General features: G+C 61.7%; 46 protein-coding genes and 1 pseudogene (2 of these 47 cut by a window edge). 21 read left to right on the forward strand and 26 right to left on the reverse strand.

Annotated features, from left to right (window positions below; translation table 11 throughout):
• From ADN01_RS16210 to ADN01_RS16230, 5 genes are all read left to right on the forward strand, one after another.
• Positions 1-153, forward strand: partial view of an alpha-L-arabinofuranosidase C-terminal domain-containing protein gene (locus tag ADN01_RS16210; RefSeq protein ID WP_062419091.1) — the 3' portion only. 1,785 nt of this gene lie to the left of the window's left edge; 153 of the gene's 1,938 nt are visible here — the last part of the coding sequence; the start codon falls outside the window, past its left edge; it ends in the stop codon at positions 151-153.
• Positions 154-574: 421 nt separating this feature from the next.
• The gene (locus ADN01_RS16215) at positions 575-1,942 is read left to right on the forward strand and encodes an aminotransferase class III-fold pyridoxal phosphate-dependent enzyme (protein WP_062419092.1); all 1,368 of its coding nucleotides are present in this window, start codon (positions 575-577) and stop codon (positions 1,940-1,942) included.
• Between the two features lie 52 nt (positions 1,943-1,994).
• A complete protein-coding gene (locus ADN01_RS16220; RefSeq protein WP_062419093.1) occupies positions 1,995-3,611 on the forward strand; it encodes a sodium:solute symporter family protein in 1,617 nt (538 codons plus the stop codon).
• A gap of 163 nt (positions 3,612-3,774) precedes the next feature.
• Entirely contained in the window at positions 3,775-5,061 is a 1,287-nt protein-coding gene (locus ADN01_RS16225; protein ID WP_075071286.1) for a golvesin C-terminal-like domain-containing protein, read from the forward strand.
• 23 nt (positions 5,062-5,084) lie between these two features.
• Positions 5,085-6,371 (forward strand): GTPase, encoded by a 1,287-nt coding sequence (locus ADN01_RS16230; RefSeq protein WP_062419094.1) that lies wholly within the window; start codon positions 5,085-5,087, stop codon positions 6,369-6,371.
• 23 nt (positions 6,372-6,394) lie between these two features.
• Here ADN01_RS16230 and ADN01_RS16235 read toward each other — a convergent pair whose 3' ends face one another.
• The 8 genes from ADN01_RS16235 to ADN01_RS16270 form a co-directional block, all read right to left on the reverse strand.
• On the reverse strand, positions 6,395-8,590 hold the full coding sequence (locus ADN01_RS16235; RefSeq protein WP_062419095.1) for a DNA polymerase domain-containing protein: 2,196 nt from the start codon (positions 8,588-8,590) through the stop codon (positions 6,395-6,397).
• Positions 8,580-8,852 (reverse strand): hypothetical protein, encoded by a 273-nt coding sequence (locus tag ADN01_RS16240; RefSeq protein ID WP_062419096.1) that lies wholly within the window; start codon positions 8,850-8,852, stop codon positions 8,580-8,582. The genes ADN01_RS16235 and ADN01_RS16240 overlap by 11 nt, the downstream gene beginning before the upstream one ends.
• A 9-nt stretch (positions 8,853-8,861) precedes the next feature.
• A complete protein-coding gene (locus ADN01_RS16245; RefSeq protein ID WP_062419097.1) occupies positions 8,862-9,413 on the reverse strand; it encodes a hypothetical protein in 552 nt (183 codons plus the stop codon).
• 127 nt (positions 9,414-9,540) lie between these two features.
• On the reverse strand, positions 9,541-9,942 hold the full coding sequence (locus ADN01_RS16250; RefSeq protein ID WP_147239095.1) for a helix-turn-helix transcriptional regulator: 402 nt from the start codon (positions 9,940-9,942) through the stop codon (positions 9,541-9,543).
• Between the two features lie 114 nt (positions 9,943-10,056).
• A complete protein-coding gene (locus ADN01_RS16255; protein WP_082142879.1) occupies positions 10,057-10,794 on the reverse strand; it encodes a polyprenol monophosphomannose synthase in 738 nt (245 codons plus the stop codon).
• A gap of 4 nt (positions 10,795-10,798) precedes the next feature.
• Positions 10,799-11,653, reverse strand: a complete 855-nt coding sequence (locus ADN01_RS16260) for a GGDEF domain-containing response regulator (protein ID WP_062419100.1) — start codon at positions 11,651-11,653, stop codon at positions 10,799-10,801.
• A 4-nt stretch (positions 11,654-11,657) separates the two neighbouring features.
• Positions 11,658-12,290 (reverse strand): hypothetical protein, encoded by a 633-nt coding sequence (locus ADN01_RS16265; RefSeq protein WP_062419101.1) that lies wholly within the window; start codon positions 12,288-12,290, stop codon positions 11,658-11,660.
• Between the two features lie 12 nt (positions 12,291-12,302).
• Positions 12,303-12,668: a roadblock/LC7 domain-containing protein gene (locus ADN01_RS16270; protein WP_062419102.1), complete on the reverse strand. Its 366-nt coding sequence runs from the start codon at positions 12,666-12,668 to the stop codon at positions 12,303-12,305.
• Between the two features lie 262 nt (positions 12,669-12,930).
• On the opposite strand from ADN01_RS16270, the gene ADN01_RS16275 reads away from it, so the two are divergent.
• Positions 12,931-14,121 carry a L,D-transpeptidase gene (locus ADN01_RS16275; protein ID WP_062419103.1) on the forward strand — a complete coding sequence of 397 codons (1,191 nt, stop codon included), beginning with the start codon at positions 12,931-12,933 and terminating at the stop codon, positions 14,119-14,121.
• A gap of 76 nt (positions 14,122-14,197) precedes the next feature.
• Here ADN01_RS16275 and ADN01_RS19415 read toward each other — a convergent pair whose 3' ends face one another.
• The 4 genes from ADN01_RS19415 to ADN01_RS16295 all read right to left on the reverse strand — a co-directional run bounded on the left by ADN01_RS19415 (position 14,198) and on the right by ADN01_RS16295 (position 19,832).
• Positions 14,198-15,280 (reverse strand): hypothetical protein, encoded by a 1,083-nt coding sequence (locus ADN01_RS19415; protein WP_075071287.1) that lies wholly within the window; start codon positions 15,278-15,280, stop codon positions 14,198-14,200.
• A gap of 16 nt (positions 15,281-15,296) precedes the next feature.
• Positions 15,297-16,154, reverse strand: a complete 858-nt coding sequence (locus ADN01_RS16285) for a TIGR03619 family F420-dependent LLM class oxidoreductase (RefSeq protein ID WP_062419105.1) — start codon at positions 16,152-16,154, stop codon at positions 15,297-15,299.
• A gap of 15 nt (positions 16,155-16,169) precedes the next feature.
• Positions 16,170-17,666, reverse strand: a complete 1,497-nt coding sequence (locus tag ADN01_RS16290) for a carboxypeptidase M32 (protein WP_062419106.1) — start codon at positions 17,664-17,666, stop codon at positions 16,170-16,172.
• A 144-nt stretch (positions 17,667-17,810) separates the two neighbouring features.
• Positions 17,811-19,832 (reverse strand): S9 family peptidase, encoded by a 2,022-nt coding sequence (locus ADN01_RS16295; protein ID WP_160318452.1) that lies wholly within the window; start codon positions 19,830-19,832, stop codon positions 17,811-17,813.
• 154 nt (positions 19,833-19,986) lie between these two features.
• On the opposite strand from ADN01_RS16295, the pseudogene ADN01_RS20150 reads away from it, so the two are divergent.
• From ADN01_RS20150 to ADN01_RS16335, 8 genes and pseudogenes are all read left to right on the forward strand, one after another.
• A pseudogene (locus ADN01_RS20150) lies at positions 19,987-20,334 on the forward strand (redoxin domain-containing protein); the annotation flags it as partial.
• 45 nt (positions 20,335-20,379) lie between these two features.
• Entirely contained in the window at positions 20,380-20,736 is a 357-nt protein-coding gene (locus ADN01_RS19945; protein ID WP_062419108.1) for a glutaredoxin family protein, read from the forward strand.
• Positions 20,737-20,832: 96 nt separating this feature from the next.
• Positions 20,833-21,792: an ABC transporter ATP-binding protein gene (locus tag ADN01_RS16310; protein ID WP_062419109.1), complete on the forward strand. Its 960-nt coding sequence runs from the start codon at positions 20,833-20,835 to the stop codon at positions 21,790-21,792.
• 9 nt (positions 21,793-21,801) lie between these two features.
• The gene (locus ADN01_RS16315) at positions 21,802-23,073 is read left to right on the forward strand and encodes an ABC transporter permease (protein WP_062419110.1); all 1,272 of its coding nucleotides are present in this window, start codon (positions 21,802-21,804) and stop codon (positions 23,071-23,073) included.
• Positions 23,074-23,085: 12 nt separating this feature from the next.
• A complete protein-coding gene (locus ADN01_RS16320) occupies positions 23,086-24,318 on the forward strand; it encodes an ABC transporter permease (RefSeq protein WP_062419111.1) in 1,233 nt (410 codons plus the stop codon).
• A 19-nt stretch (positions 24,319-24,337) separates the two neighbouring features.
• Positions 24,338-26,887 carry an excinuclease ABC subunit UvrA gene (gene uvrA, locus ADN01_RS16325; RefSeq protein WP_062419112.1) on the forward strand — a complete coding sequence of 850 codons (2,550 nt, stop codon included), beginning with the start codon at positions 24,338-24,340 and terminating at the stop codon, positions 26,885-26,887.
• Between the two features lie 37 nt (positions 26,888-26,924).
• On the forward strand, positions 26,925-28,034 hold the full coding sequence (gene alr / locus ADN01_RS16330) for an alanine racemase (RefSeq protein WP_062419113.1): 1,110 nt from the start codon (positions 26,925-26,927) through the stop codon (positions 28,032-28,034).
• A gap of 184 nt (positions 28,035-28,218) precedes the next feature.
• Positions 28,219-34,305, forward strand: coding sequence for an alpha-2-macroglobulin family protein (locus ADN01_RS16335; RefSeq protein ID WP_152974031.1), 6,087 nt, complete (start codon positions 28,219-28,221; stop codon positions 34,303-34,305).
• Between the two features lie 87 nt (positions 34,306-34,392).
• On the opposite strand, the gene ahcY is transcribed toward ADN01_RS16335, so the two are convergent.
• From ahcY to mtnA, 3 genes are read right to left on the reverse strand one after another with little or no spacing between them, the layout of a single operon-like run.
• Entirely contained in the window at positions 34,393-35,652 is a 1,260-nt protein-coding gene (gene ahcY / locus ADN01_RS16340; protein ID WP_062419115.1) for an adenosylhomocysteinase, read from the reverse strand.
• Positions 35,653-35,692: 40 nt separating this feature from the next.
• Positions 35,693-36,646 carry a carbohydrate kinase family protein gene (locus tag ADN01_RS16345; RefSeq protein WP_062419116.1) on the reverse strand — a complete coding sequence of 318 codons (954 nt, stop codon included), beginning with the start codon at positions 36,644-36,646 and terminating at the stop codon, positions 35,693-35,695.
• 27 nt (positions 36,647-36,673) lie between these two features.
• The gene (gene mtnA / locus ADN01_RS16350) at positions 36,674-37,723 is read right to left on the reverse strand and encodes an S-methyl-5-thioribose-1-phosphate isomerase (RefSeq protein WP_062419117.1); all 1,050 of its coding nucleotides are present in this window, start codon (positions 37,721-37,723) and stop codon (positions 36,674-36,676) included.
• 220 nt (positions 37,724-37,943) lie between these two features.
• Between mtnA and ADN01_RS16355 the strand changes: the two genes are divergently transcribed.
• The 5 genes from ADN01_RS16355 (at position 37,944) to xylB (ending at position 44,119) form a co-directional block, all read left to right on the forward strand.
• Positions 37,944-38,393, forward strand: a complete 450-nt coding sequence (locus tag ADN01_RS16355; protein WP_062419118.1) for a Fur family transcriptional regulator — start codon at positions 37,944-37,946, stop codon at positions 38,391-38,393.
• Between the two features lie 128 nt (positions 38,394-38,521).
• Entirely contained in the window at positions 38,522-39,988 is a 1,467-nt protein-coding gene (locus tag ADN01_RS16360; RefSeq protein WP_062419119.1) for a catalase, read from the forward strand.
• Positions 39,989-40,149: 161 nt separating this feature from the next.
• The gene (locus ADN01_RS16365; RefSeq protein ID WP_062419120.1) at positions 40,150-41,370 is read left to right on the forward strand and encodes an ROK family transcriptional regulator; all 1,221 of its coding nucleotides are present in this window, start codon (positions 40,150-40,152) and stop codon (positions 41,368-41,370) included.
• A gap of 58 nt (positions 41,371-41,428) precedes the next feature.
• Complete coding sequence (xylA, locus tag ADN01_RS16370; protein WP_062419121.1) at positions 41,429-42,595, forward strand: xylose isomerase; 1,167 nt, start codon at positions 41,429-41,431, stop codon at positions 42,593-42,595.
• A gap of 21 nt (positions 42,596-42,616) precedes the next feature.
• A complete protein-coding gene (gene xylB / locus ADN01_RS16375; protein ID WP_062419122.1) occupies positions 42,617-44,119 on the forward strand; it encodes a xylulokinase in 1,503 nt (500 codons plus the stop codon).
• A gap of 81 nt (positions 44,120-44,200) precedes the next feature.
• Here the strand turns inward: xylB and ADN01_RS16380 are convergent, their stop codons facing one another.
• On the reverse strand, positions 44,201-46,534 hold the full coding sequence (locus ADN01_RS16380) for a glycoside hydrolase family 3 N-terminal domain-containing protein (RefSeq protein ID WP_062419123.1): 2,334 nt from the start codon (positions 46,532-46,534) through the stop codon (positions 44,201-44,203).
• A 64-nt stretch (positions 46,535-46,598) separates the two neighbouring features.
• Positions 46,599-47,630, reverse strand: coding sequence for a LacI family DNA-binding transcriptional regulator (locus ADN01_RS16385; RefSeq protein WP_062419124.1), 1,032 nt, complete (start codon positions 47,628-47,630; stop codon positions 46,599-46,601).
• A gap of 296 nt (positions 47,631-47,926) precedes the next feature.
• Here ADN01_RS16385 and ADN01_RS16390 point away from each other — a divergent pair, with 296 nt between their 5' ends.
• Entirely contained in the window at positions 47,927-48,424 is a 498-nt protein-coding gene (locus tag ADN01_RS16390; RefSeq protein WP_062419125.1) for a ferritin-like domain-containing protein, read from the forward strand.
• Positions 48,425-48,648: 224 nt separating this feature from the next.
• Complete coding sequence (locus ADN01_RS16395) at positions 48,649-49,587, forward strand: pentapeptide repeat-containing protein (RefSeq protein WP_062419126.1); 939 nt, start codon at positions 48,649-48,651, stop codon at positions 49,585-49,587.
• A gap of 8 nt (positions 49,588-49,595) precedes the next feature.
• Here ADN01_RS16395 and ADN01_RS16400 read toward each other — a convergent pair whose 3' ends face one another.
• The 9 genes from ADN01_RS16400 to ADN01_RS16440 all read right to left on the reverse strand — a co-directional run.
• A complete protein-coding gene (locus ADN01_RS16400; protein WP_062419127.1) occupies positions 49,596-50,024 on the reverse strand; it encodes a secondary thiamine-phosphate synthase enzyme YjbQ in 429 nt (142 codons plus the stop codon).
• Positions 50,025-50,038: 14 nt separating this feature from the next.
• A complete protein-coding gene (locus tag ADN01_RS16405; protein WP_201778698.1) occupies positions 50,039-50,887 on the reverse strand; it encodes an amidohydrolase family protein in 849 nt (282 codons plus the stop codon).
• Positions 50,888-50,904: 17 nt separating this feature from the next.
• Complete coding sequence (gene frlC, locus ADN01_RS16410; RefSeq protein ID WP_062419128.1) at positions 50,905-51,726, reverse strand: fructoselysine 3-epimerase; 822 nt, start codon at positions 51,724-51,726, stop codon at positions 50,905-50,907.
• 19 nt (positions 51,727-51,745) lie between these two features.
• Positions 51,746-52,768 carry a fructoselysine 6-phosphate deglycase gene (frlB, locus tag ADN01_RS16415; RefSeq protein WP_062419129.1) on the reverse strand — a complete coding sequence of 341 codons (1,023 nt, stop codon included), beginning with the start codon at positions 52,766-52,768 and terminating at the stop codon, positions 51,746-51,748.
• Between the two features lie 73 nt (positions 52,769-52,841).
• Complete coding sequence (locus tag ADN01_RS16420) at positions 52,842-54,197, reverse strand: amino acid permease (RefSeq protein WP_062419130.1); 1,356 nt, start codon at positions 54,195-54,197, stop codon at positions 52,842-52,844.
• 318 nt (positions 54,198-54,515) lie between these two features.
• The gene (locus ADN01_RS16425; protein WP_062419131.1) at positions 54,516-55,265 is read right to left on the reverse strand and encodes a GntR family transcriptional regulator; all 750 of its coding nucleotides are present in this window, start codon (positions 55,263-55,265) and stop codon (positions 54,516-54,518) included.
• Positions 55,247-56,872 (reverse strand): fructoselysine 6-kinase, encoded by a 1,626-nt coding sequence (gene frlD / locus ADN01_RS19950; protein ID WP_075071289.1) that lies wholly within the window; start codon positions 56,870-56,872, stop codon positions 55,247-55,249. The genes ADN01_RS16425 and frlD overlap by 19 nt, the downstream gene beginning before the upstream one ends.
• Entirely contained in the window at positions 56,869-57,594 is a 726-nt protein-coding gene (locus ADN01_RS16435; RefSeq protein WP_062419132.1) for a GntR family transcriptional regulator, read from the reverse strand. The genes frlD and ADN01_RS16435 overlap by 4 nt, the downstream gene beginning before the upstream one ends.
• Positions 57,591-57,671, reverse strand: partial view of a sugar phosphate isomerase/epimerase family protein gene (locus ADN01_RS16440; RefSeq protein WP_062419133.1) — the end only. 789 nt of this gene lie beyond the right edge of the window; 81 of the gene's 870 nt are visible here — the last part of the coding sequence; its start codon lies beyond the right edge, outside the window; it ends in the stop codon at positions 57,591-57,593. The genes ADN01_RS16435 and ADN01_RS16440 overlap by 4 nt, the downstream gene beginning before the upstream one ends.

A 57,671-nucleotide genomic window follows, 5' to 3' on the forward strand; every position in this document is an offset into this window, starting at 1 on the left:
GCCCCCAACCCCAGCCTGGTGAACAGCTTTGACGAGCCCCACGCCGTGCGCAGCCGTGAAATTGAGCTGACCAAAACGCGCGCCCGCGGGCATATCCGCCTGGATCTGCCCCCCGCCAGCCTGTCGGTGATGCTGCTGACCGCGGACGAATAACCGCATCTGCACTGCCGGTCTTCAACGCCCTGGGCATAATAAGCCCAGGGCGTTTTTTTACGCCAGTGTACGGTGTAAGTTTTTCCGTTTCGGAATAGTTATTTGCATTTTCGGGAATTTCGTCGTATGATATCTGGTAGGTTTACAGTTATTCCCATGATCTTTATGATCAAGAATTGATTGTATCTGGAACCCCGGCCCAGCAGCACAGCCCAGGGTTCTCCCCTTGAGACTGGTAACCCTTATTGGAATTGAATAGCGGGCATTTCCAGGCCAGCCCCCATCGTGCCGCCGCGCCAGCGCACCCCGCCGCCAGACAGCAGAGCCTGGGGAACACCTCACATCCTCGCCGAGGGGGCTTTTTGATTCAGAATCATTCGTCACCTTCACTCATTTTGTAACTGTCAGGAGGAAACCGCATATGCCCCAGTCGCTTCAAGAAGCCCTCGCCTACTCCGACCGCTGGCTGCAAATCATCCACGGCGGCGATGTGGGGGAGGCCCAGGCCAAGCAGATCATCGAAGAATCCAAAAACAACTTTGCCGAACATTTCAACCGCGGTTGGCTCGAATACCGCAAATCCGTCACCGAGGCCGGGGATTGGGCCTGTGTCGAATGGAAAGGCTCCGGCGCCGTCTTCCGCGACATCCTCGGCCGCGAATACATTGACTGCCTGGGCGGCTACGGCATGATGGATCTGGGCTGGAGCCACCCGGATGTCGTCTCTGCCGTCCGCGCCCAGCTCCAGCGCACGCCCATGCCCAGTCAGGAGCTGATTGACCCCCTGCGCGGGGTTTTGGCGCGCCTCATGGCCGAAATCACCCCCGGCGACATCCAATATAGCTTCTTCGCCGCCAGCGGCACCGAAGCCATCGAAGGCGCCATCAAGCTGGCCAAAATGTACACGCACAAAAACGGCTTCATCGTGGCCGTCAAAGCCTTCCACGGCAAAACCATGGGCTCCCTGTCCATGATGGGCAAATCCGATTACCGCACCCCGCCGGGGACGCTCTACGGCGGGCCGGTGTACCATGTGCCCTACGGCGACGCGGACGCGGTGGAACGCCAGCTGGATATCTGCGCTAAGGTCGGCATTGAAATTGCCGCCGTGCTGATGGAGCCCATCCAGGGCGAAGCCGGGGCCATCGTCCCGCCGGACGACTTCTGGCCGCGCCTGCGCGAGATCACCCGCCGCTACGGGGTGCTGCTCATCGCCGACGAAGTGCAGACCGGCATGGGCCGCACCGGCAAACTATGGGGCGTGGAACATTGGGAAGTCGTACCCGATATCCTGGCCGTGGCCAAATCTCTGGGCGGCGGGGTCATGCCCATCAGCGCCTTCTGCGCCAACGCAGAGATCTGGCAAGTGATGATGGATCCCAACCCCTTCATCCACACCACCACCACCGGCGGGGGCGCATTGGCATGCAGCGCCGCCATCGCCGCCATTAACGTCACCCTGCGCGACCGCCTATGGGAACAGGCCGCCCAAAAAGGCAATTACCTCCTCCCCCGGCTGCACGCCCTGGCGGAAAAATATCCGCACATCTTCAATTCGGTCACCGGCAAGGGCCTGCTCATCGGCCTGCACTTCAAAGATTCCGCCATCGGCTACAAAGCCGCCGCCGGGTTGTTCCAGCGCGGCGTGTTGGTGGCCGGAACCCTGACCAGCGCCCATACCATCCGTATCGAGCCGCCTCTGGTCATCACTCAGGAACAATTGGATCAGGTGTTGGATCGCCTCACGGATGTCATCGAAGAGATCGCCCGCACCCATTCTTTTGACTGATCTGTGGTAAAACTACATGCTTTCTTTGTGAAATCTTGTCAGGAGGGATCGTATGGACATTTCTGGATATGAGTACCAATGGCTGGTACTGCTCGGCATCGCCGTCTTCTTCGCCATCCGCCTGGGAGTTGGCTATTACGCCTCGCGCAAAGTCAGCAGCGCCACCGATTTCATTGTCGCCGGACGCCGCCTGCCCATCTACCTGGCGGGTGCATCCATCATGGCCACCTGGTTCGCCGCCGAAGTTCTCATGGGGGCCAGCTCCAACGCCTACCAGTACGGCTTTCAGGGGGTAGTATTTGACCCCTTTGGCGCGGGCCTGTGCCTGCTGATTTCCGGCTTCTTCTTCATCCGCCTCATGCGCCGCGCGCGCTATCTGACCCTCATTGACTTTTTTGAACGCCGCTACGGCCGCACCATGGGCTTTCTCATCTCCCTGGTGCAGTTGGCCACCTACTTTGGCTGGACTGCCGCCCAAATTGTGGCGGGCGGCAACATCGTCCACGCCCTCTTTGGTTGGCCGGTGGCCGCGGGCATGATCCTGGTGGCCACCATCGTCACCGTCTACACCCTCATGGGCGGCATGTGGGCCGACACCCTTCTGGACTTCATGCAAATGTTCCTCACCGCGGGCGGCATCACCCTGGTCTTCTCGGCGGTGGTGCGCGCCATCGGCGGCTGGGATGTGCTGGTGGCCAACGCCGGCTCCATGTTCACCTCCAAGCCCTTCACCCTGCTGCCCATCCCTGGCGAGGGCTACCTGGGGTACGACGGCCTGTTGGGCTGGACCTACTGGCTGGCGGCCTGGATGGCGGTCGGTCTGGGCTCCATCGCCGCCCAGGACTTAATGCAGCGCTCCATGTCGGCCCGCAACGAGGCCACCTCGGTGTGGGGCACCTACATGGCCTCGGCCCTCTACATCGGCTTCGGCGTGCTCTCCCCCCTGATCGGCATCGGCATGTTCGTGCTCAACCCCAATCTCACCGTGGATCAGACTGAGTTTGTGCTGGTCTCTGCGGCCATGAAATACCTCACGCCCATCCTGACCTCGGTCTTCATCGCCGCCCTGGCCTCCGCCCTGATGAGCACCTCTGACACCTCCATCCTGGCAGGCGCTTCCATCGTCTCCGAAAACATCCTGCCCTTCCTCAGAAACAAAAAAATGGACGGCAAAGCTCAACTGCTGTGGACGCGCATCGGTGTGGTCGGCATGGGAGTCATCAGCCTGCTGCTGGCCCTCTACGCCGAAACCATCTACAAGCTGGCCACCTTCTCCTGGACGGTGCTGTTGGTAGGCGTATTCACTTCCTTTGCTTTCGGCATGTACTGGAAGCGCGCCAACCTGGTGGGGGCCGTCACCGCCTTTGTGACCGGTTTCACCACCTGGCTGATCCTCACCCTGGTGGTGCTGCTGCCTATCACCCTGGTAGTCTGCGAAGGCGATTATGAAGTGGCTGTTTGGGACGCGGCCTACATTGGCTCGGTGCCCGCGCTGATCGTGTCCATCATCGGCATGGTCGTCGGCTCGCTCGTCACCCAAAAATCCAACCCGCCCCTGCCCCTGCGCGATGTGGACGGCAACATCATCGAATTTTCCAACCGTCTGGGCATCAACCCATTGTGGGATGCCCTGCGCAAGCTCAAGCCGGGCGAGGAAGACCGCACCTAAACCCGCCCATATCTCCACACCTGTTTTCACCCGTCGGGAGCCAAAACCAGCCCCCGGCGGTTTTTTATGCGCTGCGTCCAGGGCGTAAATCCTCTGAGGGGAATTGCTGAAAATATAGTATCATTGGGTTTCAGCAGTCTAATCAAAATAGGATTCGATTCGTATGACATTAAACCCCGACAACGCCACCCCACCTTCCACTCCGGAATCCCCTTCCGCGGACCCCGTCCGCCGCTGGGCCTTCCTGAGCTGGATCGCCGCCGTCTTAACCCTGGCGCTGCTCCTCTGGCTGAATTTCCCCACCCTCGACCAACTGGCCCGCGGCATTTACACCCCCACCCCGGCTCCCCCCACCCTGACCCCCACGCCGCGGCCTTCGCGCACCCCCACCATCACCTCTACCCCCACCATCGAACCCACCGCCACGCTGACCCCCTACCCGCCGTCGGCCTATCAAATCCCCGACGCCTCCCTGCTCGATCCCGTTTTCCCGGGTCTGCGAGGTACGGCCGTGGTGATCAATGAGGATCAGGCCCAGGTCAACCCGCCTTTTGACAATCCCCAGTGGATTTCTTCGGACACCATCGCCCAGCAGTTGGGCAAGGAACTCACCGAGCGCTATTACGCCACCTTCGGCGCGGCCTCCATCCAATGGCAAACGGATAAGCCCCTCAGCCCCGGCCTGTATGAAGTTTATGTGCTCGACACCGTTTTCAGCTCCGGCGGCAGCCTGGACTTCACCGTGTCTCTCGGCGGGCAGCCCATCAGCCCCATCTTTGGTTCCGCCTCGCTGCAATACCAATCCTCGCGCGGCAACCCGCCCCAAATTCAGGATCTGTGGCGCAGTATCGGCCTCTACAACCTCGACCGTCCCGACCTGCTGACGATCGCCACCAGCTGGCAGAACCGCGATGAAAATTCCATCGTGGCGGTGGACCGCGTGCTGATTGTGCCCTACCCGGCCACGGCCCAGGCCATGTTGGAACGCCTGCCGCGCCGCGCCCAGCAAACCGTCCTGATTGACGACCTGGCTGCCCGGATTGAATCCAATCAGGTCATCTATTCGGAATCGGACGCCCTGTCGTGGAAAGATCAATATCAGTACGTCATCAACCCCGAAACCGAAATCACCGCCACCTGGGAAACCTATGAACCGGTCGCCGCGGCCAAATATGAGGTCTTCGTCTGGCTGCCCGCCTCACACGCCACCGGTCAGGTCTCGTACCGCGTCCAAATTAACAATGAGGATGTCACCCCCGACGGGCTGGAAAGCGCCAACATCGCCGTCAACCAATCTGAGTTCCGCGGCGGTCAATGGGTCTCTTTGGGCCAGTTCACCACCCCGCGCATCTACGAAAAACCCGTGCCCATCAACATCCAAATCGCCATCCCCGCCAACGCCACCGGTGATATCGCCCTGGATGCGGTGGCCATCGTCCGCGCCGAGTAACTTGCCCCCCGGCAGAGGTGCCTATGAGCAGCGAAAACCCCATCATCCGCCAGCTTCCGCCCAAATCGCGCGAGGTATTTAACGCCGTCTGGGACTCATTAGCCCCTGCCGATCAACGCAGCCTGAAAACCCTCATCACCGGCTTCCCCTCCGATTCCGCCATGCTGCGCGTGCTGGTCAAGCTCTCGGCGGATCAAATCAAGATGACGTTTGGTTCCAAACACCGCGTGGCCATCGTAGGCCCGGCCAACGTGGGCAAATCTACGCTCTACAACCTGCTCATCCAAAACAAGCACGACCGCGCCGAGGTCAGCCCGCTGCCCGGCACCACCCGCACCAACCAGAGCGCAGACGCCGGCCTGTTCAACATCGTGGATACCCCCGGCGCGGATGCGGTTGGCTATGTGGGCGCATTGGAACAAGAGCAGGCCCTGCAGGCCGCCCGTGAGGCTGATTTTCTGGTCATCGTCTTCGACGCGATCCAGGGCATCAAGCAGACTGAGCTGGAGCTGTACCAGACTCTGCTCAGCTACGGCAAACCCTACATTGTCGTCCTCAACAAAATTGATCTGGTGCGCAAAGAATCGCAGCGCGTCCTGCAGCTGGCCGCCCAGCATTTGGAGCTGACCCCCGAACAGATCATCCCCGTGGTGGCCCGTACCGGCGAGAATCTGGACAAAGTGCTTCTGGCCATCGCCGCCACCGAGCCGGGGATCGTAGCCGCCCTGGGGGCTGCCCTGCCGCAGTACCGCTGGCGGCTGGCCTGGCGTTCCATCGTGTCCGCCGCCTCCATCGCCGCCGCCATCGCCCTCATCCCCCTGCCCATTCTGGATTTCGGCCCCCTGCTGGTCACCCAGTCCATGATGGTGCTGGGCATCGCCCGCATCTACAATTACAAGATCACCGCCGCTCGCGCGCGCGAACTGGCGGTCACCTTCGGTCTGGGCTTTTTGGGCCGCAGCCTGTTTGCCCAGTTGAGCAAATTGGGCGGGCTGCCCGGCTGGCTGCTGGCCGCCGCCATAGCCTCTTCCACCACGGTGGTCATGGGCTACGCCGCCGCCATCTGGTTTGAAAAAGGCGAGCGCCTCTCCAACGAGAGCCTCAAGAAACTCACCGCCGTCATGACCCAATCGCTGCTCAGCCGTCTGAAGAGCCTGGGCAAGAAGGGCCGCCCCGATCAGCAAACCCTCAAACAGCAGGTGGAACAGGCCCTCGAAGAAGCCGCCATCGGCACAGACCGCAGCATCCTGGATCAGCAAGCCCAGGCTTCCGCGAGCGCAGGCGAAGACGAAATCTTGCTGGACGGCTAGCCCGCTTTCGCTGCGCACGACCCCTAAACCGGCAGCGGAAACAAAGGCACCCTGGCTGCGTTGTGCATAAGCGCATATAACTCCTCCGGTTCGATCCCAAACGGCTGAAACACATCGGCGGCCGCCCGCAGCGCCAGCTTGCGGTACATGCCCACGTCCAGGCAGCGCCGGTCAAAAGTCTGCGGCAAGTCCCAGGCCCACACCCGTTCCTCCCCGCGCACATATAAAAACCGCACCCGCTGCCCCGCCGCTGTGCGCTTGCCTGCCGCCTGCAGCTGCCCAGCGGCGCGCGCCGCGGGCGAAGGATGGGTGTATTTTTCCAGCGGGCGGCTCAATTTTTGGGCGCACAGCAGATCTTCCAGCGGCACCTTGCCCTCGCGCAGCCGTGCCAGTTCCCGCCGCAGCCGCCCCAAAGCCTCCGCCGCCGCCGGTTTCAGGTCTTCAGGGCTGACCGCCTGCGCCAGACATTCCAGCAGCCCCATCTGCACCGCTGTCACCCAGGGCGGGGTGTCGCGCCGCCGCGCATCCAGCCCGCGCACCTTCAGGCTGCCGTCCGTAAACACGCCAAAATAACGGTTGCCCACCGGCACACGCCGGTTGCCGCGCGAAGGCAGAAAGGCCACCCAGCGGTAGACCCCATCCAGAGCGATGGGCAGCCCCGTGCGCCGCGTCACCTCGGCCAGCAGCGGCTCAAAATCCTCCGCCGTGCGGCAGCCCGCCTGCTGCACCCACAACCCATCCACATACAGATGCAGCACCGCAAAACCCAGGTCCTCCGCGGCTTCTTTGGCGCGCAGCAGCGCCTCGCGCCCCCCGGCCGTCACAGCCTCATGCGCCTCAATCCGTCCAAAACGCGCGTTTTTGTAGCCCAAATAGCCAAAACACACCACCAGCAGCCACTTTTGTGCTGCCGTGCGCGCCCGAATGCTCTTGCGGCGCGGGTCCCAGGCGGGCAGTTTGGCCGCCCAGGTTTTCAACGCCACGCGTTTGTGCAGCAGCGGCGCCAGCGTGCGCGGGATCAGGCCAGGGTTGGGCGCGGGCGGCTGTGAAAGCGGACGCGCCTGCGTCTCCGGCGAAATATTGCAGCGCACCATCACCGCCGGATACAGCGAAACAAAATCAATCGCACCTACCTCAAAATGCAGCCCTATGCGCGGCTGGTACACCAGTCCCCCAAAATCGGATTGGATCAGGCTCAACATACTGCGCGGCTGCTCCACCTGCTGTTTATGCCAGGGAACCAGCACCCCATCCCGCAGCGCGGTCTGCATCTGCATGCAGGAAATCCCCGTGCCCGGAGAAATGCGCGCCGCGGTCTGAATAGGCAAAGCCGTCACCCGCGCGTTCTCCAAAATTCCCTCCAGCCCGTAGTCGCGCCACAGCATGGCGTTCTGGCGGTCAATATGCACGCGCCCATAGAGATGCACCTGCTGGCCGCGGTACACGATCTGCCCATAGGAAAAATAGGTGTGTTCTTCCACGGTGCGCAGCGGGTAAGCTGGGTCGCGGCTCAGCGGTGCCTGTCCCCGCCGCAGCAGTTCCGGCAGCAGCCAGGTATCGCCGTAATCGGTCAGCACAATGTCCGGGTCCAACTTCTGCAAAGCCGCGCGCAGCCAGGCCGCCGGTGCGCTGCCCGCCACCCAGGGGTAGCTCTGCTTCCAGGCGCGAAAGCGCAGCTCCAGGCGGGTCGGCGGGGTGCGCTGCGGGTCGCCTTCCGGCAAATTGATCTCCAAAATGCGCAAAGGCGGCAGCGCAGGGTCCAGCGCCCAGGGGGAATCCAGCACCTCAAACGCGCGCACGTTGCCCTGTTCGTCCGCCTCGGCCCGGCAGCGCGCCAGCGGAAACGAGCCAAAGGCCGCCGCGTGCCGCACGGTCAACGGCACGTCCGCATCGTAATAGGTCAGGTCGGGAAATTCGCGCTCCACTTCCGCAAACAAAGGCTGTAACCCGGCTGGGTCAGCCGTCTCCACCGCCAAAACCGGCAGGCGCTCCGCCACAAACAGATCGCGGCGCTCTTCGCGCGCCAGCCCAGGCGCAGGCTCCCGCCCCCGCAGCCAGCGCCACAGCGCTCGCAGCCGCGGCCCTGGCCCCGCCGCAAAAAACCGCACCGGAAAGCGCTGACACAGCCGCACCCGCCGGTCGTCATCGGTCACCAGCCACAGCGCCACCCCCCGCGGGCCGTCCGCGTACAGGTCCAACAGCCAGCCCTCATACGTCATCCAGCAGCCGGCTTTGAAGTGCCTCCACCTGCACCCGCAGGCGGGCAACTTCCTTGTGTTCTTCCAGCAGCATGGCCAGCAAAAACGTCTCCATCGGCAGCAAATTGGCGGCGTAGGCCGCCGCTGCCAGGTGCTGCCGCGCCGCGGTGAAAAGCTCGTCCAGCGCCGTCTGATCTGAACGGCGCAGCGCCCGCCGAAAACGGCCAAAGGCGGCCTGTTCCTCGTTTAACGATTGGGTAATGGACGGTAAAGTGCGTCCCATGCTTCACCTCTATGTCCACAACGAACCCTGCTGATAGACGCCCGCCGCAGACGGGGCCTCTTCCACCCAACATTGATCTGCTTCCGCGCAGACCCGCTGCACAAAAGCCGCGCGCTCTGGGAAGTCAGTTGGGGGCGGGCGCACACTCACCATCACCGGCGCCCCCGCCAAAAGCCCGCGCACATGCCCCAAAGCCGCCGCCAACAGCCGCTGCCCTTCGTCGTAGCGCACGCTCTCATCGTAAAAGGACGCCAGCAGGTCAAAAATCACCACCGGCTCCCGCACCGGACGCGAGCAGGTCTGTTCCAACAAGGCCAGCACCTGGTAACAGGTGAAGGCCCGCGCGGTTTGAATGTTCGCCAAAGCCCGCACAGGGTCCATCGTCAGCCGCCGCAGTTCGCGCACCACCGGCAGCGGGTTGGCGCGGTTGCCGCAGTCCAAAACCCACACCCCGCCGCGCAGCGCCAGCCGCGCCGCCAGGGTCAGCATACGCTGCAGCGCGCCCGACCCGCCCACGATCACATACAGTTGATTGGAAGTTGGTAGGCGAATGGCATCCATGCCGTCATCATCGCAAAATTCCCCCAGGCTGTAAATCCCCCCGCCGGAGGATTGGCGGAGGGTTGCTGGGGAGCCTCCACCGGGAGGATGCACCCATGGGGGGCATAGGGGGTTCCTACCCCCACCCCTACAGGTATTCGTTTAGATCCCAGGGGGCCAAATGCTGGCGCAGGGCCGCGCGGCTGTTCACCCCAAATTTGCGCAGCACAATCTCAATGTGCGATTTAACCGTCGTGGGCGCAATATGCAGCTGGGCCGCGATCTGCCGCGTGGAATCCCCCCGGCACACATACGCGGTGATCTGCTGCTGGCGCGGCGAAAGCTGGCCCCAACAGATCAGCACCCAGGATTGGCGTTCCTGGGCCTGGGCCGCCTGTTCCAACAGCTCCGCGGCCACCTCCTGTGGGGTGCGCTGCTGGCGCTCTGCCATGCGCTCCAGCAGTTCGTAAGAGTCCACATCCAGCGCAAACGTCCGCCTGCGCCGCAGCCAGTTCCGCACACCCCGCCACACAATGTCAAAAGCGTTCACAGTTTCATTGTATAGAACAAATAAACTATTGTCAATGCGCCCCCACTCAATCAAAAGCGGCCGTTCTTCGAACGGCCGCTGGTATCCATACGATTTGATCCAAAGGGATAAAGCCTACCCCTGCAAGGGCACCTTGTGCAGATCGCGGTACAGCCCCGGCAGCTGCCAAACGCGCAGCGCAGCCTCAATCTGAATGCGGAACGACATCTTGGATTGTCCCCAGCGCCGGTCGGCGAAGTAGATGGGGGTCTCTTTAAACCCGTAACCCAGGCGCGTGGCCACATAAGCCATTTCCACCTGGAAGATATACCCATTGGAACGCACGCGTTCCAGCGGCATACCCTGCAGGGTCTTGCGCCGCCACAGGCGGAAACCGCCGGTCACATCCCGCACCTTCATGCCCAAAATGGTGCGCGCATAGAAATTGCCAAAGCCAGAAAGAGCCTTGCGCCACATCGGCCAGCGCTCATCCAGGCTGCCGCCGGGCACATAGCGCGAGCCGATCACCAGATCGGTAGTTTCCAGCGTTTTCACCAGCTCGACCACTTTTTCCACGGGGTGCGAAAAATCCGCATCCATCTGGCCCACGGCCTCGGCCCCATCGGCGATGGCGCGCTGGAACCCCTGAATATAGGCTGTTCCCAGGCCCAATTTCCCCTGACGGTGCATCACCGACATGCGCCCGGGGTGTTCCCTGGCCAAATCTTCGGCCAGCTGTCCGGTGCCGTCTGGGCTGTTGTCGTCCACAATCAAAAGGTTTAAGTCATCCAGCGGCAGCGCAAATAAAGCCGCCGTAAGCTTCGGTAAATTCTCAGCTTCGTTGTAGGTGGGTATAACAATGGTTGTTTTCAAAGGCTTACCTGCCGGTATGTTTTTCCAGCTCCGTTTTCAACTCTTCCAGGCTTGTCAACGCGCCAGATTCTTTCGAAATTGCCGCCACCTCCACCGTCAGACGCCGGCCTTCCAGCCGGTCGACTTCGCGGTCTTGATGACGGTAAAAATAATCAAAGGACTGCACCAAACGTCGTTTGAGGCGCTCCTGCATTTCCGCGGTGGCGCCCTGGCGGGTGATCAGCACAAAATCGGTGGCCGTCCAATGGCCCACAAAGCCGTCACCGCCAGCCTGCTGAAGCGAATCTTGAATCATCAAAGCCACCGCCCGCAGCAGATCATCCGAGGCCACAAAGCCGTACAGCTCGCGAAAAGCGTCCAGGTGTCCCAGGGAAATCAGCAGCAGCTTCCAATCTTTCTCCGCCAGGAACTTACCCAAATGCTCATCCACCAGCCCGCCCTCTGGCAGCCCCGTCACCGGGTTGGTCAAAGACCCGCGCCGCGCCCGCTGCAAGGTGTTGCGCACGCGCAGCCGCAGTTCCTGAATGTCAAACGGCTTGGTGATGTAATCTTCCGCGTGCAGCTCCAGACCCTTCAGGCGGTCCAGGCGCTCGCGTTTTTCGGTTAAAAAGATGATGGGAATATCCCGCGTGCGCCGGTTGGTGCGCAGCCGCCGGGCCACTTCAAAGCCGTCAATGTCCGGCAGACGGATGTCCAAAATCACCAGGTCTGGTGCTTGCTTCTGGCACATCTCCACCCCATCTTCCCCCCAATGCGCCACAGAAACCTCGTACCCCTGAACGCGGAAATACGCATTGAGCATGTCCGCGATGTCCAGGTCATCTTCAACAATTAACAGGGAAGCCCGGGGTTCGTCCACGTTCTCAGCCTATCGGTTCTTTGGGAATAATAAAATCGCAGGTCGCGTCGCCCACCGATTTAGCCGTGGTCTGCGTCACGCGGAATTCACTGCCGCCCGACACCCATTTCAGGCTCTCCTGCAGCAGGCCCGTGGCGATGAAGCAGGCGGGTTTATCCGTGGTGCGTCCCCAACACACCGGGCAGCGGTGAATGGTGTACAAGTAGTGATCTTCTTGTTCCGCCACCGTGCTCAACTGGTCGCTGGTCTGCGAGAAGATTTTGGCCATGGCCGCCAGGCCGATGCGAATCTTGGCCCCCAGCGGCAGCACCTTGAAAGCCATATCCCCTACCCCAGCCAGCGCGCCAAAATTGCGCAGCGCATCGTTGAAAGTCGCTCGCCCGGCACGCTGGGCCAAACCGCGCCCACCCCGCGGCCCGTACAGCTCTTCCAAAGCTGCCCAAATCGCCGAGAAGTCAGCAAAATCAAACTGCCGGTCCAAATTATCCGGCGGCAAATTATCAATGGTAGACGACAACCCCGCCAGGTTGAGAATCGCATTCAGCCCGTTCTTTCCCATCACGTCTTCCAGCGAAAGGATCGAAATCCGGGCAATTTTGTTTGGGTAATACAAACCGCTCTTCGGAATGGGCTCCATGGCGTCCCCGTGTTAGATCAGTTTAACCAGGTCCTCGGCTGCGCGGCGCATGTCGAGGAAAATAAGGCCCAATTTTGCCTGTTCGCGGGCCAGGGCCGTCAAGACGGCTTCCTCGCCGACAGACATCAACACCACATACCCCTTTTGCCCTTTGATGTACACCTGCTCCAGCGAGCCGCGGCCCAACTCTTTCGCAATGCGCTCTCCCAACGAGAGCATTGCCGCCGACATCGCCGAAACACGGTCTTCCTCTACACCTTGGGGGAGTGCGGATGCAATCGTCAGGCCGTCCGCGCTGACAATTGCGGATGCCTCAATATCTGGAGATGACGCCTGAAGCTCTCGTAGGCGTTCGACCATCATTTGGGTGCGTGACATAGCCAAGGCTGCACTCCTTCTTAAAATCTCGAATTGCCGATCCAGGGATTGCAAGATACTCAACATAATTTAGCACAGGCGATAAGATGTGTCAAGCGAACATGCCGCGCCCGAAAGCCACCTATCAATTTTGTTATACGATATATTCACCTCCCAATCCGACTGAAATCAGGTGTTCGCAATTTTCAGCCCAAAAATAGGTTAAAATAGTCTTCGCTGCGGGCGGCTCTTTTTCCACCACCCGCCACAATGAGGAAACCTTATGTCCATGCAACGAACCTGCTTATCGGTGGCCGCTTTCGCCATTCTGCTTTCGGCGCTGCTTATCCCCACGCCAGCCCAGGCGGCCCCTGCCGCCCAAACACCCCCTGGCAGCGAGCCTTATTCCGGCGCGCCCCTGTGCCTGCCCGATACCTATTTGACCGATCCCGGCGATTGTTTGCCCCTGGGGCCGGCGGCTTTCCTGACCGATCTCGCCCGCCAGGGCATTGCCTACCCCAGCCTGCCCTTGCCCGCCGCCCACCCCGGCAGCGATCTGAGTCAGGTGAATATCAATTACGCCAAAATCAACCTGGAACCGTACGAGCCTGCACCCGTGTTCTCTTCATTACAGGACGCCGTCGCTGGGACCAACCCCGTCCGCTATTTGGCCGGCGGGGACGGGCTGCGCTACGTGTCGTACACCCAGCGCGCCGACCAAAACGGCGGCCATTACGTGCTGCTGCCCAGCGGCGAATGGATGCGCGCTTCGCCCGCCGCGATCCTCTCCACCTTCCAGGGCCTGGTCTTCCGCCGCAACCCCACCACCTCGTTTGGCTGGATTTTTGACAACACCACCCCCAAGAGCAGCCCCAGCGCCCTGGCCCCCGAAAACGGCCAGCCCCTGGTGAAAGAACAGGTGGTGCCCATTTACAAAATGGTGGAGGCCGAAAACACCCAGTGGTATATGGTCGGCCTGGGCCAATGGGTCGAACGGCGCTACATCCGCCAGTTCCAACTCAAGACCACCCCGCCCGAAGGTGTGGAGAACGGCCGCTGGATCGAGGTCAACCTGTACGAACAAACCATGGCGGTGTACGAAGACAGCCGCCTGGTCTTTGCCACCCTCATCGCCACCGGCTCCGACCCCTATTTCACCCGCCCCGGCCTTTTCAAGGTGTATAAAAAGAAAGCCACCGAAAACATGTCGGGCGCCTTTGCCTCCGATAAATCCGATTTCTACTACCTGGCCGATGTCCCCTGGACGTTGTATTTTGATGAGGCCCGCGCCATCCACGGTGCCTATTGGCGCGCCTGGTTTGGCATACCCCAGTCGCACGGCTGCGTCAATCTCTCCATCGGCGATGCCCGCTGGGTGTATGATTGGGCCCAGGAGGGCGACTACGTTTATGTCTGGGATCCCTCCGGCCAAACCCCCACCGACCCCAAATTCTACACCCAGGGCGGGGCCTGATCCTGCTCTCCCCCACACAAAAACGAACCCCGGAGGCCTTGATGCTTCCGGGGTATTTTTTGTTCAGGTTCGCGTTCTAGGGTTCCAGCACAATCAGCATCGAAGACAGCGCCACCGTGCCGGGAATGCGCTGATCGCTTTCCTGACGGATGCTCAAGCGCACCGGTGTACGCCCGTCCACCTGATAGGGGATATCCGCCTGGAAAGGCGTGTGGCTCAAATCGCCTGTGGGCGCTTCCACCGTGATCTCCTTCGAACCCACCACGCGGCCGCTTTCATCAATCAGCTCCAGGATCACCGGCTTGGCGTTCACCGGCCGCGCCAACCCCAACACCAACAGCGTCCCCCCTTTGATCTCCTGATCCCGATACGGGTAACGGAACAAATACGGCTCCAAATCCAGCACCGAGGGGGTGATCTCGTTGTCGCCCACCTTCAGCAGAATCAAGTCCACCGATGAGATGGAGATGGCCCGCCCGAAGGTGTCGTTGATGCGCATCTCCAGCCGCGCCGTCTCGGCCGCCGCGCTGATGTCAAACGTCATCATGTGCGAAAGCCAAAAGCGCCGGTTAATCAGCGCGCGGTAATCCAACACCGCCTCGCTGACGGTGCGTGCATCTTCGCCGATCAGACGCAGGTTCACATAGCCGTCGTCCCCCGGCTTGATCATGGCCTCCACCCGAAATGGGGAAGACACCTTGGAGAACAGGCCTGGGCGGGTAATGCGCAGGGTCTCATACGGCGGCGTGGGGGTAAAGGTGACCGTGGGCGTCTTGGTGATGGTGCGCGTACGTGTGGGCGCCTTGGTCAGCGTGGGCCAGCGCGTACGCGTGGCCGTGCGCGTGAAGGTTGGCGAGCGCGTGGGGGTGGGCGAAGGCCCGTCCGTCACCGTCACCGTCTCGCTGGGCTGCGGCGAAGGGGTGAGCGTATCGGTGGGGATGGGGGTGTCCGTGGGCGGCACGGGCGTATCGGTGGGCGAGGGGGAAGGCGTGGCCGTGGGGGTGGCGGTCTCCGTCACCGTGGCCGTGGCCGTCACCGTGGGGGTGGGCGAGATGATATACGCCAGCAGTTCCTGGGCGGGCGCGCAGCCCCCCAGCGCCGCCGTCCCCAGCAGCAAAGCCCCCACCGCCCACCGTCCCACCATCCGCCGCAGATCCATCGCGTCCTTCTTCCGTCTAAGCCAACGCCGGAACGACTTCCTGCGCAAAGCGCCGCATGGCGCGTTCGCGCTCGGCATGGGTTTCCGCTTCAAAATGGATCAGCGCGTAGTTCATCCCCGCGCTTTCATACGCGCGCAGTTGCTCGGCCACCTCTTCCGGCGCGCCGTGTAAAGATGCCTCAGGCCGCTCGAAATTCAGGCGCAGCCGCAGGCACACCGTGAACGGCCGCCGCGCCAGCATGGTGCGGTAGGGCCGCAGCGCCCTAGCCAGCTCTTCGGGCGGGCGGGCGTTGGGATGCCACCCGTCCCCCAGGCGCAAGGCACGCTTCAAAGCTACCGGTGCATCCCCCGCCACCCACAGCGGCGGCCCCCCGGCCTGAACCGGCTGGGGTGAGAACACCAGATCTTCAAATTGATAGTACTTGCCAGAATACTGCACCACCCGTCCCCCCCGCCACAGGCTGCGCAGCACCTGCACGGCTTCATCCATGCGCTTGCCGCGGTCCTGAAAATTCGCGCCCAGGTTGCGGAATTCCCCTTCAGACCAGCCCACCCCCACCGCCAGCAGGGTTCGCCCGCCCGAAAGCACATCCAGCGTGGCCAGCGCCTTGGCCACCTCCACCGGGTTGCGCTGCGGCAGCACCAGCGAAGAAATCCCCAGGCGAATGCGCGCGGTCAGCGCCGCCAGATACCCCAGGCTGCTCACCGCCTCAAATAAATGTCCAAAACGTTCCGCGTCCGCCTGCGGCAGCGCCAAATGATCCGTCAACCAGGCCGAATCGAACCCCAGCCGCTCCGCCGCCAGCAGGCAGTCCACCATGCCCAGGCGCGTCGCGCCGTTGCCAAAGGAGGGCAAGATCACGCCAAATTTCATCGTGACTCCGTTTTTTTACAGCCCGTACAGTTCGCCGAACTTGCCTTGCAGGTAGCGCAGGTACGGCTGCGGGTCAATCTTTGAGCCGGTCACTTTCTGAATCAATTCCTGCGGCTCAAACATGGCCCCATACTGGTGCACATGTTCGCGCAGCCAGCCCAAGAGGGCCGCAAACTCGCCGCGCATCATCTGCTCTTCCAGATCGGGGATGTCCTGCTGAATCTTTTCCCAAATCTGCACCGAAACCAGGTTGCCCAGGGCATAGGTGGGGAAATAGCCCATCATTCCGCCGGACCAATGCACGTCCTGCAGCACGCCCAGGCTGTCGTTGGGCGGGGTGATCCCCAAATAATCGCGCATGCGCTGGTTCCAGGCCTCCGGCAAATCTTTCACCGCCAGCGAGCCTTCCAGCATGGCGATTTCCAGCTCCAGGCGCAGCATAATGTGCAGGTTGTAGGTGGCTTCGTCCGCCTCCACACGAATGAGCGAAGGGGCCACTTTGTTGATGGCGCGGTAGAAGGTATCCAGGCTCACATCCCCAAACTGCGCCGGGAAAGCGCGCTGCAGGCGGGGGTAGAAGAACACCCAAAACGCCTTCGATCGCCCCACCAGATTTTCCCACATGCGCGACTGCGACTCATGCACCGCCATCGAAGCCCCATCCGCTAACGGCGTGCGCCGCAGCGAGTGGGAAATGCCCAACTCATACAGCGCGTGCCCGCACTCGTGCATGGTTCCGAACAGCGCCGGGTTCAAGAATTTGGGGTCAAAGCGCGTGGTGATGCGCACATCGTCCAGCCCAAAGCTGGTGGTAAAAGGATGCACCGAACGGTCTTGGCGGCCGCGCTCGAAGTCATACCCAAAGCGCTGAATCACCTCCACCCCAAAATCCCACTGGGCCTGCTCGTCAAAAGCCTGGAACAGCAGACGGTCGTCCACCTCAGGCTTCTCGCGGATGGCCTGAATCAGCTTCACCTGCTGCGTGCGCAGGGTGGCGAAAATGGCTTGAACCTCCGCAGTCTTCAGTCCCGGCTCATAAATATCCAGCAGGGGGTCATACACATGCGTGTAGGGTGCAAAGAAGCCGGCATACTGGCGGTTCAGTTCCAGAATTTTCTCCAGGTGCGGGCGAAACACGCCAAATTCGTTGTTGGCCTTGGCTTTTTCCCAGGCGCTCTGCGCCACGGTGGTGGCCCGTGCAAATTCCGAAACCCAGGCCGCCGAAACCCGTGTGTGCTTCTCATAATCGCGCCGGGCCACCTTCACCAGGCGCGCCTCCAACGAATCTGGGGCCGCGTCCAACCCGCGCAGTTCATCCAATAATCGCCCCAGTTCCTCCGAGGTCGCCCGCTGGTGGGCCAGCCGCGCCAGCGTGGCCAGTTGATCCCCGCGGTCTTCGGCCCCTTTCACCGGCATGTTCACCTGCTGATCCCAGCCCAGAACCGCCTGTGCGCGATTCAGGTCGTAGATTTCTCCCAAAAGGTCTTTTAATTGTTCCAGCTTTGCGTTCATACGTCGCCCTCATCGTTTCAAAGAGTTGTCCATTGGATAGAGATGATTGTACCCTAAAACCATCCCGCCCGCACCTGGGCTTGATCCTCTGCATCATCTGCGGATAAAAGCAGCCCCCCTGGTTGTGCGCCAGGGGGGGGCCGGCTATTTGCCGTCTTTGCCTTTCAGGTAGCGGTCAAACCACCCGCTGATGCTCTTCAGGCGCACAATTTTTCGGTCGGTACGCCCTGTGCGTGACAGGCCGTGCGGCTCCTCCGGAAAGAGTACCAGTTCCGTATCCACGCCCAGCTTCTTCAAAGCCACATACACCTGCTCGCCCTGTTCCGGATCGCAGCGCATGTCCATTTCATTATGAATCACCAGAGTCGGCGTGCGCGCGCTGCCCAAATATTTCACCGGTGAGCGGTCCCAGGCCACCTCAATGCTTTCGTAGGGCGCGCGGCCGTCCAACTCCGTTTGGAACCACCAGTTAAAGTCGCTGGAGCCCCACATCGAAACGAAATTGCTCACCGAACGCATGCTCACCGCGGCGGCGAAACGTTGGGTGTGGCCGATGATCCAGTTGGTCATGTAGCCCCCGTAGCTGCCGCCCAACACGCCCATGCGCTGGCTGTCCACATAGACTTTTTGCGCCAGCAAATCGCTGAACGCCATCACATCCGTGTAATCCGCCGTGCCCCAGCGGCCGTTGCTGATGGCTTCGGCGTGCTTTACGCCGTATCCGCTGCCGCCGCGCGGATTGCTGAACGCGACCACATAGCCCTGTGCCGCCAGATAGTAGAACTCATGCATAAAGAAATAGCCGTACTGTGTCACCGGCCCGCCGTGAATTTCCACCAGGCAGGGGTATTTACGCCCGGCTTCCATCCCTGGCGGCTGCACAATCCAGCCCTGCAAATCGTTGCCGTCCGGCCCCTGAAACCACACATCTTCCACCGTGCCCAGGTCAATTTCCTTTAACCAGTCCTGGTTCAGATGGGTCAGCGCGCGCTCTGGGCGGCTGCCGTCCATCTCGCGCACCCACACCTGACACGGATCCTTCAGCGTCCCCAGGGTGTAGGCCAGCCGCCGGTGGCGCTCATCCAGGCTGAATTCCACCACCACCCCCGGCACATCCACCACCGCTTCCTTGGCCCCGTCCGCTGTGTTAAAGGCCCACAGCGCCGTGCGCCCGTGATAGGCTGCCTGCACGTACAGCCGGCTGCTGTCCGGTGACCACACCGGCGGCTTCTGGCGTGCCCCACCCACGTCGTTGATGGTGGAGGCGGAAATAAACACGTCCTGTGCCGCACTCACACAGCGCGCCGGGCCGCTGCCGTCCGCCGGAACCACCCACAAGCCGTCCGGCTTCCAGGATTCGTTCAGCCCTTCGCGGCCAATATAGGCGATCCATTTTCCGTCCGGCGACCAGCTGGCCTGTGCTTTGGGGCCGGTGGGCGTCTCCACCTTGCGGACGGCGCCGCTGCGCACCTCCAACACCCATAGCTCCACACGGTCGGGATCAAAATCGGGGTCGGGCTGGCGGTTGGAGAAAAAAGCCAACTCTTTCCCATCCGGCGACCACACCGGCCCGGTTTCATCATAAACGGCTCCGTCAGTCAGTTGGCGAACCCGCCCCGTGCGCGCATCGATCAGCCACAGGTGCATGCGCTCCTGCGGCAAATAGCCGTAGTTATCCAGCTTGTAAAACACGCGCGTGTAGCGCCGCGAAACTACCCCCAGCTTTTTCTTTTGCTCGTCCTGATCGCGCTCCACCGCCTCGGCATCTTTTTTGCGGAACTCGCACACGATCTGCGTCCCCTTGGGCGACCAGGCAAATTCGCCAAACTCGCCCTGCATCTGCGTCAGCGGCCGGGCTTCGCCGCCGTCGGCGGGCATCACAAACAACTGGGCTTGCTTCTCGTCCAGACGGTTGGAGGTGAAGGCCAGCTGCCCCCCATCCGGCGACCAGTGCGCCTTGCCGTCCACATGCTCCCCCACCGTAAAGGGGACCGCCGCGCCAGTTTCCAGGCGCAGCATCCACAAATTGGTGAATTTCTTCTCCGTTTTGCGCTCCACCCGCTGCACGCCAAAAACCACCCGTTCCCCATCCGGAGAAATTTCGCTGCTGGTGATCACCTGCAAACGGTACAGGTCCTCAGCGGTTATCAAACGACGATTGGTCATGCGTTTCATCCCTCCCAAAACCCCGCCCCGCCCAGGGCGAAGCACGGTTTTAGCCGGTGTGCCCGGAATAACATTTCTTTCGCTGTCCGCGGTTGACAGACAGCCCCGATAAGAATATTATAGATCAAGTCAGCACTCTCCTGGGAGGATACCCATGCAACTTGCGGTTGGCCAAAAAGCGCCCGATTTCAGCCTCCCCAGCCATCTGGGGAAAGACATCAGCCTGTGTGAGCTGCGCGGGAAAAACGTCGTCCTGGCGTTCTTCCCCCTGGCCTGGACACCCATATGAACGAGCCAGATCCCGTCCTACGAGGCCAATCTGGCCAAGTTCGCGGGATTAAATGTCCAGGTTCTGGGCATCAGCGTAGATCACGTCCCCTGTTTACAGGCCTGGGCCAACAGCCTGGGCGGCATCTCCTACCCCCTGCTCAGCGATTTTTGGCCGCACGGTACCGTTGCCGAAAAATACGGCGTTCTGCGCCCCGACGGGTTCTCGGAACGCGCCATCTTCATCATTGATGCGCAGGGCATCCTGCGCTACATTGACGTGCATGATATCGGCGAACAGCCCAGCAACCAGGTGCTCTTCGAAGAACTGGCCAAATGCGACCCGGCCATCGCCGCTGCCCTGCGGGCTGAACCCAGCCAGGATGAGCCCCTGCCCCACGGCGGCGTGGTCATGTACTGCACCGCCTGGTGCCCCGACTGCAAACGCGCCCGCGCCTGGCTGCGCTCGCACAACATCCCCTACACCGAAGTGGATATTGACGCCAACCCCAAAGCCGCGGCACAGGTGCGGCAGTGGGCCAACGGCAACCAGACCACCCCCACCTTTGATATTGACGGCCGCATTGTCGTAGATTTCAACGAAGACCAACTGCGCGAGCTGCTCAAGATCCGCTGATCACCGCCTGCCGCTTCCAGCCAGGTCCAACCGCATCCCGCAGCCCCCCAGACCTGCTGCCTTGCATTTACCGCCCGTGCAAAGGAACCCTGCCCTATGCCCACTCCCATCGTGGAAACCCGCAGCCTGACGTACCGCTACGGCGACTTTTTAGCCGTGAAAGACCTCAGCTTCCACATTGAACCCGGTGAGGTGTTTGGTCTGCTCGGCCCCAACGGCGCGGGCAAATCCACCACCATCTCCATGCTCACCTGTCTGCTGCCGCCTACCTCCGGTTCTGCCGTCATCGCCGGGTTGGATGTCGCCCGTTCCGCCGCCGAAGTCAAGCAGCTCATCGGCGTTGTTCCTCAGGATCTAGCCCTCTACCCCACCCTCTCGGCCCGCGAAAATCTGCGCTTTTTCGGCGAATTATTCGGCCTGCGAGGCAAACCGCTGCGCGACCGGGTGGAAAGCGTGCTGGAATATGTGGGCATGACGGAGCGCGCCAACGACCCCATCAAATCCTACTCCGGCGGCATGAAGCGCCGCATCAACCTGGCCGTCGGGTTGATCCATTCCCCGCGCGTCCTCTTTCTCGATGAACCCACCGTGGGGGTAGACCCGCAGAGCCGCAATCACATCTTTGAGAGTGTGGAACGCCTCAACCGTGAAGAAGGCATGACCATCCTCTACACCACGCATTACATGGAAGAAGCTGAGCGCCTCTGCCGGCGCGTGGCCATCATGGACCGCGGCGAAATCATCGCCCTCAACACCCCCCGCGAGCTGATCGCCATGCTGGGCGGCGGTATCCTGCGCATCGGCCTCCCACAGGCCGACCCCGCCGTTGCCCAGGCCGTCCAGGCCTTGCCGCAGGTGCGCTCCGCCGCTTTTGAACCCGACGGAGTTTCTCACAAGGCCGTCCTCAAGGTGGAGACGCGCAGCGCCAACCCGGCCCTGCTGGAGATTATCCAATTGTTTAACCAGCAGGGGCTGGAAATCCTTTCCATGGAAACCCTGGAACCCAACCTGGAAAGCGTTTTCCTGCACCTCACCGGCAAATCGCTTCGCGCTTAGGAATGCGGCATGAACCTCCTGGCTATCCTCAAAAACGATTTGCGCCAGCTCACCCGCGACATCCCCCAGCTGGCCGTCCTCTTCCTCATGCCCCTGGCCTTCATCCTGCCCATCGGCTTTGCCCTGGGGGGCGGTGACGGCTATGGGCTGCGGTCGGATAACCGCCGCATCTCGCTGCCGGTGGTCAGTTACGACAGCGGCGCATCCGCCGAAGAACTGCGCGCGTCGCTGGAAGAAAGCTTCATGGTTGAGAACTGGTTCACTGCCCAGCAGATTGAAGCCGCCGGGTTGGCCGCCGACCCCGACTGCCAGACCCCCGGCCCGGCCTGCTTTGAGCGCACCGCCCGCCGCATGGTGGGCCAGCAGCAGCGCTCCGCCCTGATCATCATCCCCGCTGATTTTTCGCAGCGCATCGCCGACGGCCAAAAAACCGAAATTACCCTCGTCTACGACCCCGGCGGCGATTCCACCCGCCTGATGCAAATAGAGGGTGTGCTCAAAGGCGCGGCGGTCAAGCTTTCCGTCACCCATTCGGTCAACGCCGGCTTCGACCAGCTGCAAAGCCTGTCCGCTGTGGCCCCTGAAGAGATGCAGACCGAGCTGGAAGACGGCCTCAACACCCAGCCCGCCGCCGATCAGCAGCCCGCCATCCGCCTGGAAACCGTGCAGCCCGCCAACTACACCCTCAAAAAACTGCCCGACACCTTCCAGCAAACCATCCCCGGCTACACGGTGATGTACGTCTTTTTCCTGGTGGACTACCTCTCCGGCGCGGTCCGCGATGAAAAGCGCAACGGCACCTTCAAACGCCTGCTCTCCATGCCCGTTCGTCCGGCTTCTCTGCTGGGCGGCAAGCTCCTGGCGGCCTTTGTCATCGGCATGCTGCAAGTGCTGGTCATGTTCGCCATCGGCGCGGCGGTGTTTGGCATGAACCTGGGCACGCAGTACTTTGCCCTCTTCCTGCTCACCGCCGCCCTGGTGTGCGCCGCCACCGCCATCGGCCTGGCCGCCGCCACGGTTCCCGGGCTGTCGTCGGGTCTGGTGCCCATGCTTATCATCGCCGCCCTGCTGGGCGGGTGCATGTTCCCCATTGACCTCATGCCGCCCTTCCTGCGCACCCTCAGCCATCTGGTTCCCCACAGCTGGGCGCTGGAGGGTTTCCTCGCGCTCATCGTGCGCGGCCAGGGGCTGTCCGCGGTTCTGCCGCAAATCGGCGTGCTGCTGGCCTTCGCCGCCGGGTTCTTTTTCCTGGCTGTGCGCCGCTTCGATTTCGAAGACTGAGGATTGATGCCTATGCTCACGCAAATCTGGGTCATCGCCCGCAAAGAGCTTCGCCTGTGGCTTCAGCAGCCCGCCAATCTGGTGGTCATCCTGCTGGTTCCCTTTCTGTTCATCTGGATCATGGGGGCCGTCTTCGGTTCGTCGGGCATGCCCACCGTGGCGGTCTTCGCCGTCAATCTCGACTCTGGCACCAACGCGGCCCGCGTCCTCAGCGCCCTTCAGGATTCCCCCAATCTGGAAGTGCAGTTGGTCAGCGACCGTGCCGAGGCCGACCGGCGCGTGGGTCAGGGGGAGCGCATGGCCGCCGTGGTCATTCCAGCGGGCTTTTCCGAAGCCGTGCTCACCGATTCCGGCGCGGCCTTGGAGCTGATTGTAGATCCCGCGCGCAATGAGCGCGCCTCCATCGTCACCGGCTTGGTCAACGCCGCCCTGGCCCCCCAACTGGTGGATGCCGAAGTGGCCCGCGGCGTGAACCGCGGCATCGCCTCGCTGCTCACCTCGCAGGATAACCTGGCGGGTATGGAAACCGGCGTATTGCAGGAGTTCCTCACCGCCGCCTTCCAGGGCGTGGTGGCCTCGCAAGTGCAGTCAGCCGTCGAAGACCCGCTGGTCTCGTTGAATTTACAGCCCGTGGGGGAAGGCCCGTCTACCGAGAGCCTGCCCTCCCTGATGGAATTCCTGGTACCGGGCTACACCCTGATGTTCGCCTTCTTTCTGGTCAGCCAGTTGGCCACCACCATCGTGGAAGAGCGCGCCGAAGGTACTCTGCGCCGCCTGCTGTCCACCCCGGCCAGCAAGGCCGCCATCCTGGCGGGGAAATTCCTGCCCTACGCGGTCATCGCCAGCCTGCAAATTCTGTTTGTGTTTTTCGTCAGCAGCCTGTTCTTTGATTTCTCCCTGGGGTCTTCGCCCCTGGCCCTGGCCGCCGTCATCCTGCCCATCGCCGCCGTCATCGCCGCCCTGGGCATCCTCATCGCCGCCCTGGCCCGCACCACCGGCCAATCCAGCGGCCTGACCATTCTGATTGTCCTCATCCTGGCCATCGCATCCGGGGCCATGTCTCCCAATATTGCCGTCCCTGGCCTGCAATGGCTGACCCCGCATTTCTGGGCCATTCGCGGCTTCCAAAACATCATCACCCGCGAGATGGGTCTGTCGGGCGCGCTGCAGCCCGCGGCGGTGCTCACCGGCATGGCCCTTTTGTTCTTTGGGCTGGCCGTGTGGCGCTTCCGCTTCGAAGACTAGCCGCCCTGGCAGGAACCCTATGGTTGATTCCATCCTCATCCGCGGCGCACGGCTTCACAACCTGAAGAACCTGTCCGTGGCTATCCCCAAAAACCAGTTGGTGGTGCTCACCGGCCTGTCTGGCTCCGGAAAATCTACCCTGGGGTTAGACCTCCTGCTGAAAGAAGGTCAGCGCCAATATCTGGAATCCCTGGGGATCTTGCCCTACGGTTATTCAACCCCGCCGGTCGAATCCATCACCGGCCTGTCGCCCGCCGTCAGCCTGGATCAATATCTCACCCACCAAAGCCCGCGTTCCACGGTGGGAACCGTCACGCGGGTGTACACCTACCTGCGCGTGCTGTACGCCCGCCTGGGGCGCCGCCCCTGCCCGGCCTGCGGCGCGCTGTCTGCCCCGCCTCTCGACCCCTCCTCGTTCTGCCCCGACACCGAAGAACCCGACGGCGAGCCTGCCGAGACCCAGCCCACACAAAGCTTTCCCTGTCCGGCCTGCGGCGCGCCGGTTCCTGAGCTGAGCATGGCGGCTTTTTCATTTAATAAACCCGAGGGCGCCTGCCCCGCCTGCACCGGTCTGGGAACCCTGCTGCTGCCCAACCTGGAGCGTCTGGCCGACCCCCGGCGCAGCCTATTGGATGGGGCGGTCGAGGATTGGGACGCTTTCCACACCCAATATCACCTGTCCATCCTGCGCGCCGCCGCGGCTCATTACGCCGTCCCGCTGGACCTTGCGCTGCCCATTCAGGATTTCTCCCCTGCTCTGCACGACCTGTTTTTCTTCGGTGTCGAAAGTCCCCAGTTCAGCCGTCATTTCCCCCAAACGCCGCCCCCGCGCACAGTGCGTCAGGGGCGCTTTGAGGGCCTGGCCACCGCGCTGCTGCGCCGCTATGCCCAGCACATTCACGACCCCCGCTATCTGCAAAAGCTCTCCGGCCTGCTCACCATTCAAACCTGCCCGGAGTGTGAGGGCAGCCGTCTGCGGCCTGAAAGCCGTGCCGTGGTGCTGCACAACGAAACCATCATCTCCCTGTCGCGCCTGCCCCTCAGCCAGTTGGCCGTCTGGCTGCGCCAGCTCAGCGTGCATCTCTCCCCCACCGAAAGCCAGGTCGTCGCTCCCCTTCTGGCCGATCTGCAAGCCCGTCTGGAACACCTGCTGGAAGTGGGCGTATCCTACCTGACCCTTGAACGCACCTCACCTTCCCTCTCCGCGGGCGAAGCCCAGCGGCTGCGGCTGGCCTCTCTGCTGGGGTCGCCGCTCACCGGTGTGCTCTACGTCTTTGATGAACCCACCCTGGGCCTGCATCCGCGCGACACCCTGCCCCTGCTCTCCTTGCTGCGCCGCCTGCGCGATTTAGGCAACACCGTGCTGGTGATCGAGCACGACCCCCAGTTCATCGCCGCGGCGGATCATATCATTGACCTCGGCCCTGGGGCGGGCAAACACGGCGGGCAGGTGGTGGTTTCCGGGCCGCCCTCCAAAGTGCTTTCACACCCTACCTCGCTCACCGCCGCCTACCTTTCGCACCGTACCGCCATCCCTGTGCCCGCCCACCGGCGCGAGACCACCGCCGCCGTCCTCACCGTGCGCGGCGCGCGCGCCAACAACCTCAAAAACCTCACAGTCTCCTTCCCCCTGGGTCTCTTCATCGCCGTCACAGGCGTTTCCGGTTCCGGAAAGTCCACCCTGGTGATGGACATCCTCGACCGGGCCTTGCGCCCCTCGGCATCGCCCACCGCCCCGCCCCCCGGCGCGCACCTATCCATTGAGGGCGCGGAGCAGATTCAAAAAGTCATCACCCTCGATTCCTCCCCCCTCAGCCGCGACCCGCGTTCCAGCCCGGCCACCTACACCGACCTGCTCTCCCCCCTGCGGGTGGCCTTTGCCTCTACCCCCCAGGCGCGCCGTTTGGGCCTCACCCCGCGCCATTTCTCCTTCAACCTCCCCGGCGGGCGCTGTGAACACTGTCAGGGAGCGGGTTTCCTGCCCGTTTCCATGCATTTCCTGCCCGACGTCAACGTGCTCTGCCCGGCCTGCCGCGGACGGCGCTTCACCCGCCAGGTGCTCTCGGTGGAATACAACCAGCTGAACATCGCCCAGGTTCTGGAGATGACCGTGGACGAGGCCCTGCCCCTCTTCCAAAACCTGCCCACCGTGCACAGCCGCCTGCAGGCCCTGGCGGATATCGGCCTGGGTTATTTGCAGCTGGCCCAGCCGGCCCCCACCCTCTCCGGCGGAGAGGCTCAACGCCTGAAACTGGCTAAGGAACTCAAGCGCCGCCCTTCCGCCCACACCCTCTATTTGCTGGATGAACCCACCACCGGCCTGCATCTGGCCGATACCCACCGCCTGCTGCGCATCCTCCACCGTCTGGTGGACGCGGGCAGCACAGTTATCGTCATCGAGCATAATCTGGATTTGATCAAAACCGCCGACTGGGTGATTGACCTCGGCCCCGAAGGCGGTGCGGCGGGCGGGCAACTCGTGGCCCAGGGCACGCCCGAACAGGTGGCCCAGACCCCCGGCTCCTACACCGGCCAGGCCCTGCGCCTGCTGCTCGACAAAATTTCTTAAACCCCCTATCCCCCCAATTGGCTGTATACTGGATCACATGGACACAACCACCGCATCCACCTGGGTAGAAGTTGATTTAGCCGCGATTCGCAGCAATGTGCGCGCCCTCACCCGCCTCACCAGCGCCAAAGTGATGGCCATCGTCAAAGGCAACGCCTACGGGCACGGCCTGGTTCCGGTTGGACAGGCCGCCCTGGAAGGCGGGGCCGCCTGGTTGGGCGTGGCCCGCCTGGAAGAAGCCCAGCAGCTTCGCGCCGGCGGCGTCCGCGGCCCCATCATGGCCATGACCTACACCCACCCCTCCCGCGCCGGGGCGGCCGCCGCCGACCAGATCACCCTGGCCGCCTACGACCCCGATCTGGCCCGTCAGCTTTCAGCCCAGGCCCACGCCCTGGGCGTAACCGTGTCCGTGCACGCCAAAGTGGACACCGGCATGAGCCGCCTGGGCGTCATGGCGGAAGACGGGGTAGAGTTCCTCCGCCTGCTGCGTTCCCTCCCCGGGCTGGAGGTCACCGGCCTCTTCACCCATTTTGCCCGCGGGGACGACAAAGATCATCCCGCCAATTTTAAGCAGTTGGAACGTTTCCAGGCCCTGATCAGCGCCCTGGAGGCGGCCAATCTGCGCCCGCCCACGGTGCACTGCTGCGCCACGGCGGCGACTTTCTTCATGCCCCAGGCGCATTTTGACATGGTGCGTCCCGGCATCGCCATCTACGGCTTGCAGTGTTCCGACGATGCCCGCCTGCCGGGTGATTTCCGCCCGGCCCTCACCTGGAAAGCCCGTCTGGTGTCGGTCAAGACCCTGCCCGCCGGTCAGGGGGTGGGCTACAACTACCGCTACACCACCCAAAGCGAAGAGCGCGTAGGCGTCATCGCGGCCGGCTACGGCGACGGTTTCCGCCGCCGCACAGGCAATTTTGCCCTGCTGGGCGGCAAGCGCGTCAACGTGTTGGGCGGCATGTGCGCGGATCAGTGCATCATCAGCCTGCAGGAGCTGCCCGAGGCGCGCGTGGGCGACGAAGCCGTGCTTATCGGCCGCCAGGGGCAGGCCGAAATCCCCGCCGAAGAGGTCGCCAAAGCCTGGAATACCACCAATTACGAGGTGGTGTGCGGCATCACCGCGCGCGTCCCGCGCTTTTACCGCTAGAATCCCCTCTGCGCGGCCTCCCAAGCGGGTCAATCCCATTTTGGGGGCCGTGTTTTATCGGCTGTAGGAACGTTTGCGGCAGTCTGCGCGTCTTATAGGGTAGAACTCATCGAAAGCGCTGCCCTCCGCACCCGCGGCGCGTTGTGTGAATCCTGTTCAGGCTGTGTAGGAAAGGTGGTTCCCCATGCACTCAACCCCCCGCCGCTTTTTAAGCCAGAATATCTTCCCCGCGGTAAAAGCTCTTCTCTTCGCCGCCGTGGGGGTCTCCATGCTGGTCAGCTGCGCCATGCCGGCTGTCCCTGCCGCCCCCCAACCCGTCCCCATTGAATCAAACGCGTCTCAACCCTCTGGAGGTGAAGCGTTGACCACTCAGTCCCCCAGCCCGGAGCCATTTCAGGTGAGCGAAGGGCAGCCCCAACCCCAACCCACGCCCACAGCTGCGCCGGTGGAAAGCCAACCCTTGGAAGCAGCGGATGTGCAGGCGCTCTTAGGGCGTCTGCCGGCTCTTGTTTCGGAGTCGGGAGACACCCAGGATTTCCGTCTGGCCCAGGGGCCGCTGCCGCCGCCCCGCAGCGGTGAGACCACCGCCCAACCCTTCCCCCCCAGCGATTCCCCCCAGACCGCTCCCACCGTGGAAGCTGGCCCGCTGGAGGTGCTGCGCTATTCTCCCGAAGGGGAGATTTCTGTCGCCCCCTTCCTCAGCATCACCTTTAACCAGCCGATGGTGGCCCTCAGCACCCTGCAACAGCTCTCTGAGAAAGAGGTTCCCGTCCAATTGGAGCCGCCCCTGCCCGGCATCTGGCGTTGGGTCGGCACCAAGACCCTCACCTTTGAATACGAATCAGATCAGATTGACCGCCTTCCGAAAGCCACCCAATACCGCGCCACCGTCCCCGCAGGAACGCGCTCGGCGCAGGGGGGGCAGCTGGCCCAGGCCGTCACCTGGACCTTTTCCACGCCCCCGCCCAAGCTGATCACCAGCTACCCCTCCGGCGTCCCCCAACCCGCCGATCCGCTCTTCTTCATCGCCTTTGACCAGCGCATCGACCCCCAGCAGGTGCTGGCCGTGCTCAAAGTACAGGCTGGCGGCCGCAATGTGGGGATTAAGCTGGCCGGTGAAGAGGCGGTGCGCGCCAACCCCCAAACCGCGTCCCTCCTGAAAAACACCCCCGAAGGCCGCTGGCTGGCTTTTCAGGCCCAGGAACCCCTGCCCCTCGACAGCACCGTCAGCGTCACCATCCCCGCGGGCACACCCTCTGCCGAAGGCCCCCTGCGCACCGCCCAGGATCAGTCGTACCAATTCAGCACCTACGCCCCGCTGAAAATTCTGGAGCATGGGTGCAGCTCCTACGAAGAAGAATGCCGCCCGCTGACCCCATTCTTTGTGCGCTTCAACAACCCGCTGGACAGCAGTGCCTTTCAGGACGGCTTTCTCAGTATTTCCCCCGAACTTGCCGGGGTCTCGGCCAACATCTACGGCGACACCCTGCAAATTCAGGGCGACACCCGCGGCCAGACCACCTACACCCTCACCCTCTCCGGCCAGATCCAGGATGTGTTTGGGCAGACCCTGGGGAAAGACGCCGTCTTGAAAATCAAAGTTGGCAAGGCTTCACCCATCCTGGTCGGCTCGCAGCAAAATTTCATCACCCTCGACCCCGCCGCCAGCAAGCCGGTCTTCACCGTGTACACCATCAACATGCGCCAGCTGGACGTGCAGATCTACGCCGTGCGCCCCAACGATTGGCCTGCCTACCTGGCCTACCAGCGCGAATACAGCCGCAATGAAGGCAAAGCCGTTCCCCCCGGCCGGCGCGTGTTTGATAAAGCTGTCAATGTGGAAGCCGCCGCGGATGCGCTCACCCAGGTGGATATTGACCTGAAGCCCTACATGGACGGCGAATTCGGCCATTTTATTGTCATCGTCCAGCCCCATAAAACCCTCTTCAGCCCCCGCAACTATTGGGAAACGGTGCAGTCCTGGGTGCAGATCACCCAGATCGGCCTGGACGCGGTGGTGGATCACTCCCAGATGGTCGCCTGGGCCACTGCGCTGAAAGACGGCTCCCCCCTGGCTGAGGTTAAGATCAGCGCGGGGTCCGGAGCGGCCGTGGCCGCCACCGGCAGTGACGGCGTGGCCTCCTTCCCCATCCCCGACGGGGCCGCCTACCTGGTGGCCAGCCAGGGCAGCGATCAGGCCATCCTGACCCGCTCCGGCTATTACTGGGATGACAGCACCTGGGCCACCCGGCCGGTGTTGGACGAGCTGCGCTGGTACGTGTTTGACGACCGCCAGATGTACCGCCCCGGCGAGGAAGTCCATATCAAAGGCTGGCTGCGCCGCATCGGCGGCAAACAGAACGGAGATGTCAGCCTGCCGGGTGAGGCGGTCAGCGCCGTCACCTTCACCATCACCGAGCCGCAGGGCAACCAGATTGGCACGGGTCAGGCCAATGTCAACCCGCTGGGCGGCTTTGATTTCACCTTCACCATCCCCCAGGCCGTCAATTTGGGTCAGGCCTACATCAATCTGCAGGCTCAGGGCGGCCTGGGCAACCTCAGCAATACCGCTTTCGGGCACGGCTTCCAGATTCAAGAATTCCGCCGCCCCGAATTTGAAGTCACCGCCCGCAACGAAAGCTCGGCCCCTTACTTCGCCGGAGAGAGCGCCGTGGTCGCCGTGGAAGCCAAATACTACGCCGGAGGCGCTTTGCCCAACGCGGAGGTCGTCTGGCAAGTCAGCAGTGCCCCCGGCAGTTACAGCCCACCCAACTGGCCCGATTTCACCTTCGGCAGCTGGACGCCCTGGTGGTATTACGGCAAGGGCGGCCCCTACGGCTACGACGGCCCCAATTTTGACCAGTCCCAAACCTTCACCGGCCAAACCGACGCCTCCGGCACCCATTTCCTCAAGCTGGATTTCGGCTTTGACACCCAGCCCCGCCCGCGCACTTTCACCGCCCAGGCCACGGTCATGGATGTCAACCGCCAGGCCTGGACCAGCCAGACCTCCCTGCTGGTACACCCGGCCAACCTCTACGTTGGGCTGCGCACCCCCAGCTACTTTGTCAAGCGCGGCATCCCCCTGGATGTGGATATCATCGTCACCGATCTGGACGGCAAACCGGTGGTGGACCGCCCCGTGGAAGTGCGCGCCGCCCGCCTGGAATGGAAATTCAGCGGCGGCAGCTGGCGCCAGCAGGAAACGGATGTGCAGACCTGCCGGGTCGGCTCCGCCAGCGAAGCGGTGCGCTGCACCTTTGAGACCCCGCTGGGCGGATCCTACCAAATCACCGCGCAGATCAGCGACGAGGCCGGCCGCCTGAACCAGACGCAGATCACCCGCTGGGTCAGCGGTGAAAAACGCCCGGCCGCCAACCGCGTGGAGCAGGAGAGCGTCAGCCTCATCCCCAACCAAAACACCTACCAGCCCGGCGACACCGCCGAAGTGCTGGTGCAGTCGCCCTTCAGCCCCGCCCAGGGCCTGCTCACCGTCAGCCGCTCCGGCATCCTCTACACCGAATCGTTTGCCATCACCGATGGAACCGCCGTCCTGCGCATCCCCATCCGCGATGAGCACATCCCCAATTTGAATTTGCAGGTGGACCTGACCGGCTCCGCCCCGCGCACGGATGAGCGCGGCGAACCCATTTCCGATATCCCCGCCCGCCCGGCCTACGCCCGCGGCGAATTAACCCTGGACATCCCCCCCGTCCAGCGCACCCTGACGGTGGAAGCCCAACCCGAACAGGCTGAGATCGAACCCGGCGCACAGACCGCCGTGTCGGTGACCGTGCGCAGCGCGCAGGGACAGCCGGTGAAGGGCGCGGAAGTGGCTGTGTTTGTGGTGGACGAGGCCGTTTTGGCCCTCAGCCAATACACCCTTCAGGACCCCCTCAGCCTGTTCTACAGCCACCGCTCCAGCGATACCGAAAGCTACTACACCCGCGCCAGCGTGCTGCTGATTGACCCCCGCGCCCTGGCCCAGCAAGCCCAGGCCGAACGGGAGATGAAAGCCGGCGCAGGGGTTCCCATGCCCGCGGCGGCCCCCATGGCCACTATGGTGGCTGAAGCTGCCCCGCAGGATATGGCTTTCGATGGAGCAAACGCCGCCCAGCCCGTGCGCATCCGCGTGGATTTCAACCCCCTGGCGGTCTTTGCCCCCACCGTGCAGACCGACGCCAACGGGCAGGCGCGTGTGCCCTTCACCCTGCCCGACAACCTCACCCGCTACCGCATCATGGCCGTGGCGGTGGAGGACGGGCGCAATTTTGGCACGGGCGAAGCCAACCTCACCGCCCGCCTGCCGCTGATGGTGCGTCCCTCGGCCCCGCGCTTCCTCAACTTCGGCGACCGCTTTGAGCTGCCCGTGGTGCTGCAAAACCAGACCGACAGCGACCTGAGCGTGGATGTGGCCCTGCGCGCCGCCAACCTGACCCTCACCGGCAGCGCCGGATACCGTCTGACCGTCCCCGCCCGCGACCGGGTGGAGGTGCGCTTCCCCGCCGCCGCCGTGCAGGCGGGCACAGCCCGCTTCCAGGTGGTGGTCGCCGCCGGAAGCTACAGCGACGCCGCCGAAGGCCAGTTCCCCATCTACACCCCCGCCACCACCGAAGCCTTTGCCACCTACGGCGTGGTGGATCAGGGGGCCGTCTACCAGCCGCTGGAAACCCCGCGCAGCGTCTTCCCCCAGTTCGGCGGCCTGGAAATTAACACCTCTTCCACCGCCCTGCAGGCCCTCACCGACGCCGTCCTCTACCTGTCCTCCTATCCCTTCGAGTGCAGCGAACAGCTCGCCTCACGCGTCCTCGGCATTGCCGCCCTGCGCGATGTGCTCACCGCCTTCAAAGCCGAAGGGCTGCCTGCCCCAGCCGATTTGGAAGCAGCTGTGCAGCGCGATATTGACCGCCTGAAAGGCATGCAGAACGGCGACGGCGGCTTCCCCTACTGGCGCCGCGGGCAGGAATCCATCCCCTTCAACACCATCCACGCCGCCCATGCCCTGCAGCGCGCCCAAGACAAGGGCTTCACCGTCCCGCCCGAAATGCAGGCCGCAGCCCTGATGTATTTGCAGCAGATTGAGAACTATTACCCGTACTGGTACGGCGAGCAGACCCGCCAGACCCTATCGGCCTACGCCATGTACGTGCGCGCGCTGATGGGCGACCGAGACACCCCCAAGGCCCTCAAGCTGCTCGACCAGACCGCCGCCGAGAAAATGAACCTGGACACCCTGGGCTGGATCTGGGGAACCCTGGCGGGCGACCCTCAGGCGGCCAGCCAATTGGAGAAAATCCGCCGCGAGGTCAATAACCGCGTGGTCGAAACCGCCGGGGCGGCCAACTTCACCACCGCCTACGATGACCAGACCTACCTGCTGCTGGCCTCCGACCGGCGCACGGACGCCATCCTGCTGGACGCCCTCATCCGCGACACGCCCCAATCCGACCTGATCCCCAAGGTGGTCAACGGGCTGCTCAGTCACCGCACCGCCGGACGGTGGGGCAGCACCCAGGAAAATGTCTTTGTGCTGCTGGCCCTCGACCGTTACTTTAACACCTACGAAGCCCAAACCCCCGATTTCGTGGCGCGCATCTGGCTAGGCGAAGGCTACGCCGGCAGCCACGAATACCGCGGGCGCACCACCGAACGCCAGGAGACCACCATCCCCATGCAGTACCTGACGGATGCCGCCGCGGGCAGCCTGCAGAACCTGGTATTGAGCAAGGAAGGCGCCGGACGTTTGTATTACCGCCTGGGGCTGCGCTACGCCCCCACCGACCTCAACCTGCCCGCCGCGGATCAGGGCTTTGTGGTGCAGCGGGTGTATGAGGCCGTGGACGACCCCGCGGATGTGCGCCAGCAAACCGACGGCTCCTGGGTCATCCGCGCCGGAGCCAAAGTGCGCGTGCGCATCACCCTGGTGGCCGATAACCGCCGCTACCACGTGGCCCTGGTGGATCCCCTGCCGGCGGGGCTGGAGATTTTGAACCCAGCCCTGGCAGTCACCGCCGACAGCGCCGTAGACCCCATCAGCCAGGAATCCCAACGGCGCAGCTGGTGGTGGGGCCCCTGGTACGAGCACCAGAACCTGCGCGATGAACGCGCGGAAGCCTTCACCAGCTTGTTATGGGACGGTGTCTATACCTACAGCTACATCGCCCGCGCCACCACCCCCGGCCAGTTCGTGGTTCCCCCCGCCAAGGCCGAAGAAATGTACTCCCCTGAGGTCTTCGGGCGCAGCGCCAGCGACCGCGTCACCGTGCAGTAAACCTGGTTCCCTCTTAAACGCACAGGGGCTGCCCAACACAACGGGCAGCCCCTGATTTTTATCGCACAGCCTGAAAACCTCAGCGGTTTAGGTGCCTTCCTGCCAGGAATTCAGATAACGCACCTGCTCATCGGTCAGGGTGTCAATGGCCACACCCATCGCCAGCAGCTTAATGCGGGCGATCTCGCGGTCAATTTCTTCCGGCACGGAGTAGACCTTGCGCTCCAGCTTCTTGCCGTTCTTCACCATGTATTCCAGACCCAGGGCCTGGTTGGCAAAGGACATATCCATCACGCTGGCCGGGTGGCCTTCGGCCGAAGCCAGGTTGATCAGGCGGCCTTCGCCCAAAATGTGAATGCGGCGGCCGTCTTTCAGGTCGTAGGCTTCCACGAAGGGGCGCACCAGCGATTTGGAGACCGCCATCGCATCCAGCGCCGGGATGTTGATCTCGACGTTGAAATGGCCGGAGTTGGACACAATCGCGCCGTCTTTCATCACCTCAAAATGGTGCTTGTCAATCACGTTCAGGTCGCCGGTCACCGTGCAGAAGATGTCGCCAATGCGGGCGGCTTCTTCCATCGGCATGACGCGGAAACCGTCCATGACCGCTTCCAAAGCCGGCATGGGGTCCACTTCGGTGACGATCACGTTGGCGCCCAAACCGCGCGCGCGGCTGGCCAGCCCGCGGCCGCACCAACCGTAGCCTGCCACCACGAACACCTTGCCCGCCAGGAGCATATTGGTGGCGCGGATGATGCCGTCCAGGGTGGACTGGCCGGTGCCGTAGCGGTTATCAAAGAAGTGCTTGGTCATGGCGTCGTTGACCGCGATCACCGGGAATTCCAAAGCCCCGTCCGCCGCCATCGCGCGCAGGCGGATCACGCCGGTGGTGGTCTCTTCCGTGCCGCCGATCACCTGGGGCAGCAAATCACGGCGGTCTTTGTGCAGGGTGCTGACCAGGTCGGCGCCGTCGTCCATGGTGACATGCGGCTTGTGATCCAGGGCAGCGTTCAGGTGCTTGTAATAGGTGACGTTGTCTTCGCCCTTGATGGCAAACACGGGAATTTCGTTGTGCGACACCAGCGAAGCAGCCACATCATCCTGGGTGGAAAGCGGGTTCGAGGCGGTCAGCACCACATCGGCGCCGCCGTCGGCCAGGGTTTTGATCAAATTGGCGGTTTCAGCCGTGACGTGCAGACAGCCCGAAACACGCACACCCGCCAGCGGGCGTTCTCGCAAAAAGCGCTCCCGAATCTGGCGCAGCACGGGCATCTCACGCTCAGCCCACTCGATCCGGCGGCGGCCGCCTTCGGCGAGCTTGCTATCTTTAATATCGTAGTTCGACATTCAGGTTCCTCCAGGGCCGCAGCCCAAAACTAAGTAGATCTTATAACAAGACGTCTAAGGCGCCTTGATCATCAAAATAGGTGCGAAACCGCGTCACAAATTCGGTGCGGGTGTAGCGGTGATTTTGGGTTCCGGCCTGCTCCAGGCAGTACGTGGCCGCCAACGCGCCCACTTTACCAGCCAGTTCCCAACCCAACCCCAGCCGCAGCCCGCGCAGGAAACCGCCGCGGAAGGCATCCCCCACGCCGGTGGGGTCCGCCGTGGTCACGGGCGCCACCGCAGGGACATCGTAGGTCTGCCCCTCGGTATGAATGCGCGCGCCGCGTTCCCCCAAGGTCACCACCAAAAGCTGCACCTGCTTGCGGATGTCTGCCGCGCTCATGCCGGTATGCTTTTGGATCAGCTCAAATTCATACTCGTTGACAAACACGGAATAGGCCCCTTCCACACCCTTGCGCAGCGTCTCGCCGCTCACGCGCACGATCTGCTGGCTGGGGTCATACAGGTAGGGGATGCCCAGGGACACGCATTCATCCACCAGCACTTCCATCGCCCGCGGGTCGTTGGGCGAAATCACCACCAGTTCGGGCTTGTTGGGCACATCCCGCAGCGACAGTTCGCTGGCGTTGGCCATGGCGCCGGTGTAAAAGCTGGCGATCTGGTTGTTGACCTTATCGGTGTTGGCGAAGAAAGAGGCGGTGTATTTATCGGGGATGATCTTGATCAGGCTGGTGTCAATGTTCTGCGCCTCCAGCCAGGCGCGGTATTCTTCAAAGTCAATCCCGGCCGTCGCCATGATCTGCGGCCGCTCGCCCAACAGGGCCAGGGTGTAGGCAATGTTAGGGGCCACGCCGCCGCGCTGCCGCACCATCGAATCCACCAGGAAAGACAGGCTGATGGTGTCTAAGCGGTCGGGTAAGATATGTTCCCGAAAATAGCCGGGGAACGTCATCAAATAATCATAGGCGATGGAGCCGGTACATAAAATGCTCATAGGACTGTTCCGTTTTTCATCCAAAAGTTATGCGGCAGGCCGCACAAACCGCGGCAGGTGCTCCACAAACGGTGGGTAGACCACACCGTTTTCGGTCACCAAACCGGTCAGCAAATGGTTGGGGGTCACATCAAAAGCAGGGTTGCGCGCCTGCGCATCCGCCGGTGTCACCCGCTGGCCCTCAAATTCCAGACCCAAAACTTCCATCGGGTCGCGTTCTTCAATGGGGATCAAATCTCCGTGCGCCAGACTCAAATCCACGGTGGAAGTGGGGAAAACCGAATACACCGGCACATGGTTGCTGTGGGCCGCCAGCGCCAGCATGTAGCTGCCGATCTTGTTGGCCACGTCGCCGTTGGCCGTCACCCGGTCTGCGCCGAAGAACACCTTCTGCACCTGACCGCTGCGCAGGAAATGGCCTGCCATATTGTCGCTGATGATCTCGTAGGGAATGCGGTACTGGCTCAGCTCCCAGGCGGTCAGCCGTGCACCTTGCAGGCGCGGACGGGTCTCGTCCACCAGCACATGCACGCGCTTGCCCTGCTCGTGGGCCATGCGGATCACCCCCAGGGCTGTGCCCCAATCCACCGTCGCCAGCGCGCCGGTGTTGCAGTGATGAATGATCGTGTCGCCGTCTTGAATCAGCTCCGCCCCAAAGGTAGAAATGCGCCGGTTGACTTCCACATCCTCATCCGCCATGCGCTCCGCCACGGCCACCACCTGCTCGCGCAGTGCAGCCGCCGAGCCGCGCGCCGGCTGACATTCAGCCAGCACACGCTGCACCGCCCAGGCCAGATTCACAGCCGTGGGGCGGGCGGCGGTCAAAAGTGCCCCGGCCCGTTCCAACTCCGCCCACAGCGCGTCCGCGCTGTCGGTGCGCGCCCGCAGCAGGGCCAGCGCCATGCCGTAAGCCGCCGAAACGCCAATCGCCGGAGCGCCGCGCACGGTCATATTGCGGATGGCCTCGGCGGTGTCTTCAGCGGTGCGGCAAATGACCCGCTCGAAGCGGGCCGGTAAAATGCGCTGATCAATCATGATCATTTCGCCAGATTCAGCATTCCACTCTAAGGTTCGCATGTTTCATACCTTACACTAAAAAACGCCCTCGGCTGAGAGCGTCGAAGATCGCCTCTGTTAGTTTAACATGCAATTCCTGGTTTGTCAAAGCCTACTCCCCGCCGGTCGCCGCTGCAAATCCGCAATCGGGTGCAATTTTTAAGGATTCCGTATTGGAATTCTGGACGGAAACGCGCTATACTAAAGAAAATTATTCTTTTTGGATAATCATTCTCTAAACATGACCGATTCTGAAATCCGTTACCAATCCCTCCTCCACAAATTGCAGCAGCGCGGCTGCCGCCTCACCTCGCACCGTCTGGCTTTGGCGCGCCTGCTCTCCATTTCCGAAGGCCACCCCAATGCGTCTCAACTGTACGAAACCCTGCGCACTCAGTTCCCCACCATCAGCCTGGCGACCATCTACAAGACTCTGACCCTCTTAAAAGAAGAGGGCGAGGTGCTGGAAATTGATCTGCACAGCGACAGTCACTACGACGGCAACAAGCCCTACCCCCATCCCCACCTGATTTGCAGCCGCTGCGGGGCCATCCTCGACGGCGACTCTGTGCGCAGCCTGACAGCCCTCAACCAGGAGATCGAACAAACCTACGGCTTCCATATCTCCCGCTACCAGCTGGTTTTCTACGGCGTGTGCCAGAGCTGCCTGCAGGCCGAACGCAGTGCATAGTTATTTTTTTAACATAATTGGAAAATGATTTTCTAATAAGAATTAATCTCAATTCAAACCGGCTGATGCGTCTTTACCCCTCTGCCGGACCACCTCTTCAAATCACATATAAAAGGAAAGGATAAGCCATGACGGAAAAAAAGAAACGCCTAACCACGGCCGCTGGAGCGCCAGTTCCAGATAATCAGAACGCCATGACAGCCGGTCCGCGCGGCCCTATGCTGCTGCAAGATGTGTGGTATCTCGAAAAACTGGCTCATTTTGACCGGGAGGTCATTCCCGAACGCCGTATGCACGCCAAAGGCTCCGGCGCGTTTGGCAAGTTCACCGTTACCCACGACATCACCCGCTACACCAAGGCCAAAATTTTCTCCGCCGTCGGCAAAGAAACCGAGGCCTTCGTGCGCTTTTCCACCGTGGCCGGCGAGCGCGGCGCTGCAGATGCGGAACGCGACATCCGCGGTTTTGCCATGAAGTTCTACACCGAAGAGGGCAATTGGGATCTGGTGGGCAACAATACCCCCGTCTTCTTCCTGCGCGACCCGCACAAATTCCCCGATCTTAACCGCGCCGTCAAACGCGACCCGCAGACCAACCTGCGCTCGGCCACCAACAACTGGGACTTCTGGACCAATCTGCCCGAAGCCCTGCATCAGGTGACCATCACCATGAGTGAGCGCGGCATCCCCCGCTCCTACCGCCACATGCACGGGTTCGGCAGCCACACCTTCAGCATGATCAACGCCAACAATGAGCGCGTGTGGGTCAAGTTCCACCTGCACACCCAACAGGGCATTCAGAACCTCACCGATGCGGAGGCCGAAGCCATCGTCGCCAAAGACCGTGAAAGCCATCAGCGCGACCTGTTCGACAGCATCGCCCGCGGCGAGTTCCCCCGCTGGACGATGTACATTCAGGTGATGACCGAAGAGCAGGCCCGCAACATGCCCTACAACCCCTTCGACCTCACCAAAGTGTGGTACAAGAAGGACTTCCCTCTCATCGAGGTGGGCGTTCTGGAGCTGAACCGCAACCCCGAAAACTACTTCCAGGATGTGGAACAGGCCGCCTTCAACCCCGCAGCGGTCGTCCCCGGCATCAGCTTCTCGCCGGATAAAATGCTGCAGGGCCGCCTGTTCTCTTACGGCGACGCCCAGCGCTACCGCCTGGGGGTCAACCACCATCAGATTCCGGTCAACCATCCCCACAACGCCCCCGCCAATCCTTCACACCGCGACGGTTTGATGCGCGTGGATGGCAATGCCGGGGCGCGCGTTGGCTACGAGCCGAACAGCTTTGGCGAATGGCAGGAGCAGCCCGAATACCGCGACCCCGCCCTGGACCTGTTCGGAGCGGCCGACCACTGGAATTTCCGCGAGGACGATTCCGATTACTACACCCAACCGGGCAAGCTCTTCCGCCTGATGAGTAAGGCCCAGCAGCAGGTGCTGTTTGAAAACACCGCCCGCGCCATGGGCGATGCGCCGCGCTTCATTAAAATCCGCCACATCGGCAACTGCCTCAAGGCCGACCCGGCCTACGGCAAGGGCGTGGCCGACGCGCTCGGCATCCCACTCAGCGAAGTCCCCGCCTGATCCCCCCTTTTCCGTGCTTTCCCCCCTGGTGCCCACCAGGGGGGATTTTTGTTCCCATGCGCAGAAAAATGACTTTGCTGTGATCCTGCTCTCCCCATTGATTTTTTGTAAAAGTCCGCTATAATTAATTTGTTGCGACGATCAATTAATTGGATTCGCCCATGACCCCTCCGCGTTCCGCCGACCAGGATCTGGTTCGAAAAGTCAATAAATCTCTTGTGCTCAACACCCTGCGCCTGCACGCGCCCATTTCGCGCGCGGCCATCGCCAAGCTGACCGGCCTGAACCGCAGCACCGTCACCCATATTGTCAACGCCCTGCTGGATGAAAATCTGGTGCTGGAACAGCCTGTACCTAGCTTTGCTGTCGGCCGGCCGTCGATTGCCCTGGTGCTCAACCCCCTGGGCGGGGCCATCATCGGCGTAGAAATTGGGGTAGATTTCGTCTCTGTGGTGGCCGCCGACTTTGTGGCTCAGCCCATCTGGCAGTCCACCCAGGTGATTTCGCCGCTCTCCCCCCAGGCCGACATTCTGGCCCAGGCTGAGGCGGTCATTGATCAAGCCATCTGCGCTGCGCAGGATCGCGGTCAGCACGTCATCGGCATCGGAGTCGGTCTCCCCGGTCTGGTCAATGTCAACCTGGGTGAATTGGTCTACGCCCCCAACCTGGGTTGGCGCAGCCTGCCCCTGGAACAGCGCTGGAGCCAGCGTTTTCAGCTGCCCATTTACATGGATAATGAAGCCAATCTGGCTGCCCTGGGCGAATATTATTTCGGCCAGGCCCACAAAGTGGAGAATTTTATCTACCTTAATTCCGGCATCGGTCTGGGCGGCGGTGTCGTCATCGCCGGAAAGCTCTTCCGCGGCGGACACGGCTTTGCCGGAGAAATTGGCCACGTCCAGCGCGACCCACAAGGGGAATGGTGCGGATGCGGGCGGCGTGGATGTTGGGAAACCCAGGTCGGCCCGCGCGCCATGCTCCGGCGCCTGCAAAAAAGTCTGGCCGACACCCCCACAGACCTGCTTCCTCCGGGCTTCCCTGCCGATTTAAGCCAGCTGACCTTTGAGATGATCGTCAACGCCGCCGATACTGGAGACCCGGCCTGTCTGGCGGCCCTGCAGGAAGTGGCCTACCACCTCGGCGCAGGCATCGCTGATCTGGTCAACGTCTTCAACCCCGATATGGTCATCATCGGCGGCCTGCTCAGTCTGGCCCGCCACCTGATGCTGCCCGAAATTGAAAAAACCGTCCGAGAGCAGTCCCTGGCTCCGTCTGTCTCTCAAACCAAAATCACCTTCTCAGAACGCGGTAAAGACGCCTGCATTTTTGGGGCGGTCGCCATCGTGTTGGATGACATTTTGCGCGAAGCCGCCATCAGCTAGCCTGCTTTTCTCATCAGCCGCCCGCTTGAGCGAATCTATCAAAAGGAAAAGGATACCCATGTCAAACTATCTGCCCAAACCCGAAGACAAATTTACATTTGGCCTGTGGACCGTCGGCTCCACCGGGCGCGACCCCTTTGGCTCCCCCGTCCGCGACGCTCTCTCCCCCGTCGAGCTGGTACACCTGCTGGCCGAGGTGGGCGCCTACGGTGTCAACTTCCACGATAACGATCTGGTTCCGATTGACGCCACCCCCGCCGAGCGCGATCAGATCGTGAAGTCCTTCAAGCAGGCCCTGGCCGAAACCGGCCTGGTCGTGCCGATGGCCACCACCAACCTGTTCGGCGATCCCATTTTCAAAGACGGCGCTTTCACCGCCAACGACCCCAAGGTGCGCGCCTACGCCCTGCAGAAGACCATGCGCGCCATGGATTTGGGCGCGGAATTTGGCGCTCAGATTTACGTGTTCTGGGGCGGGCGCGAAGGCGTAGAGATTGACGCCTGCCGCCAGCCCACCGACGGCTACAAGCGCTTCCGCGAAGCCCTCAATTATCTGTGCGAATACAACATGGCGCAAAATTACGGCTTTAAGTTCGCCCTGGAAGCCAAACCCAACGAACCCCGCGGCGACATCTACCTGCCCACCACCGGCGCCATGCTGGGCTTCATCGCCACCCTGGATCACCCCGAAATGGTCGGCGTGAACCCGGAAATGGCCCACGAACACATGGCCGGGCTGAATTTTGTCCACGCCGTGGCTCAGGCCTGGGACGCTGGCAAGCTCTTCCACATTGATCTCAACGACCAGAACTACGCCCGCTTCGATCAGGATTGGCGCTTCGGCATGCAGAGCATCAAGCAGTCCTTCTTCCTGGTCAAGTTCCTCGAAGATGTGCGCTACAGCGGCAGCCGTCACTTTGACGCGCACGCCTTCCGCACCGAAGATTACCAGGGCGTCCGCGACTTCGCCCGCGGCTGCATGCGCACCTACGGCATCCTCAAAGAAAAAGCCCAGCGCTTCAACCAGGATCCCGAAATTCAGGCGCTGCTGGCCGAAATCAACGCCGAAGATCCCCAGATGAACGCCTTCCTGGGCAAGTTCAGCCCCGAAAAAGCCGCCGCGCTCAAGGCCCACACCTTCGACCGCCCCGCTATCAGCAGCCGTGGCCTGCATTACGAAGCCCTCGACCAGTTGGTGGTGGATCTGCTCCTCGGTGTACGCTAACCCCATTAGATGAGGACGCCCATGACTGAATCCTATTTGCTGGGCATTGATCTATCCACCACCACCGCCAAAGCCCTGCTGACGGACACCGCCGGACGCGTTTTGGGGGTAGGCTCCACCCGCCTCAACCTCTCCACCCCCCGCCCCTTATGGTCGGAGCAGGATCCCCAGGAGTGGTGGCAGGCAGCCGCCGCCAGCATCCGTCAGGTGCTGGAAGAAACCGGCGCGGATCCCGCGCATATCGCCGCGGTCGGCCTGACCGGCCAGATGCACGGACTGGTGCTCCTGGGTGCCGAAGGCCAGGTGCTGCGCCCGGCCATCCTGTGGAACGATCAGCGCACCGCCGCCGAATGCAACCAGATTCGCGAGCGCATCGGGAAAGAGCGCCTCATCCAAATCACCGGAAACGACGCCCTCACTGGCTTCACCGCGCCCAAGATCCTGTGGGTGCAGAATAACGAGCCGCAGGTCTTTGCTCAGGCCCGCCACGTGCTGCTCCCCAAAGATTACATCCGCTACCGGCTGACCGGCGAGTTCGCCATGGACAAAGCCGACGGCAGCGGCACCATTTTGTTTGATCTCCAAGCCCGCCAATGGTCGTCTGAGGTTCTGACGGCTCTGGGGCTGCCCGCCGAATGGTTCCCGCCCACTTTTGAAGGCCCCGAATTCACGGGGCGCATCACCACCGAAGCCGCTGCCCTCACCGGCCTGCGTGCCGGAACGCCGGTGGCTGCCGGCGGTGGGGATCAGGCCGCCCAAGCGGTGGGCGTCGGCGCGGTGCAGCCGGGGGTCATCGCCCTCACTGTCGGCACCTCCGGCGTGGTGTTTGCCGCCACGCCCCAGGCCTGGGTTGAGCCGCAGGGCCGTCTGCACGCATTCTGCCACGCGGCCCCCGGCCTGTGGCATCTCATGGGCGTCATGCTCAGCGCCGCTGGTTCTTTGCAGTGGTATCACGACACCCTGGCCCCCGACATGAGCTTCGAAGCTCTGTTGGAAGAGGCCGCCGCCGTTCCCGCGGGCAGCGAAGGGCTGCAATTCCTGCCCTACCTCAGCGGCGAGCGCACCCCCCACCCCGATCCCCTGGCGCGAGGCGCCTTCATCGGCATGACCCTGCGCCACACCCGCGGCCATCTGACCCGCGCCGTGCTGGAAGGTGTGGCCTTTGGGCTGAAAGACAGCTTCGAGCTGATTCGCGCCGCGGGCCTGGGCCAGATTCACCAGGTGCGCGCCTCTGGCGGCGGAACCAAGGGCGCCCTCTGGCGTCAGATCTTAGCCGATGTGCTGGAAACCGAGCTGGTGGAAATCAACACCAGTGAGGGCGGTGCCTTTGGCGCGGCCCTGCTGGCCGGGGTGGGCGCGGGCTTCTGGCCGGATGTGCAGGCCGCCTGCGACGCTACCATCCAGCTCACCCGCCGCACGCCCCCCAACCCGGTGAATTTTGACGCCTACCGCGAATCGTACGCGGTGTTTAAATCGCTGTATCCCAGTTTAAAATCCGCTTTTGCGCGCATGAGTTCCCGATAAACTCCTTGCCGCAAAGAAGTACCCCCCTGAGGGTTTCGAACACCTCAGGGGGGCTTTGTTTATCTGCGTTCGCGGCGGCCGCTAGCTTACCTGCACCTCACAGCCGAACAGCCGCTGCGCGATGGGGGTCTTGGCTGCGCCGCTGATCTCCAGGCTGCCCGTATAGCGGATATCTTCGGAAGAGCTGCCCAGCATCACTTCCACCGGGCCGGCTTCCACCACCAGATCCAGATTCTCATCATAGAACGCCAGCAGGTTCACCGGCAGTTGGAAGCTCACCTGACGGCTCTCCCCTGGCTGCAGGGACACGCGCGCAAAGCCTTTCAGCTCTTTCACCGGGCGCGGGGTGCTGCCGTAAAGGTCATGGCAGTACAGCTGCACCACCTCATCCCCTGCCGCGGAACCGGTGTTCTTCACCGTGCAGCGCACTTCCACCATCTCACCCGCCTGCGCCTGCGCCGGATAAACCGAGGCGTCGGAGTATTCAAACGTGGTGTAGCTCAGCCCGTGGCCAAAGGGGAACAGCGGGCGGATGCTTTCGGTCACGTAATTCACATACCAGTTGGATTTCAGCCCCGCGGGTTTGTTGTTATAGAACACCGGAAGCTGCCCCACCGAGCGCGGGAAGGTCATGGTCAGTTTGCCGCCGGGGTTGATATCGCCTACCAGGGCCTCCGCCACAGCCGTACCGCCCTCTTCGCCGGGGATCCAGGCTTCCAGCACCGCCCCAGCCGAGTCCACCAGTTCTGGAATGGCCAGCGGGCGGCCGTTGATCAGCACCACAACCACCGGCTTTCCAACGGCCAAAACCGCACGGGCAAGCTCTTCCTGCACACCCGGCAGCCGCAGATCGGCGCTGTCGCGCGTTTCGCCGCAGGTGCTGTCCAGGGTCAGGCCGGGCTTGTCGCCCAATACCAGCACCACCGCCTCGGCCTGCTCCGCGGCGCGCACCGCCGCCTCAAAACCGGTGCGGTCTTCAGAGAACACATCGCAGCCCTTGGCGTACAGGATTTGGGTCTTCGGCAGCTGGCGCTCCAGGGCCGAGCGCACCGTCACCACACGCACCTCGTGGGGCTTCAGCGCGGCGCGGTCCAGCTTTTCAAAGGCCGAATCGGCGGGTTTTTGGAAGTCCAGCAGGTCCACCACCGCCGCGTAGGAATAATCGCCCAGCAGGTTGCGGGGGTCATCCGCGTTCGGGCCGATCACCGCCAGGGATTTCACCGTCTTGGCCAGCGGCAGCATGCCGTGATTGCTGAGCAGCACCAGGCTCTTGCGGGCGATCTCCAGTGCCAGGGCGCGCTGTTCTGCCGTCTCAAACACATCCAGAACACCTTCTTCGGGCACATAGGGGTTTTCAAACAGCCCCAATTCAAATTTCATCTGCAAGTGCCGCTGCACGGCCAGATCCACCCACTCCAACGGAATTTTGCCGGATTCCACCAGACCCACAAGGGAGTCGTTGTAGCACTGCGCCGTGGGCAGTTCCACGTCAATCCCCGCGCGCAGTCCCAACGCCGCAGCGCTTTGCAGGTCGGGCGCCATGTGGTGATAGGTGTGGATCATCATCACCGCTTCGTAATCCGAGACCACCACGCCGTCAAAGCCCAGCTTGCCGCGCAGCAGGTCGGTTAAAATGCGGCGCGAAGCCGCCACCACCTCACCGTCCAGTTCTGGATAGGCGTTCATCATCGAAGCCAGACCCGCCTCGCGGATGGCCGCCTGGAAAGGCATCAAATACACCTCCCACAGCGTGCGCCAGCCCAACTGCACCGGCGCGCAGTTCAGCCCGCCCTGCGAAAGGCTGTGGCCCACAAAGTGCTTGCCGGTGGCCATGACCCCCTGGCGCAGGTCGTCGCTTTGCAGGCCGCGAATGTAATGCACCCCAAACTGGCTCACCAGCAGCGGATCTTCACCAAAGGTCTCTTCCACTCGCCCCCAGCGCGGGTCGCGGGCCACATCCAGCACCGGCGCGAGGCCCTGGTGTGCGCCCAAAGCGCGCAGCTGTTTGCGGATCTCGGCGGTCATGCGCTCGGCCAACTGCGGCTCAAAGCTGGAGGCCAGCCCCAGCATCTGCGGGTAGGCCGTGGCCCCCAAGGTCATGCTCCCCGCGCAGCATTCTTCGTGGAAGATGGCGGGGATGCCCAGGCGGGTGTGCTCCACCAGTTGGTGCTGGATGGTGTTGGCCATCTTGGCCGCGGCCTGCGGATCGAGGGTCGTGCCGCCCGACAGGCGGGTGATCTGCCCGATGCCCTGCCCCAGCCGCGCCCGGATTTTTTGCGGATGAAAATGGCCGTCGGTCTGCAATTCCTGAATCCAGCAGGAATTTAATTGGGTAATTTTTTCGATCAGGGTCATGCGCCCCAAAAGTTCAGCCGCTTGGCTGGCCGCGATGGAAGATTGACTGCGTGGGTTCATCTGTTTCACTCCGATTAAAAAGTAGGTTTCAAGAGATCGCCTGGCACGTTCTCCGCCCGAATCCTCAGGACGGCTGGGCCTTGGGGGGCGCGGTTGAATCGCGCAGGATCAATTCCGTGGGAAGTTCGATCCGCCGGGGGGAAACCGCCGGGTCACCAAAAATTTCCATCAGCATCTGCACCGCCATGCGCCCCATCTGCTCCAGAGGCTGGCGCACGGTGGTTAAAGCGGGCCGCACCAGGGCCGCCTGGGGGATATCGTCAAAGCCCATCACCGAGATATCCTCCGGCACGCGCAGCCCGCGCTCGCGCACAGCGTCCATCGCTGCCATCGCCATAACATCGTTGGAGGCGAAAATCAAGGTGGGCGGTTGCGGCAGGTCCAGAAAATGACAGGCGGCGGTGTAGCCGTCCGTCTGGTGAAAGGTTCCCTGGTAAATCAGCTCCGCCTCATCAGGAATATGGTGGGCGCGCAGCGCGGTTTGAAAACCGTCCAGACGGTCCACGGCCGCACCCAAATCCAGCGCTCCGGTGATGAAGCCGATGCGCCGGTGGCCCATGCGGATCAGCGCGTCCGCGGCGTTATACGCCCCCTGCCAGTTGGCCGCCGCCACCGCCGCGCAGTCAGCCCCCGTGCCCTGATGGTCAATCAGCACAAAGGGAAAGCCGCGCTGCGCCAGGGTAGAAAGATAATCCGTGGGATTGCGCGGCAGCACCAGCAGCAGCCCATCCACCATATCCTGCACTAAATTGGCCACGTATTCTGCTTCTTTGGCCGGGGCGCGGTGGGTGGTGTACAGAATCAGGTCGTACCCGCTCAGGCTCAGCTCGGCGTCAATGCCGCGCACGATCTCGCCGATGTAGCCGGTACCCAGATCGGGAACCAGCACGCCCACGCTGTTAGAGCGCCCCCCCGCCAGACGGCGTGCCTGACGGTTGGCGGTGAAATGCAGGGCGCGCATGGCTTCCAAAACGCGCTGGCGGGTTTCGGGGCGCACATGCGCATCACCGTTGATCACGCGCGACACGGTGCCAAAAGACACCCCTGCCGCCGCCGCGACCTCCACAATGGTGACCTTCCGGTTAGCTGCGCTCATTTGGAAGCGTTTACATCCCTGGCGATCAAAATCCAGTATTCACGGGTTTCGTTCACGTTTCTCCATTCAAAAAAAGCTGTCACAGAGGGTTTTCCGCCGCACAGGCGCACAACCAGCCCCAGAACTGGTCTTTTCCGTTTACGCGTTCATGTAAACGTTTACATAACTATAGCGGATTCCGTCCCCAGAGTCAAGCCGTCCGCCCAGAATCAGCCCTTCCCCCTGCGGGCGCACCGCCCCAAGATATGCTAGAATAAAAACAGAAAGCAACCTACCCCCAACGATAGGAGAAAAACATGGGAACCAAAGGTCGTCAGATTGTTGGCATGGACGTGGATGAACTGCTGCGCCTGCTCAACCAGGCATTTGCAGATGAGTGGCTGGCCTACTATCAATACTGGCTGGGCGCGAAAATCGTCAAAGGCCCCATGAAGGACGCCGTCGCTTCCGAGCTGCTGCTGCACGCCACGGAAGAACTGGCTCACGCCGATATGCTGGCGCTGCGCATCATTCAATTGGGCGGCACCCCCCTCATCAGCCCCGAAGAGTGGCTCAAGCACACCCACTGCGGCTACGAGGCCCCCACCGATGCCTTTGTAAAAGAGATCCTGGCCCAAAATATCAAAGGCGAACAGTGCGCCATTGACGTGTACCAGCGCCTCCTGGGTCTGGTCAAAGACAAAGACCCCGTCACCTACAACATCGTCCTCACCATCCTGCAGCAAGAGGTGGAACACGAGGAAGATTTGCAGTCGTTGGATGAAGACCTCGACTCGATGATGATGCGCAAGTAACCTGCTTAACGCAAAACTGCGCCCTCCCGGTCACCCGTGGAGGGCGCAGTCATTTAAGTCTGCTGTTTCGCTGTGCCGCCTAATCCGCCAGCAAATTGCCCAGATGCACACCCATCCAACCGGCGCCTGCGGTGCCGCGGGTGTTCGCCGCCCCATTCCCGGTTAAAAAGCACAAACGCGATACAATCAGAGTACATCCCTGTGGATAGGAGATTCCTCATTTCATGCGCTGGATCAAACCCCCGCTGAATCCCTGGGGCTGGGCCCGCCTGGCCGGTCTGGCTGCCCTGGCCGTCATCTTGCTGTGGACTCTGACCGCCGCCGGTCTGCGCCAACTGGGCACGGTGGACAGCCTGGCCTGGAGCGGTTACGCCACCTTCACCCTGCTCAAAGGGTTCGAATTCGCCGCGGCCGCCCTGTTTGCCGTGTGGGTTTCCGCCTGGTTGGAAGATCAAGACGACCTGGCCCAAAAGAACCGTCAGGAACATCTGGAAAGAGTACAGACCCTGGCCGCCCAACGCGAACAGGCCCTGAGGGCCGTGCGCCAATCCCTGCCATCGCCCCCCCACGACGCCCCCCAGGCGCTGCACATTCTGCGCGGCGCGCTGCAAAGCCTGGACCCCCGCGGCAAAGGCGGCCTGCTTGGCCTGCTGCACGAAATGGGGTGGCTGCCGCACCTTTCCCTTGAGAAAACTGACCTGGAATTCCAGGGCGCGTTTTTCGACCGCACCCACGCCGCGCACATTCACCTGGAAGGCCTCAACCTGACCCAGGCGCGCTTTCATCACGCCCACCTGCACGGCGCCCACCTGGCGAGGGCCAACCTCACCCAGGCCCGCTGCACCCACGCCGACCTGCGCGAGGCCGACCTGAGCGGCTGTGATTTCAAAAAAGCCCAATTAGAAGACACGCATCTGGAAGGCGCGGATCTGCGCGGCGCTTATTGGCGTGGGGCCGTGCTGCAGCATGTCAATTTCCGCCGCTGCCGCTGGGATGACCCCGCCCCCGCCAGCGAAAAAGGCCGCCCGGCGCCTTTGCCCGCCGCCCTGGAATCCGCCGTGGTGGTGGATTGTTGGCTGTGGGACGGCCGCAAGGTGAGCAACGAGAACGGCCGAAAATTCCAGCGCCAACAAGAAATCTCCGATTTGGCCAATAAGCTCTAAGACTCCCTCTACTCCCCCAAAACGCTGATCACCACTGTACGTCGGGCGGGGCCGTCAAATTCACAAAAATAAATCTCCTGCGCCTCTCCCATCACCATTTCCCCCTCGTGCAGTGGAAAGAGGCAGTGGTTACCCGTCAGCATCGATTTCAGGTGGCCGGTGGGGTTGCCCGCCGTGCTCCCGTAGGAGGGCAGAATCCGCGCGTGCATATAGGGGTGATCCTCCGGCACCAGCCGCTCCAGCGCTTCCTGAATATCCACCTCCAGACATTCCACACGCTCATTCACCAAAATACCGGTGGTGGTGTGCAGGGTCACCACCCCCACCCACCCGCTGCGAATTTGTGAGCGCGCCGCCACATCCCGCACAGCCTGGGTGATGGGGATCAGCTGATTGTACTGCTCGGTTAAAAAGGTGATTTTCTCCAGAGTGTACACGGGCTTCCCATCCTTTATCCCAAAAATTCCAAGGCGTTACCCCCCAGCACCAGTTCAAGGGTGCTCGCGCGCCACCCCAGGGTGTGCAGGGCTTCCACCATGCGGATCTGCTCAAAACGCGGGTTGTTGGAGCCAAACAAGACCTGATGCCGCAGACTGCGGTCCACCCAATGCTGCCCCAGGGTGCGCGTGAACACATGCTGATAGAACTCTCGGGCGCTGTCAAAATACAGCAGACCTGTGTCCGCATACACGTTGGGATATTTCAGCAGCAGCGCGGCTGTCTCTACCACCCACGGCCAGCCAAAGTGCCCCAGGCACATACGAAGCCGCGGGTACCGCAAGGCCACGGCCTCAAAATGTTCTGGGCGTGCATACTGCGAGGGAGCATCCGGCTGTAGGCTGATGCCCGCATGAAACAGTATGGGCTTGTTATGGCGCAGGCAGCAGGCATACACCGCGTCTAGCCCCTCATCCATCGGGTAAAACTTCTGCTTGGCGGGATGCAGCTTCAGCCCGCTCAACTTTAACTCCCCAAAGGCATATTCCAACACCTCCACCGCATCTTTGCGACGGGGATCCACGCTGGCAAAGCCGATGAATTTCTCCGGCGCAAGCGAAACCAGATGATGAATCTCGGCGTTGCTCACCAGTTCCACCCCGTGGGTGGTGGTCAGATCCAAGGGCAGCAGCCCCAGGCGGTCAATGCCGGCGTATTTCATCTGGTTGAAGATGTGCGCCAATGGAGCTGCACCGGTCTTGTACAGCCCCAGGCAGGTCTGGCGCAAATGAAGCCGCTCCTCATCGGCGTTGATGGCCTCGAAGAAAGCGGGGTGGGTGTGAATATCAATCACCAGGCTCATCGGCAGCGCCTTCCGGCTTAATCATCCAAAAGGTCGTTTACGCGCTCAATGGCCAGCGAACTGTACAAAGAAGGCTCATTCATGTAGGCCGCTACCAATTCAATCGTGCAGAAACCGCGGTAATTTACGGCTTCGATCTCGCGGAACAACTGGCGCAGCGGGATGCTGCCCTCCCCTGGCACCAGGTGCATATCCGAACGGCCGTCGCTGTCAATGATATGCAGATGGCGCAGACGGTCGCCCAGCTTGTGGAAATAGCTCATGATGGGTTCCTGATTGCAGAACGGCGGGCAAATGTCGCACATGCCCAACAGGCGCGGCGAATGAATCTCGTCCAAAGCCTCCACCAGATCGTTGCAGGTGACCACCACATTGCTTTCGTATTGGGTCAGCGGCTCCAACAGCAGATCCATCTCAATCGCCTCGGCATGCGCCGCCAACTCTTTCAAATTGCGGATCAGGCGCGCCCAGTATTCCTTGCGCGGGGTGTCGTAACCGGCGTGCGCGGCCGAGATCAGCGTAAAACCTGCATCCATTTTCTTGGCCATATCCATCGAAAGCTTGATGTAATCCAGGCTCTCGCGCCGCATGGCCTCTGTCCCGATCATCATATTGTACGGGTACATGTTCGTTTCAGGGGTGAAGCCGATGATGGGCACATCGTACTGCACCGAAAGACGCATCACATCTTCCAGCGCTCCCGCCGCCAGATCGGGTGGAAAAGCGTGCGGCCGTCCGCCCCACAGCTCAATGCCGTCGTAGCCAAAGCGCGCCGCGTCCATGAAAGCCCGCTCCAGCGGGTAGCGCATGTAACCCATGGTGAACATTCCAATTTTCATGATGTCCTCAAACTCCAGCCTAATACTCCACCAGCCCGCCGTAATAGCGGCGATCGTCGGGGTTATGATCCTTATAGATCGATAGGTAATAGCTGAACCATTCCATCGGCACAAACAAGATCATCGGAGCCAACATCGGGTGCAGCCCCTCACCTAATTCTGCATAATCAAAGGTGATCACATCCGAGGTATAGCGTTTCACAAAATTCAAGGTGCGTTCCGTGATCTCGCGGCTGGGATCGGTCCCCAGGAGGAAGATGAAGGGAACCCCCTCTTCCACAACTTCCAAAGGCCCGTGGCGAAACTCGGCGCTGTTCAGAACTGAGCCGTGGGTCCAGGTGAATTCCATCAAAGTCACAATCCCCTCTTTATACGCCAGGGGTTTCAAAATACCGCCCGCCACGGTGTAGATAAACGGCCATTTGGAAGCCCGCTCACCCAAAGCCCGCCCGGTTTCTTCGTACGAGGCAATCAGCCGTCCCAGGATGTCCGGCAGGCGTGGGATCTGCGCCAGGATGGCGTCCACTTCGGGGTGAGGCTCACAGCGCGAAATGATGTTGAGTGCAAAGGCATAGCTGATCAGCGTGTGCGCTTCCCAAATGCTCTCCGCGTGGTAATCAATCACATATTTACCCAACGCTGCCAGAGGGTTATCAGCCTTGTTGGTCACGCAGGCCACCACGGCCTGGCGCTGGGCGGCAATTTCCAGCGCGCGGATCACTTCTTCCGTTTTCCCGTAGTGGGAAATGCCAATCACCAGACAGCGCGAGTCCAGCTTCTTCGGAGTTGCATGACAAAAATCCCAGCCGCTGTAGGCCTCACATGGAATGGTGCTGTACTGGTCAAACAAGGCTTTGGCCGTTTCCGCCGCGCTCAGGGGCGAACCGCAGGCCACAAAATACACCTTATCCAGGCCACCGCTCAGAACCTCGTCCACAATGGCAGCAACTTTGGGAAAATCGCGATCCAAAATCTGCTGCACTTCCTCAACCATGTGGGCAGTCACCAAAAAATCTACTTTATTCTTATCAATGATTAACATAGACGCCTATCTTTTTGAACTTCCGGTGCGGCTGTTATTAAAGCAGCCGCACCGGCTGAAGAGGAGAATCGCCCTACTTTTGCGCAGCTTCGCGAGCCGCGTTTTTCTTATTCTGACTTTCCCAATAATAGTACACAGGCAGTCCGGTCACCACCACAATCCCCGCCGCGACCAGCCCCGGAACCGGCGCCCATTGGAAGGTGGACACCACCAGGATCAGGGAAGAGGCAATCGCCACAAAGGTGGTCAGCCACCACACCGGCATACGGTACACCGGGTTGTAGTCCGCGTTCTTGCGGTTCCAAATGACCGAGCCAAAGGTCAGGATGTTCTTGAGCAGCAGCACCAGGGTGAAATAGCCCAAAAGCTCCACGAAGTTGGACGCGAAGATGAGGATGATCCCCAGCGCGCATTGGATGATAATGGAGTAGTCGGGGGTCTCATACTTTTCGTTGGTGTGCCCGAACACTTTGAAGAACAGGCCGTCGCGCGCCATCGCCCACTCCAGGCGGGGCTGGTACATGATGCAGCTGGAGAGCGAGCCGATGATCACGATGATGCCCGTCACGGCCACAAAAATACCCGCGATGGGGCCGATCACCGGCAACTTAGCCACCGCATCGGCGATGGGCGTGCCCGAAGCCGCCAGCTCATTGAAGGGCAGCAGGCCGCTCACCACCAGTGCCAGCAGCGAATACAGCGCCAAAACGATCAAAGAGGCCCCAATCAGCGCGCGCGGCAGCACTTTGCCGGGATTCTTGAATTCGCCCGACATATAGGTCACTGCACCCATGCCAGTGTACGACCAGCTGGTGGCGGAAATGCCCGCCAGCAGGGCCATCAGCCCCATCGGGGCGTCGACCGCGGGCGCAGCGCTGACATACTCACCGCGCAGGAAGAAGATCCCCAGGCCAATCACCAGTACGAAGGGGATGATCTTGGCCGCGGTGATGATCGTCTGGAAGCCGCCGCCAATTTCCACCGAGCGCAAATGCAGATACATGAAGAACAACACCGCCACTACCGCGATGAGCTTGCCGCCCATGTCCGAAATTCCCGGCACCAAAAAGCCCAGAAAACGCACAATGGCCAGCGCCATGATCGAAATAGACACAGGGTCATTGGCCCAAAAAGTGGCCCAACCGCTCAAGAACGCCAGCGGGCGGCTTCCGGCTTTTTTCAAGTAGATATAGTCCGCGCCGTTCACCGGATAGGCCGTGGACAGCTCCGCATACACCATCATCTGCGGGATGATGATCAGGCCGCCAATCACAAAGGCCAGGATCGTCATCAGGGGCGAACCCGCCGCCGCGGCGACTTCACCCACCGACGCAAAAATCCCTGAGCCTACCGTCGTCCCCACGGCGATCGCCAGGGCTGCGCTGAGGCCCAGTTTCCGGCCAAGATCTTTGGATCCAGCTGTTGACATGTTTCACTCCTTCATCCGAACTTCTGTGACGGGAGCAAAATTCTATCAACCGTTGGGTCAAGCGTGATAGAATTAAACTCCCCAATGATCCGGGAGAGGCGGTCACTGGTCAGGTTATCCCTCTCCACGGGTGGTTGGCCAGGCACAGGCAGACTCGTTTTGTCTGTGCCTCCTTTTTTCATTTGTTGAGGTGTGCAGCATCCGTTTCCGATTATTTCTGAGCAGCCTCCTTATCGGTCAAAAAAAGATCCAGCCGTCCGGTTTACTTAAGAGTGCCTATGAATGCATTTGAATATATTCTGCCCTCCTATGCCGCCATCAATTTTGCTTCGGCTCGCGTTGGTAATGCACGGTAAAGCTGGCCTTATCGCTGCGCGCCCAAGAACGGCTGTATTCCACCACCCGTCCGGCTGCATCGCGGCTGATGCAGTCAAACATCAGCACCACAGTCCCCGGTTTGATCTGCAAGATGCGCGCGTCCTTGGCATCCAATTGGGTCACCGACAGCGTTTGCCACGCGCGGGTCACCTGAATCCCATTAAACTTGTAAATATCGAACAGGGAAAAAACGTTCAAATCCACCGATTCGAGGTCGTTCAACAAGGAACACGGAATAAAAATATCTTCGAACGAAGCCGGGTCATCATTTGCCAAACACAGCCGCCGGATATAATACACTTCCGCTTCGGGATCCATCTCTAAAATTTGACCGTACTTTAGCCCCGCCGGTCTGCGCGTCATGAACATCACCCGCGTGTCTGGAATCACATTCCGTTCACGCATCGTCTGGCGAAACCCGGTCAGGCGTTCCAAATCGCGCCCCAGCTTTTTTCCCATCACAAACACGCCCTTGCCCTGCACAGGCTTCAGCAAGCCTTCATGCACCAGGGCGGTGATGGCGCTGCGCACGGTCAGGCGGTGTACGCCAAATTCCTGGGCCAGCTCGCTCTCCGATGGGATGGCCGCCCCAGGAATATATTCGCCGTCATCCATGCGCGCGCGCAGGATTTCGCGCAGCTGCATGTAAATCGGGTTTTTATGGGGAGCGCTCAGCGTGTCTTTCGCCATGGTTCAAAAATTCCCAAAATTGAAGAGGCCGTTTTTGCGCCGGATTTCAAACAATCCTCCAGGGATTCGCCGCGCAGCACCCCGGCCATAAATCCGGCGATGAAGGCATCCCCGGCGCCCACCGTGTTCACCACCTCCACCGGATCAATCCCGAATGTGTAAAAATCCTTGCCATCAAAAGCCACGCTGCCCTGCTCGCCCAGGGTAGCCACCACCACCCCCGCCCCCAACCCGTGCAGCCGGCGCAAGGGGACCTGCGCCTCTTCTGGCGTGCAGCGCATGGAGAAGAAGGCATAATCCACCCAGGGCAAGGTTTGGGGCACCAGTGCATCGTCCATTTTGGTGGCGTAGTCAAAGCTGACCACCGCCCCGTGGGCGTGCAGGTCGGCCAGATGCTCATGCGCCTTGCCCCAAAAGGCGCTGTGCACCAGCGTATGGCGCGCGGCGAAGCCCAGATCCTCTTTGGAAAAAACCATCGTCTCCAACACTCCCTCGGCATACTCGCCGTGGATGCGCTCATTCCCATCCAGTTCCATATACGTCACCGCAGTGAGGCCGGGCGCTGTGTGAAAATGAGACAGGTCCAAATCCTCACCGCGCAGCGCATCCACCATCTGCCGGCCGTAGTCATCCTCCCCCGTGGTGCTGATCACCGACACCGGCACGCCCAGCTGGCGCAGGTGGATGGCAAAATCCACCACGTTTCCAGTCGGGTAGGCCGTCCCTAACGCAGGATAGACATCCATGCAGTTGTCGCCGATGGCCGCCGCATCCAGCACCTGCTTGGTGTTGGCTTCCAGCTCCCATGCGCCCATGTATTGCAAGGTCACGGCCGCGTTCTCCGCCCCAGCCTTCAGGCAGTCGCCCAGCTGCTCACCGTAGAGCGCCGCCCGAAGGAAGCCGGCGATGAAAGAATCCCCCGCCCCCATCGTGTCCACCACGTCCACCGGCACAATTCCATACCGCGTGAAGGTGTGCCCGTCATAAGCCAGGCTGCCGTTTTCGCCCAGCGTGGCCACAGCCACCCGCGGGCCAGCCTGCTGGGCCAGCTGCAGGTAGCTGCGGATAAATTCGTCCTCGTGAGTGTAGGAGAAAAAAGCATAATCCACATGCGGCAGGGCAATTCCCACCACCTCGTGATCCAACTTATCGGCGAAGTCAAAAGAGATCCGCATCCCCCGCTGCTGAAGCCTGCCCAAATCGCGCTCAATTTTTCCCCAAATGCCGGTGTGAATCAGGTCATGGCGGCACAGGAATTCGACATCCGCCTCGGTGAGCTTAAAATCGGCCATCACACCTTCGTCATAGTCGCCAAAAACCCGCTCTCCCTCCACCAGTTCCACCTGGGTCACGGCCGTGCGCCCGTGGCGGGTGTGCAGATGAGAGATATCCACACCCTTGGCGTACAGGGCGTTTTTCATTAAGTAACCGTAGGCGTCATTGCCAACCATACCCGTGTACGATGCGTCCATGCCCAGCCGGCGCAGATACACGGCCACATTCACCGGGTTGCCCCCCGGGTAGGATTTGCTCAAATGAGCATAGGCATCCACACAATTGTCGCCCACGGCTGCCACACGCATCGCCCACACTCCCATTTCGCTCATTGAAGGATCCCCGCAAAGCGAATTTGATCCACCCGCGAGACCGATTTGATCAATTCAATCGGGTTGTGCTGCTCATCCCAGGTGAGGCCTTTCAGGTAGAACAGGGCCTCGCCTTCCTGCACACCCAGGAGTTCCGCTTCGTTCGCATCGGCATAAGTGAGGCTGATCTCTTCCTCACCGCTGCAAAAAATCACCCCGTATTTGCGTTCCAACACCCCATACAGGCTGAGACGCTCGAAGTTATAGCGGTGAATGCCTGGGAACCGCTGGCAAGGCAGCATGACCGATTCCAAAGACACCGGCGTTTCATCTACAGCCCGCAAGCGTACCAACTGAAAGATGTCGCTGCTTTCTTTAACCTGTAATTTTTCCGCAATGCGCGCCGCCGCCGGCAGCAGCCCCTGGCTGACCAGCCGGTTTTCAATTTTGCGTCCTTGCAGCATCACAAAGTCGGAAAAAGAGGTCAGGTCTTGTAAATAGCGTTCCAGTCGGGCTGGGGCCACAAAATTGCCCACCGAAGGCATGTTCACCAGCCGGCCTTCCGCGATCAGCCGTTTCACCGCCGCCCGGAAGGTCATGCGGTTGCAGTTCCACGCCTCACACAGCTCCCGCTCCCCAGGCAAACGGTCGCCGGGTTTTAACTGCTGCTCAATCATCAAACACTCAATGCGTTCAACGATCTCGTCCCGCGGGCGGCTGTGGAAAATCTTTACCGGGGTCATGCGGCTTTCTCAACCGTTTCCGGCAGCCAGCGGCGTAAAAACTCTGCGCTGCGGGCAATCGAGGTGTGGGGGTCATC

This window comes from Levilinea saccharolytica (genome assembly GCF_001306035.1).
GTDB lineage: Bacteria > Chloroflexota > Anaerolineae > Anaerolineales > Anaerolineaceae > Levilinea > Levilinea saccharolytica.

What these genes read in the sequence shown, in the direction of transcription:
- frlD (WP_075071289.1), bottom strand. Translation starts at nt 56,872, where the DNA reads ATGAGCGAAATGGGAGTGTGGGCGATGCGTGTGGCAGCCGTGGGCGAC.
- ADN01_RS16220 (WP_062419093.1), top strand. Translation starts at nt 1,995, where the DNA reads ATGGACATTTCTGGATATGAGTACCAATGGCTGGTACTGCTCGGCATC.
- frlB (WP_062419129.1), bottom strand. Translation starts at nt 52,768, where the DNA reads ATGTTAATCATTGATAAGAATAAAGTAGATTTTTTGGTGACTGCCCAC.
- mtnA (WP_062419117.1), bottom strand. Translation starts at nt 37,723, where the DNA reads ATGCGAACCTTAGAGTGGAATGCTGAATCTGGCGAAATGATCATGATT.
- ADN01_RS16435 (WP_062419132.1), bottom strand. Translation starts at nt 57,594, where the DNA reads ATGACCCCGGTAAAGATTTTCCACAGCCGCCCGCGGGACGAGATCGTT.
- ADN01_RS16405 (WP_201778698.1), bottom strand. Translation starts at nt 50,887, where the DNA reads ATGAGCCTGGTGATTGATATTCACACCCACCCCGCTTTCTTCGAGGCC.
- ADN01_RS16355 (WP_062419118.1), top strand. Translation starts at nt 37,944, where the DNA reads ATGACCGATTCTGAAATCCGTTACCAATCCCTCCTCCACAAATTGCAG.
- ADN01_RS16395 (WP_062419126.1), top strand. Translation starts at nt 48,649, where the DNA reads ATGCGCTGGATCAAACCCCCGCTGAATCCCTGGGGCTGGGCCCGCCTG.
- ADN01_RS16320 (WP_062419111.1), top strand. Translation starts at nt 23,086, where the DNA reads ATGCTCACGCAAATCTGGGTCATCGCCCGCAAAGAGCTTCGCCTGTGG.
- xylB (WP_062419122.1), top strand. Translation starts at nt 42,617, where the DNA reads ATGACTGAATCCTATTTGCTGGGCATTGATCTATCCACCACCACCGCC.
- uvrA (WP_062419112.1), top strand. Translation starts at nt 24,338, where the DNA reads ATGGTTGATTCCATCCTCATCCGCGGCGCACGGCTTCACAACCTGAAG.
- ADN01_RS16365 (WP_062419120.1), top strand. Translation starts at nt 40,150, where the DNA reads ATGACCCCTCCGCGTTCCGCCGACCAGGATCTGGTTCGAAAAGTCAAT.
- ADN01_RS16225 (WP_075071286.1), top strand. Translation starts at nt 3,775, where the DNA reads ATGACATTAAACCCCGACAACGCCACCCCACCTTCCACTCCGGAATCC.
- ADN01_RS16285 (WP_062419105.1), bottom strand. Translation starts at nt 16,154, where the DNA reads ATGAAATTTGGCGTGATCTTGCCCTCCTTTGGCAACGGCGCGACGCGC.
- ahcY (WP_062419115.1), bottom strand. Translation starts at nt 35,652, where the DNA reads ATGTCGAACTACGATATTAAAGATAGCAAGCTCGCCGAAGGCGGCCGC.
- ADN01_RS16215 (WP_062419092.1), top strand. Translation starts at nt 575, where the DNA reads ATGCCCCAGTCGCTTCAAGAAGCCCTCGCCTACTCCGACCGCTGGCTG.
- ADN01_RS16335 (WP_152974031.1), top strand. Translation starts at nt 28,219, where the DNA reads ATGCACTCAACCCCCCGCCGCTTTTTAAGCCAGAATATCTTCCCCGCG.
- frlC (WP_062419128.1), bottom strand. Translation starts at nt 51,726, where the DNA reads ATGAAAATTGGAATGTTCACCATGGGTTACATGCGCTACCCGCTGGAG.
- ADN01_RS16420 (WP_062419130.1), bottom strand. Translation starts at nt 54,197, where the DNA reads ATGTCAACAGCTGGATCCAAAGATCTTGGCCGGAAACTGGGCCTCAGC.
- ADN01_RS16240 (WP_062419096.1), bottom strand. Translation starts at nt 8,852, where the DNA reads ATGGGACGCACTTTACCGTCCATTACCCAATCGTTAAACGAGGAACAG.
- xylA (WP_062419121.1), top strand. Translation starts at nt 41,429, where the DNA reads ATGTCAAACTATCTGCCCAAACCCGAAGACAAATTTACATTTGGCCTG.
- ADN01_RS16295 (WP_160318452.1), bottom strand. Translation starts at nt 19,832, where the DNA reads ATGACCAATCGTCGTTTGATAACCGCTGAGGACCTGTACCGTTTGCAG.
- ADN01_RS16270 (WP_062419102.1), bottom strand. Translation starts at nt 12,668, where the DNA reads ATGTCACGCACCCAAATGATGGTCGAACGCCTACGAGAGCTTCAGGCG.
- ADN01_RS16425 (WP_062419131.1), bottom strand. Translation starts at nt 55,265, where the DNA reads ATGGCGAAAGACACGCTGAGCGCTCCCCATAAAAACCCGATTTACATG.
- ADN01_RS16380 (WP_062419123.1), bottom strand. Translation starts at nt 46,534, where the DNA reads ATGAACCCACGCAGTCAATCTTCCATCGCGGCCAGCCAAGCGGCTGAA.
- ADN01_RS16275 (WP_062419103.1), top strand. Translation starts at nt 12,931, where the DNA reads ATGTCCATGCAACGAACCTGCTTATCGGTGGCCGCTTTCGCCATTCTG.
- alr (WP_062419113.1), top strand. Translation starts at nt 26,925, where the DNA reads ATGGACACAACCACCGCATCCACCTGGGTAGAAGTTGATTTAGCCGCG.
- ADN01_RS16385 (WP_062419124.1), bottom strand. Translation starts at nt 47,630, where the DNA reads ATGAGCGCAGCTAACCGGAAGGTCACCATTGTGGAGGTCGCGGCGGCG.
- ADN01_RS19415 (WP_075071287.1), bottom strand. Translation starts at nt 15,280, where the DNA reads ATGGATCTGCGGCGGATGGTGGGACGGTGGGCGGTGGGGGCTTTGCTG.
- ADN01_RS16315 (WP_062419110.1), top strand. Translation starts at nt 21,802, where the DNA reads ATGAACCTCCTGGCTATCCTCAAAAACGATTTGCGCCAGCTCACCCGC.
- ADN01_RS16360 (WP_062419119.1), top strand. Translation starts at nt 38,522, where the DNA reads ATGACGGAAAAAAAGAAACGCCTAACCACGGCCGCTGGAGCGCCAGTT.
- ADN01_RS16265 (WP_062419101.1), bottom strand. Translation starts at nt 12,290, where the DNA reads ATGGAGCCCATTCCGAAGAGCGGTTTGTATTACCCAAACAAAATTGCC.
- ADN01_RS16390 (WP_062419125.1), top strand. Translation starts at nt 47,927, where the DNA reads ATGGGAACCAAAGGTCGTCAGATTGTTGGCATGGACGTGGATGAACTG.
- ADN01_RS16230 (WP_062419094.1), top strand. Translation starts at nt 5,085, where the DNA reads ATGAGCAGCGAAAACCCCATCATCCGCCAGCTTCCGCCCAAATCGCGC.
- ADN01_RS16245 (WP_062419097.1), bottom strand. Translation starts at nt 9,413, where the DNA reads ATGGATGCCATTCGCCTACCAACTTCCAATCAACTGTATGTGATCGTG.
- ADN01_RS16235 (WP_062419095.1), bottom strand. Translation starts at nt 8,590, where the DNA reads ATGACGTATGAGGGCTGGCTGTTGGACCTGTACGCGGACGGCCCGCGG.
- ADN01_RS16345 (WP_062419116.1), bottom strand. Translation starts at nt 36,646, where the DNA reads ATGAGCATTTTATGTACCGGCTCCATCGCCTATGATTATTTGATGACG.
- ADN01_RS16290 (WP_062419106.1), bottom strand. Translation starts at nt 17,666, where the DNA reads ATGAACGCAAAGCTGGAACAATTAAAAGACCTTTTGGGAGAAATCTAC.
- ADN01_RS16310 (WP_062419109.1), top strand. Translation starts at nt 20,833, where the DNA reads ATGCCCACTCCCATCGTGGAAACCCGCAGCCTGACGTACCGCTACGGC.